Annotated in this window: 48 protein-coding genes and 3 tRNA genes (1 of these 51 only partly in view); 25 read left to right on the top strand and 26 right to left on the bottom strand. The window is 60.1% G+C overall.

Features of this window, described 5'->3' with window-relative positions:
- Positions 1-294: 294 nt before the first annotated feature.
- From ABXR19_RS13280 to ABXR19_RS13270, 3 genes are all read right to left on the bottom strand, one after another.
- Positions 295-906 carry a LysE family translocator gene (locus tag ABXR19_RS13280; RefSeq protein ID WP_354601621.1) on the bottom strand — a complete coding sequence of 204 codons (612 nt, stop codon included), beginning with the start codon at positions 904-906 and terminating at the stop codon, positions 295-297.
- 217 nt (positions 907-1123) lie between these two features.
- A complete protein-coding gene (locus ABXR19_RS13275) occupies positions 1124-1738 on the bottom strand; it encodes a tyrosine-type recombinase/integrase (RefSeq protein ID WP_354601620.1) in 615 nt (204 codons plus the stop codon).
- A 258-nt stretch (positions 1739-1996) separates the two neighbouring features.
- Positions 1997-3019 (bottom strand): integron integrase, encoded by a 1023-nt coding sequence (locus tag ABXR19_RS13270; protein WP_354601619.1) that lies wholly within the window; start codon positions 3017-3019, stop codon positions 1997-1999.
- 153 nt (positions 3020-3172) lie between these two features.
- Here ABXR19_RS13270 and ABXR19_RS13265 point away from each other — a divergent pair, with 153 nt between their 5' ends.
- The 7 genes from ABXR19_RS13265 (at position 3173) to ABXR19_RS13235 (ending at position 8347) form a co-directional block, all read left to right on the top strand.
- Positions 3173-3631 (top strand): DUF6756 family protein, encoded by a 459-nt coding sequence (locus ABXR19_RS13265; protein ID WP_354601618.1) that lies wholly within the window; start codon positions 3173-3175, stop codon positions 3629-3631.
- Between the two features lie 613 nt (positions 3632-4244).
- Positions 4245-4661, top strand: a complete 417-nt coding sequence (locus ABXR19_RS13260; RefSeq protein ID WP_354601617.1) for a hypothetical protein — start codon at positions 4245-4247, stop codon at positions 4659-4661.
- A 481-nt stretch (positions 4662-5142) separates the two neighbouring features.
- Complete coding sequence (locus tag ABXR19_RS13255; RefSeq protein ID WP_354601616.1) at positions 5143-5391, top strand: hypothetical protein; 249 nt, start codon at positions 5143-5145, stop codon at positions 5389-5391.
- Between the two features lie 184 nt (positions 5392-5575).
- Positions 5576-6052, top strand: coding sequence for a hypothetical protein (locus tag ABXR19_RS13250; protein ID WP_354601615.1), 477 nt, complete (start codon positions 5576-5578; stop codon positions 6050-6052).
- Between the two features lie 117 nt (positions 6053-6169).
- Complete coding sequence (locus tag ABXR19_RS13245) at positions 6170-6718, top strand: hypothetical protein (RefSeq protein WP_354601614.1); 549 nt, start codon at positions 6170-6172, stop codon at positions 6716-6718.
- 406 nt (positions 6719-7124) lie between these two features.
- Entirely contained in the window at positions 7125-7607 is a 483-nt protein-coding gene (locus ABXR19_RS13240) for a cupin domain-containing protein (RefSeq protein WP_354601613.1), read from the top strand.
- Between the two features lie 293 nt (positions 7608-7900).
- Entirely contained in the window at positions 7901-8347 is a 447-nt protein-coding gene (locus ABXR19_RS13235) for a hypothetical protein (RefSeq protein ID WP_354601612.1), read from the top strand.
- Between the two features lie 1490 nt (positions 8348-9837).
- Here the strand turns inward: ABXR19_RS13235 and ABXR19_RS13230 are convergent.
- Both ABXR19_RS13230 and ABXR19_RS13225 read right to left on the bottom strand, forming a co-directional pair.
- Entirely contained in the window at positions 9838-10890 is a 1053-nt protein-coding gene (locus ABXR19_RS13230; protein ID WP_354601611.1) for a hypothetical protein, read from the bottom strand.
- Between the two features lie 782 nt (positions 10891-11672).
- On the bottom strand, positions 11673-11906 hold the full coding sequence (locus tag ABXR19_RS13225; RefSeq protein ID WP_354601610.1) for a helix-turn-helix transcriptional regulator: 234 nt from the start codon (positions 11904-11906) through the stop codon (positions 11673-11675).
- Between the two features lie 547 nt (positions 11907-12453).
- On the opposite strand from ABXR19_RS13225, the gene ABXR19_RS13220 reads away from it, so the two are divergent.
- The 3 genes from ABXR19_RS13220 (at position 12454) to ABXR19_RS13210 (ending at position 15213) form a co-directional block, all read left to right on the top strand.
- The gene (locus ABXR19_RS13220; protein ID WP_354601609.1) at positions 12454-13290 is read left to right on the top strand and encodes a PA4780 family RIO1-like protein kinase; all 837 of its coding nucleotides are present in this window, start codon (positions 12454-12456) and stop codon (positions 13288-13290) included.
- A 253-nt stretch (positions 13291-13543) separates the two neighbouring features.
- Positions 13544-14758, top strand: a complete 1215-nt coding sequence (locus ABXR19_RS13215) for a class I SAM-dependent methyltransferase (RefSeq protein ID WP_354601608.1) — start codon at positions 13544-13546, stop codon at positions 14756-14758.
- A gap of 47 nt (positions 14759-14805) precedes the next feature.
- Positions 14806-15213 carry a hypothetical protein gene (locus ABXR19_RS13210; protein WP_354601607.1) on the top strand — a complete coding sequence of 136 codons (408 nt, stop codon included), beginning with the start codon at positions 14806-14808 and terminating at the stop codon, positions 15211-15213.
- Positions 15214-15347: 134 nt separating this feature from the next.
- Here ABXR19_RS13210 and ABXR19_RS13205 read toward each other — a convergent pair whose 3' ends face one another.
- Genes ABXR19_RS13205 through atpD form a run of 8 tightly spaced genes read right to left on the bottom strand, consistent with a single transcriptional unit; the run spans position 15348 to position 21438 of the window.
- Complete coding sequence (locus ABXR19_RS13205; protein ID WP_354601606.1) at positions 15348-16175, bottom strand: F0F1 ATP synthase subunit gamma; 828 nt, start codon at positions 16173-16175, stop codon at positions 15348-15350.
- Positions 16159-17655, bottom strand: coding sequence for a F0F1 ATP synthase subunit alpha (locus tag ABXR19_RS13200; RefSeq protein ID WP_354601605.1), 1497 nt, complete (start codon positions 17653-17655; stop codon positions 16159-16161). The genes ABXR19_RS13205 and ABXR19_RS13200 overlap by 17 nt, the downstream gene beginning before the upstream one ends.
- Positions 17645-18397: a F0F1 ATP synthase subunit delta gene (locus ABXR19_RS13195; protein WP_354601604.1), complete on the bottom strand. Its 753-nt coding sequence runs from the start codon at positions 18395-18397 to the stop codon at positions 17645-17647. The genes ABXR19_RS13200 and ABXR19_RS13195 overlap by 11 nt, the downstream gene beginning before the upstream one ends.
- A gap of 6 nt (positions 18398-18403) precedes the next feature.
- Positions 18404-18670, bottom strand: coding sequence for an ATP synthase F0 subunit C (atpE, locus tag ABXR19_RS13190; RefSeq protein ID WP_435594324.1), 267 nt, complete (start codon positions 18668-18670; stop codon positions 18404-18406).
- Complete coding sequence (locus tag ABXR19_RS13185; RefSeq protein ID WP_354601603.1) at positions 18667-19371, bottom strand: F0F1 ATP synthase subunit A; 705 nt, start codon at positions 19369-19371, stop codon at positions 18667-18669. The genes atpE and ABXR19_RS13185 overlap by 4 nt, the downstream gene beginning before the upstream one ends.
- Positions 19371-19643 carry an AtpZ/AtpI family protein gene (locus ABXR19_RS13180; RefSeq protein WP_354601602.1) on the bottom strand — a complete coding sequence of 91 codons (273 nt, stop codon included), beginning with the start codon at positions 19641-19643 and terminating at the stop codon, positions 19371-19373. The genes ABXR19_RS13185 and ABXR19_RS13180 overlap by 1 nt, the downstream gene beginning before the upstream one ends.
- Positions 19640-20041 carry a F0F1 ATP synthase subunit delta/epsilon gene (locus ABXR19_RS13175; RefSeq protein ID WP_354601601.1) on the bottom strand — a complete coding sequence of 134 codons (402 nt, stop codon included), beginning with the start codon at positions 20039-20041 and terminating at the stop codon, positions 19640-19642. The genes ABXR19_RS13180 and ABXR19_RS13175 overlap by 4 nt, the downstream gene beginning before the upstream one ends.
- Positions 20038-21438: a F0F1 ATP synthase subunit beta gene (atpD, locus tag ABXR19_RS13170; RefSeq protein WP_354601600.1), complete on the bottom strand. Its 1401-nt coding sequence runs from the start codon at positions 21436-21438 to the stop codon at positions 20038-20040. The genes ABXR19_RS13175 and atpD overlap by 4 nt, the downstream gene beginning before the upstream one ends.
- 237 nt (positions 21439-21675) lie before the next feature.
- Between atpD and ABXR19_RS13165 the strand changes: the two genes are divergently transcribed.
- The 5 genes from ABXR19_RS13165 (at position 21676) to ABXR19_RS13145 (ending at position 28170) form a co-directional block, all read left to right on the top strand.
- Positions 21676-22632, top strand: a complete 957-nt coding sequence (locus ABXR19_RS13165; protein ID WP_354601599.1) for a DnaJ C-terminal domain-containing protein — start codon at positions 21676-21678, stop codon at positions 22630-22632.
- Positions 22629-22943, top strand: a complete 315-nt coding sequence (locus ABXR19_RS13160) for a chaperone modulator CbpM (RefSeq protein ID WP_354601598.1) — start codon at positions 22629-22631, stop codon at positions 22941-22943. The genes ABXR19_RS13165 and ABXR19_RS13160 overlap by 4 nt, the downstream gene beginning before the upstream one ends.
- A 343-nt stretch (positions 22944-23286) precedes the next feature.
- The gene (locus ABXR19_RS13155; RefSeq protein ID WP_354601597.1) at positions 23287-25926 is read left to right on the top strand and encodes a cation-translocating P-type ATPase; all 2640 of its coding nucleotides are present in this window, start codon (positions 23287-23289) and stop codon (positions 25924-25926) included.
- A gap of 370 nt (positions 25927-26296) precedes the next feature.
- Entirely contained in the window at positions 26297-26737 is a 441-nt protein-coding gene (locus tag ABXR19_RS13150; RefSeq protein WP_354601596.1) for a hypothetical protein, read from the top strand.
- Between the two features lie 62 nt (positions 26738-26799).
- Positions 26800-28170, top strand: a complete 1371-nt coding sequence (locus tag ABXR19_RS13145; protein WP_354601595.1) for a DUF4832 domain-containing protein — start codon at positions 26800-26802, stop codon at positions 28168-28170.
- Positions 28171-28235: 65 nt separating this feature from the next.
- On the opposite strand, the gene ABXR19_RS13140 is transcribed toward ABXR19_RS13145, so the two are convergent.
- The 3 genes from ABXR19_RS13140 to ABXR19_RS13130 all read right to left on the bottom strand — a co-directional run bounded on the left by ABXR19_RS13140 (position 28236) and on the right by ABXR19_RS13130 (position 29259).
- Positions 28236-28325: transfer RNA gene (locus ABXR19_RS13140), tRNA-Ser, on the bottom strand.
- Positions 28326-28385: 60 nt separating this feature from the next.
- On the bottom strand, positions 28386-28844 hold the full coding sequence (gene queD, locus ABXR19_RS13135; RefSeq protein ID WP_354601594.1) for a 6-carboxytetrahydropterin synthase QueD: 459 nt from the start codon (positions 28842-28844) through the stop codon (positions 28386-28388).
- Between the two features lie 121 nt (positions 28845-28965).
- Positions 28966-29259, bottom strand: a complete 294-nt coding sequence (locus ABXR19_RS13130; protein WP_354601593.1) for a helix-turn-helix domain-containing protein — start codon at positions 29257-29259, stop codon at positions 28966-28968.
- Positions 29260-29572: 313 nt separating this feature from the next.
- Between ABXR19_RS13130 and ABXR19_RS13125 the strand changes: the two genes are divergently transcribed.
- The 3 genes from ABXR19_RS13125 to ABXR19_RS13115 all read left to right on the top strand — a co-directional run bounded on the left by ABXR19_RS13125 (position 29573) and on the right by ABXR19_RS13115 (position 31084).
- The gene (locus tag ABXR19_RS13125) at positions 29573-30802 is read left to right on the top strand and encodes an aspartate kinase (RefSeq protein WP_354601592.1); all 1230 of its coding nucleotides are present in this window, start codon (positions 29573-29575) and stop codon (positions 30800-30802) included.
- Between the two features lie 44 nt (positions 30803-30846).
- A tRNA-Ser gene (locus ABXR19_RS13120) sits at positions 30847-30939 on the top strand.
- A gap of 68 nt (positions 30940-31007) precedes the next feature.
- A tRNA-Arg gene (locus tag ABXR19_RS13115) sits at positions 31008-31084 on the top strand.
- Positions 31085-31248: 164 nt separating this feature from the next.
- On the opposite strand, the gene ABXR19_RS13110 is transcribed toward ABXR19_RS13115, so the two are convergent.
- From ABXR19_RS13110 to ABXR19_RS13090, 5 genes are all read right to left on the bottom strand, one after another.
- Entirely contained in the window at positions 31249-31770 is a 522-nt protein-coding gene (locus ABXR19_RS13110; RefSeq protein WP_354601591.1) for a disulfide bond formation protein B, read from the bottom strand.
- A 173-nt stretch (positions 31771-31943) separates the two neighbouring features.
- Positions 31944-33101 carry an oligogalacturonate lyase family protein gene (locus tag ABXR19_RS13105; RefSeq protein WP_354601590.1) on the bottom strand — a complete coding sequence of 386 codons (1158 nt, stop codon included), beginning with the start codon at positions 33099-33101 and terminating at the stop codon, positions 31944-31946.
- A gap of 212 nt (positions 33102-33313) precedes the next feature.
- On the bottom strand, positions 33314-34993 hold the full coding sequence (locus tag ABXR19_RS13100; RefSeq protein ID WP_354601589.1) for a TRAP transporter large permease: 1680 nt from the start codon (positions 34991-34993) through the stop codon (positions 33314-33316).
- Positions 34990-35595 (bottom strand): TRAP transporter small permease, encoded by a 606-nt coding sequence (locus tag ABXR19_RS13095; RefSeq protein WP_354601588.1) that lies wholly within the window; start codon positions 35593-35595, stop codon positions 34990-34992. Before ABXR19_RS13095 ends, ABXR19_RS13100 begins: the two co-directional genes overlap by 4 nt.
- 79 nt (positions 35596-35674) lie before the next feature.
- The gene (locus tag ABXR19_RS13090; protein WP_354601587.1) at positions 35675-36685 is read right to left on the bottom strand and encodes a TRAP transporter substrate-binding protein; all 1011 of its coding nucleotides are present in this window, start codon (positions 36683-36685) and stop codon (positions 35675-35677) included.
- Positions 36686-37309: 624 nt separating this feature from the next.
- On the opposite strand from ABXR19_RS13090, the gene ABXR19_RS13085 reads away from it, so the two are divergent.
- The 6 genes from ABXR19_RS13085 (at position 37310) to ABXR19_RS13060 (ending at position 44174) form a co-directional block, all read left to right on the top strand.
- Positions 37310-39352: an ATP-binding protein gene (locus ABXR19_RS13085; RefSeq protein ID WP_354601586.1), complete on the top strand. Its 2043-nt coding sequence runs from the start codon at positions 37310-37312 to the stop codon at positions 39350-39352.
- Positions 39349-39717: a response regulator gene (locus ABXR19_RS13080; protein WP_354601585.1), complete on the top strand. Its 369-nt coding sequence runs from the start codon at positions 39349-39351 to the stop codon at positions 39715-39717. The genes ABXR19_RS13085 and ABXR19_RS13080 overlap by 4 nt, the downstream gene beginning before the upstream one ends.
- Positions 39718-39719: 2 nt before the next feature.
- Positions 39720-40193 carry a chemotaxis protein CheX gene (locus tag ABXR19_RS13075; protein WP_354601584.1) on the top strand — a complete coding sequence of 158 codons (474 nt, stop codon included), beginning with the start codon at positions 39720-39722 and terminating at the stop codon, positions 40191-40193.
- Positions 40194-40527: 334 nt separating this feature from the next.
- A complete protein-coding gene (locus ABXR19_RS13070) occupies positions 40528-42126 on the top strand; it encodes a methyl-accepting chemotaxis protein (RefSeq protein ID WP_354601583.1) in 1599 nt (532 codons plus the stop codon).
- A 182-nt stretch (positions 42127-42308) separates the two neighbouring features.
- Positions 42309-43136 carry a helix-turn-helix domain-containing protein gene (locus ABXR19_RS13065; RefSeq protein WP_354601582.1) on the top strand — a complete coding sequence of 276 codons (828 nt, stop codon included), beginning with the start codon at positions 42309-42311 and terminating at the stop codon, positions 43134-43136.
- 465 nt (positions 43137-43601) lie between these two features.
- Complete coding sequence (locus ABXR19_RS13060; protein WP_354601581.1) at positions 43602-44174, top strand: YceI family protein; 573 nt, start codon at positions 43602-43604, stop codon at positions 44172-44174.
- A gap of 686 nt (positions 44175-44860) precedes the next feature.
- Here the strand turns inward: ABXR19_RS13060 and ABXR19_RS13055 are convergent.
- From ABXR19_RS13055 to panC, 5 genes are all read right to left on the bottom strand, one after another.
- A complete protein-coding gene (locus ABXR19_RS13055; RefSeq protein ID WP_354601580.1) occupies positions 44861-45373 on the bottom strand; it encodes a hypothetical protein in 513 nt (170 codons plus the stop codon).
- 369 nt (positions 45374-45742) lie between these two features.
- Positions 45743-46522, bottom strand: a complete 780-nt coding sequence (locus tag ABXR19_RS13050; RefSeq protein ID WP_354601579.1) for a hypothetical protein — start codon at positions 46520-46522, stop codon at positions 45743-45745.
- Positions 46519-47595: a hypothetical protein gene (locus ABXR19_RS13045; RefSeq protein WP_354601578.1), complete on the bottom strand. Its 1077-nt coding sequence runs from the start codon at positions 47593-47595 to the stop codon at positions 46519-46521. Before ABXR19_RS13045 ends, ABXR19_RS13050 begins: the two co-directional genes overlap by 4 nt.
- On the bottom strand, positions 47592-49142 hold the full coding sequence (locus tag ABXR19_RS13040; RefSeq protein ID WP_354601577.1) for a hypothetical protein: 1551 nt from the start codon (positions 49140-49142) through the stop codon (positions 47592-47594). Before ABXR19_RS13040 ends, ABXR19_RS13045 begins: the two co-directional genes overlap by 4 nt.
- A gap of 117 nt (positions 49143-49259) precedes the next feature.
- A complete protein-coding gene (gene panC, locus ABXR19_RS13035) occupies positions 49260-50087 on the bottom strand; it encodes a pantoate--beta-alanine ligase (RefSeq protein ID WP_354601576.1) in 828 nt (275 codons plus the stop codon).
- Positions 50088-50428: 341 nt separating this feature from the next.
- Between panC and ABXR19_RS13030 the strand changes: the two genes are divergently transcribed.
- On the top strand, positions 50429-51899 hold the 5' portion of the coding sequence (locus ABXR19_RS13030; RefSeq protein ID WP_354601575.1) for a putative bifunctional diguanylate cyclase/phosphodiesterase. The gene runs 872 nt beyond the window's last position; the window shows 1471 of its 2343 coding nt (coding positions 1-1471); the start codon lies at positions 50429-50431; the stop codon falls past the right edge of the window.

Here is a 51899-nt window from a genome sequence, read left to right as displayed (position 1 = left end):
CCGAGTCAGCAGCTTCGCCAGAGGGGCTGAGAAGCTGAAGGCGATTTATGCGTTATGAGTTGTGTGGAATGGTATGCCCTAGGCCACCACTGGCTGCTTCCATTGTCCGCATCAGAATCAAGCCGACCCACAAGAGCCATTCGTCTCCGTTCTCTATCAACGGCAACTTCCGCACCATGGAGCAGTCTTTCATCCCTGCAAGCTGCGTGACAAATTTCTGCGCCTCAGCGGTTGAATTTGCAAAAAGAAAACGCTCGAATTTTTTTGCGACTACGATCTCCTGATAACGAAAATTTATCGGGATGCCGACATTGCCACTTTGGCAGCCAAACCTATGAGCACCAAACCGATAAGTCGATCGAACCAGATCAACCGCCCACGAAGCCATTCGAGAACCCGACGTGATGAAAATAAAACAGCGACCAGTCCGAACCATAGAAAGGATTCGCCAACCAATAGCCCCCAGAGAATTGTCGTATCTGTTGTGCTGAGGTCGGGTGTCAGCACTTGAGAGAGGATGGAGCCAAAATAAAGCATGGCCTTAGGATTGAGGAGGTTGGTGAGGAACCCCGTGATGAACGCTTTGCTACCAGCACTTTCAGAACGGGTTTCCGGTAACTCCCCCTTGGAGCGCAAACACTGCATGCCGAGCCATGCAAGATATAGGGCTCCGGTCACTGATAATGCTTTTGAGAGCCACGGCAGAGCTGCAATAACAACGGATAATCCAAGAGCACAAACTAAGACATAAACTCCTATTGCTACAACAACACCCGCAGCAGCCCAGAGCCCCGTGCGACGCCCCGAAACGATAGACAACCTCGTGACGATGGCGAAATCCGGCCCCGGTGAGATAAGAGCAGCGGCGTGAATGGCTAAAACAAGGGCTAGCGCTTCCCAAGACATGATGTTCCTCGGCAATAATTATTAATCGGCACTGAACGAATGCAAGCTTGGGGCCACATTTTACCTGCAAGGTGAAGAGCGGCTAACTGAATTGAAACGGTCATCCGAATGGCAAGTTCGTAGAAGTGTCGACCGGCCGCTTCTGGCCGATTGTACGCATTCAGCATCGTTCCTGAAAGCAGCCGCTCGTGTTCGTCGAGCGGCTGACCCTTATGGGCTAGATTTCTGTTTGCTCCGAAATCTCAAGGGCGTCATCGACCTCGATACCAAGGTAGCGAACGGTACTCTCCAGCTTGGAATGCCCAAGCAACAACTGAACTGCGCGCAGGTTTTTCGTGCGTTTGTAAATCAGCGTTGCTTTGGTTCGTCGCATTGTGTGCGTGCCATAGACCGTCGGATCAAGCCCAACGGCGGCTACCCATTGATGGACAATCCTTGCGTACTGGCGCGTTGAGACGTGCTCTGATGCCCTGAGACGACTGCGGAACAGATACTGCTCGGGTTGCAAATGCGCCCTCTCAATCCATGCGGTCACTGCGGCTCTGGTTGGTTCCGTCAGCTCAAACTGTACGGGGCGTTGAGTCTTTCGCTGCACGACCATTGCCCTCATAAGAATCTGATGACCATGGGTGATGTCGCGCACTCGCAGGTTGACGAGGTCACAACCACGTAACTTGCTATCGATTGCCAAGTTAAACATGGCAAGATCCCGAACCAGACCTTCCTTCTGTAGATGGATCCGGATTGCCCAGATGTCCTTGGGCTTGAGCGGAGGCTTCTGTCCTATCAGTTTGCCTTTGTTCCACGGTTCCCGATGAAGTGTTGATTCCATGACATGACTCCTTTTGTTGATCGGAGTCTTATTCTTGGCACAATGAACGAAGGGCTGCTTTCGGGGAGCATTCCGAATGCGTACAATCGGCCATGAGCTGCCAGTCGCACATCCCCCAGAGCGGCCAATCAGATGGCCGCTTCACTTTGAAACCAGCCAGACAGCCTACGCGTGCTGCTCTGCCAAAGCCTCCATGCGAAGTCGCCCAAAGGAACGTCCGCTGCGCAACACTGAGCGGTCGCCTCAACGGCACTGGGACTATGTTGCATGTCCCGGCTGACTGAGCACTGGCAGCGCATCCATCGGACTACGCACCCCCATTCCTCCGACGTTCAGCACATGGGTGTAGATCATCGTCGTCTTTACATCGGCGTGACCCAGCAACTGCTGCACGGTCCGGATGTCGTAGCCGGACTGCAACAGCGAGGTTGCAAAGGAATGCCGCAAGGTATGTGGCGTGGCGGCCTTTGCGATGCCAGTACTTTGCACGGCACGCTTGAAAGCACGCTGGAATGTCTGGTCGTACATGTGATGCCGGCGCACGATGCCGGAGCGTGGATCACGGGATAGGGCATCCTGGGGGAACACCCAGAACCAGGCCCAAGAGGCGCCTGCATGCGGATACTTGCGCTCCAACGCGTACGGCATCTCCGTCCCACCCTTTCCCGCCGCCTGGTCGGCCTCCCACAGAACCCGAGCCCGTGCCATCTGCTCGTGCAAGCTCGGTATAAGACGCTGTGGCAGCATCACCACCCGATCCTTGCCGCCCTTACCCTCGCGCACGATGATCGCGTTGTGGCTGAAATCTATGTCCTTAACGCGCAGTCGCAAACCCTCTGTCAGGCGCATGCCGGTGCCGTAGAGCAACTGCGCGAACAGGCGATGCTCACCGTCCAGCAGACATAGGATGCGCGCGACTTCCTCAGCCGATAAAACAACCGGTAAGCGATGCCTTACGCGAGGTTTGCCAATTTCATTTAGCCAAGGCAGATCTACGCCAAGCACCTTTCCGTAGAAAAACAGAAGGGCGGACAGCGCCTGCTTGTGTGTGGCCGCAGACAACTGCCGCTCCGACGCAAGCCAGCTCAAAAACTGCTCAACCTCGGTAGCGCCCATCTCCGCCGGATGGCGCAATCGATGGAAGCGGATAAACAGCCTCACCCAATAGACATATACCTTCTCAGTCCTTAGACTGTAGTGAAGGTAGCGGATGCGCTCGCGCAGCTGATCGAGCACTTTTACCTTGGTCAAGGGTGGCAAAACGGGCGTGCTGCTTTTCATGACCTATTTAATACTGTATAAAAATACAGCTTAGTCGCCAAGAGTAAAAATGCAAGCCACTCTCCGGCCGGTCAGTGTTGGAATGTTATCCAGCAGTTGCCGGAGTTATACAGCAGAATTGCTGTTCAAATAGATAGTTAGACCGCAATAAAAATGGATACTGTCGTCGATGAAATCCGAAACGCGGTTGCCGTCTTGAAGCTGCCGCAAGATGCAATGTGCTTGCTTCCAGACGGTCAGAGCCTTGAAGTTTTTAATTCAGCGTTGAACCGTTTTGTATCCGGAGGTGATCGCGCATGGTGGTGGGAATCTTTTCGCGAACCAGGAGCTTCCGTTCAATTCAGCAATGGTGATGGCTGGAAGTACCTTCCGAGTATTGCACCAAGCGAAAATGAAAAGGTTTGGTTTGTTGCTGAAGAGAGCGCACTTCCGCATTATCCTGTATTCGAAACAACACCACGTATTGCTTCTGAGGTTATCTCTCAGTGCTATGCCTTCGAGTATTATTTGGTTGCCAAAGATCTGAGTTGGCTTATATGCGAAACACATCACAATGTTGTGTGTGCCATCGGACCATTAGTGGAGCAGAGACTCCGTGACAATGCGGTCTAACACTACAGTCGAGAGGGACAGCCACAAGCTGCGCTTGTTGGTTCCCTTTGCGCTACGCGCTCCGGCTGCCCCTCACGTCAAACGTTAGACGTCTTCCGTTTCCGATATGCCGCTTACTGTTCACTTAAATCGAGATAGTGTTCATCCCGGTGACGATCTAGAGTCTCACGCATCAACTATCCAAGTTGAAAGCCAAGTGAGTATTGGTGAGGTTCTAGAGCAAGTTAAGCGTAGCTATCTGCCAGGTATTGCAGGCGGTCAAGCCACATGGATCATTAGCTGTTCTGGCAAAGGACCAAGCCCGCTAGGGGTACTGGCTCAACAATGGAAAGAACCAAAACTACGAGTCTCTTTGAGTGTTGTCGTCAGTGAGGTTCTGGACACCACAAGACCAAGCCTCACTTTCGATTACTGGTGCCAAAAAGATCCGGATCTGGTTTTTAATCGAATCGCAGCGGGCAAAGAACCACCGCCACGATAAGGTCGCTAAACAATGAGTGTTGCGCCAAAGACGTCTAACCCTGCAGTCGAGGGGACGGCCAGCAAGCTGGCTTCCCTCGCTACGCTCGGCGCCCCCTCACTTCCACGTTAGGAAAAATCGACTCCGGCCATCATGAAGACAATCAATTCGATACTAAATGCTGGTCCTTCGGCATGGCTAACACTTACATTACTTGGCGCAGCGCTGGCCGGAGCAAACCTCCCTCGTTTTTATGAAAAGAAAACAGCTATAGGCTTCTTTAGACTGCTACTTCATTGCACTGGAAGGTTTGTTTTTTTGGCGACACTTGTGTTTTTTGTTGGAATTCAGGTCACATTTGTATTTATAATACTCGGCGCCGCAGTAGCACCGGCAATTTTCTTATTAATCATCGCACTAATTTTTATTTTTTCATTTTCCCCAATGCTCAATGCAAACAAAAAAATAGATCAAAACAATCCACTCTCCGATCAAGATGAAAGAGATTTCGTGCGCCGAGAAATCGCCCCCGAAACTCAAGATAAAAAAACGTTTATTAATAATTTTTAAAATTGGCCTAACTCATCATTCCAGCGAACCGGCGAAAAGATGCCGTCCGCTGAACTCAAACGTTAGGCCGCAACGCTAATCCACATCACCCGGGTATCACCAATGACACCACCTACTCTCAACTGTGCTCGGCTTGTACGCGATGGCGGAATTGATGCAATGGCGGCGCTGAACGACGCACTGTGCGAAGCGCTTATTGGCCTTCCCCCACAGGATCAGGAGAGTTTGAGGTGTGCCTTTGGTCGCGTGATGGGTGAGGTGACTATAGAAATCATTAACCCCGCCGTTCGGGCATTTCCTGAACTTGACCCAGATGAAGCTACATGGGCTGCAGTTGCCAAGACGCGGGCCACGGAGCGCTCAAATGCGGCCTAACCCGGCGCTCAACCTCGCTCCTTTCAGTCGCTGGACGCTGCGCGATAAAGCCGCGCAGCGCCGGTTAGCTCTACGTTAGACGGCCACTTATTTACACGGAGCATATATGGCTACCGACAAAGAAATCGCAATTCGCGTCCTCGATCTGCAAAAGCGAGCACGAGACTACGCACTCGTCGAGATTCCCAGTTATCGACGTTGGTCTGAACAGAAACTTAACGAGGGAGTATCAGAAGCTCTAATTGCTAATCTTGACGCGAGGAGCGTGTATCTCCTTCCCGAAGAAGTAAACTCTGTCGGTGATGATGAATTTGAAGAACTCCTCTCCGATCTTATAGACACAGTTGGCGAATGATCAAAAATTCAGAAACAAAATCCTCACTATCCCATCGCATCTTGGGCATCACTTCTATCTGCCAGCCAAACTTCATCCGTTGCTTTGGCTCACCGTCTAACCCGGCGCTCAACCTCGCTCCCTTTGGTCGCTGGACGCTGCGCGATAAAGCCGCGCAGCGCCGGTTAGCTCTACGTTGGGCGTCATGAAACCGAAGTTTGAATCCCTCCTCGTCGAAGCTGGAGTTCAAGGCTGTTTTAGCGGTGAAGCTTTTGTTTTTGCTGTCGAGTTCGAGGGCGACACTGCGACGCTCTGCGTAGGAGACGCAGTTGGTATAGGGGCACATGCAAGGAAGGGCAGTCCGCGGCCAATTGCTATTGATGAAGCGACAAGAATCAGAAGTGCGGTAAAAGCAATTTTGGATCAACCACAGAAACTCGCTGGTGGCCGCTCAACGAACGTCCTTAAGGCAAGAGTCGTTTGGACAAAGGGACACTCGACGACTGAATGGAATACGCAGAACAGTGACATTCCGGCAGCTGAGATGTTGGATCTGCTGTCGTCGTTAGCACCCGACAAGCAAGAGGCCATCAAGCAAGCCTACGAAGGCTACTTTGACTGGTCATATGAACTATTGAAACTTGCACAAAGCATCGTCAAAGAGCGGGGCGCGGTGGAGTGAGGTCATGACGCCCAACCCTACAGTCAAGCGGACCGCCACAAGCTGCGCTTGTGGTTCCCTCCGCGCTTCGCGCTCCGGCGTCCGCTTACTTCCACGTTAGGCATCACATAATTGACCATGAAAATTCGACATCTGCTCCTTTTGTTGGCGCTACTTGCCCTGCCTTCCGCAGTATTGGCCCAGGAAGTACAACCAGACAACCGCCCAGTTCCGTTCTCGCAACTGGGCGTGAATCTTCCACTTACTCTTACGCTCCCTGCGGATTACGTGCGCGTAGAGAAGTTTAAGGGCGTAGTTGTGTTTTGCGCGAAAGACGATGAATCACAACTGAAGGATAACGGGGATTTCAACGGAGCGAAACGCGCCGTAGTCTCGATCCGCCCCTCGCCATCCGATTACTACGACGAAAAGCGAAGAGTCTTTTCGTTTGAAAGCCCAGAAGCAACTCAGAGCATCGCAGCGGCGGGGGCCAAAAACTACCAGCTGACAAAGCAGGAAGTACGCGGGGTGCCAGTTGCCTCTATAACCTTTGAGATTGGCTCGCGAAAGATTTACTCGTTGGCTGTCGCATCGGGTTCGGTCTTGATTCGTCTCTCGTACAACGCAAGGTCTGAGTCGCGCGAAATCGATGATCACGTCTGGGCCACAATGGTGGCGGGCTTGTGACGATGCGAATGCCTAACCATTCCGTCGAGACGGACCGCCTGCAAGCTGCACTTGCAGGTTTCCTTCGCGGCTTTGCCGCTACGGCGGCCCCTCACGTCAAACGTTAAAACGTCCGCTTTCCAAAAGCCTGACCGGCGGCAAAGGGTTGGCTTGATTTGGATGCGGACAGTGGGAGCGGAAGGTGGGGGCCTGGGGGCTGCGTAACGGATGCCGAATGCGTACAATCAGGCGGAAGCCGGCCAGGAGCGGACCGTCGTGGTTAGGGTCCAAAGCTGCCGTTCAGGGACATTCCGGGCATAAACAACATTATCTTTTACTATCGCTAATCGTCGGCTTTCCATACGACTGACCACCGGTTTGAAATCGGTTGTGTGTTCGTTAGCATATTTCTGTCTTCGGAGTCTCTATGTCTCAAACGGAAGAGCCAGTTGCAGTTGTCGCCTTGGAGATTTCACCAAGAACAAAGCCGAGCAACTATCCAGAGCCTTTTGCCTCACGCATGGCAGGGAGAGAAAAACGTCCTCTGGCTGATTTTTTTGGTTTGTCCAACTTCGGCGTCAACCTCACTCGGTTGATTCCGGGCGCTGGTTCTGCTCTTCGCCACGCACATGCAACACAGGATGAGTTTCTTTACATTCTTGAAGGCCATCCAGTTCTCGTAACCGATCAAGGTGAAACGGCCCTTGCTCCGGGGATGTGTTCTGGATTTAAAGCTGGCACTGGCAATGGCCATCAACTCGTCAACAGAACAAACTCAAATGTTTTATATCTCGAAATCGGTGACCGCAGCGCGGGAGATTCCGTAAGTTATCCTGACGATGATCTAAAGGCTATTTTTGGTAGCGAAGGAAAATGGCAGTTCATGCATAAAGATGGAACACCCTATTAAGTCGTTCAAGTAACAACGCTATAACAGTTCGCATATTTGTGCCGTGAGCGTCAGCTTTCCTGAAGTCTGAATGGCAGCAAAGAGTCAGCTTGGCCTGGAAAACAGCTTATGGTGGCTCTGAGGCTGCGGAACAGATGCCCAATGCGTACAATCAGGCAGAGGTCGGCCTGGAACGGACGGTCGTTGTTGAGAGCCGAAAGCGGATATTCGTAGGGTGCATGCGGCTCTTCGAAATGTATTCCTGATCGCGCCAACCCTGTGTTCCATTTTTCAATGATTGGAGATTAAGCCCCATGTCATTCGCCTACGGCCTAAGGTCATTTCTTTTCGTTGCGTTGGTTGCGATAACACCGTTTGCCTGGGGGATGAATGAAGATCCCTCTGTATTGGACGCCAGACAGCGGTTGGCGGATGCTTTCTCCGCCAAAGACAAAAAGGCTGTATATGCCCTGATCAGCGATCCATGGGGCGGTTTTCGGTTTTATGAGTCTCAAACCGACGAGTGGTGGGCGGAGGCCGGCAGATCGCTCCGTGAAGCAAAGCGGATCTCCGAGGAAGAGGCTGCGGACCTTTGGGGCGCGACGCGGCCTTATGATACGAATAGAGTCACTTATTCCATTCTCCGAAGTGGAAAGCCACGGGCGATTGGTTTTGTATTACGGAACTCATCCTGGGTGCTTGATCTGAACTCGTTTCTTGGGCCGTTTCCCACTGGTTTGCGTCAGCCTGACCCGCATTGATGTAAAGGCGCTTGTGGCTTGGTTTGCAGGGCTACGGTTTCTGAAGGTCTGCTTTTCTTTTCGCCGTCCGTCCACAAAGGGTCGAAAGGGTGAGTTCGAAGGATCGAAAAACTGAGTTTCAGCTTCAATCAAAACTGAGCGCTCGGTAAGCAACACAGTACAGACGGAATAGATCATCCAGTTGAATGTCGGTGCTGGCCAAAAAACGCTCGTCGGCGTGTGCACATATAAAGGAGGCGGTTTCTACACGCCTATAGCACCTACCGTCGCAATCTGAACCAAAGTCACTCATAACACCCACACGGACTTACCGCCGTCGCCACGCCGGCAGAACGCTCAGATCAATCAGACTGGAGAACAACGGAATGGTGGTATCGCTTCGGGCATTTTCTGGGCGCGCTTGCGATCGCGGTAAGCCCGTTGTCGGGCCGCCGCGTCAACGTGCACCCTCGGGCGCCCAAGGTGTGTCACGGCTTGTTCCAAGGCCCCCAGTTCCAGCGTTTTCGTGTCTTCAGGGTCTTTCATGCTATCGTCCAATCAGCTAATTTATTAATGTAGTTGACGCCTGCTTTCATAATTTATTATGAAAGCGCGGGGCTCCGATACAACGACCGCGTTGTGATAATCAGAGGCTTCCTTTTTGCGTATAGCCACAAAGCCAATAATCGTGCAAAAAATTTAGCCAAAAATGGCACGAAACGATGAAATTCTTTTCGCGACGCGACACAAAGACTCATGCCGATTTTGTAGCGCGTTCAGAAATTCTGCAATCTGAGATGTTATTTTCGTAACACGTTACGAAAACATAGGCCCTGATGAAACGCGTTATGAAAATCGAAGCCTCAATTTTGCGGATAGCACAGCAAATAATAGCCGTGTAAGGGATTTGACCAAAATGGCACAAAACGATGAAATAATTATTGCTGCGCAACACAGCCGTTAAGGATGATTTCGTAACGCGTTATTAAATTCTGCGCTACTAAATGTTGTTTTCGTAGCACGTTACGAAAATATTTAACCTGATGAAACGCGTTATGAAAATAAGCGCCTACATTTTTTCGGATAGCACCGCAAACCAGAGCCGTGTAAAGAATTTGGCCGAAGCAGCGCGCAATTATGAGTTAATTGTTGCGACCCAACACAATAGTTAATGCGTTTTCGTAACGCGTTATGAAACAAAGAGAGTGTTTTTTGCGCGATTTTAAAAAACCAGGCAATGCGTCTTCATCGACCCAATAATTCAGGGAGGATTTGAAGTCAGCTCTCGGCTTTAAGCTCATTTTTCTTGGCTACACGAAAACACGCAACCTGAGTTATTTTTAGTACGCGCCAACACTGCGAGGAAAGTTTGCGTTTTTACACGGTCTGGGTCGCAAGCGGACAAGAACAGAGTCCAGGACGAATGGTGTATTTTGTCGGGGATTTGTTCATTTCTTGGTTGGCAGCAACTACCTAAACTTGAGTCTGATGTGTGGCACGACATCCAGCTCCTATTTCCACTTCACCTTCGACAGCAGCTCACACGCCTTCATTTTTCCAGCGTCGGCACTTTCAACGGGGTATGCGATTGTGTTTATTTCATACCGACACTGGTCATTAGGTTCTATATTCACCCACCAGCATTCGCCGTTATCTGCGGCAAACCAGACAGTTGCGCGCACGTCCATATAAGTGGCTTCCCACAACTCGTATCCAGAATCCAAATTCCAGGCGTTGTTTCGATCCAAAAAATTACGGATTCGCGCTCCTGATACAGACTCAATGGTGACGTTGAGTATCACGAAATTGCTGACGCTAAAGCCTTGCCGCTCGAAAATCAGGAATTTCACATCCACCGACGACGAGATGATATTTTCCAGCGCGCTAGTCACCCGGGCCATGTGGTTGATGCGACAGCCTCTTGCATCAAGTGCGTGTTTGTCTAGGGCAATAACCGCACCTTTGATTTGAATGTCCCCAAGTGCTGGCACAGTACCGCTGCAAAACCAAGCAATGCCGTGGGCCAGGTGAGCCATGTCCTTACCCGTTTTGCTCGCATTTTCGACCTCAAGCGCTAGCCAAGTGTCGTCGATACAAATGAGGCCGTCTGGTATTTTTTTCAGATCGACGCCACGTGCCGTTGCTGTCGCAATAACTTCTCGTTCGGAGCGGAAATCGCCACTTAATTTTGCAAGGATGCCCGCCGCCATCAGGTCATGTTCCCATTGCTGGTCGGGATGCCACAGTCCGCCATCGAAGCGGCCCCAGTCTTTGTTCGTCTTGGCTGTTTCTGAGCCATGCTGGCGTAGCAGGCGGGCTCCCGCTTCACTGAGCACGAGTGCGCGTCCAGCAATCGAGGGCAGGGGGCGCTCAATGATAAGTTTGCGTTCTAGCCAGCCGCGAACCATGCGCTCGGCAGCTTGCCGAGGATATTTCGTATGGGCAAACATAAACTGTCCGAGCTCTGACGCTCGAAGCCACCCAAAGCTCTGAATGTGACTTAGACCCTGCAAATCGTTTTGCAGGCGCAGATGGATGGAGTCGTGGCTAAGGGATGTGTTCATGGCGAGATCTTTCAGGTTCGGGCGGCGGCCCTCCCTGCCGTATAGCGACATAACCACTTCTGCGGAAAACGTCCTCAATGGCCGTGCGCTAGCTCGTCCTGCTACATCCAAATAAGCGTGACCCTCAAGCCTATCCAGCGCGCTCGCATAGTGACTCCTCTGGTTTGCGCGAAGAGTCCGCCTCTTCGAGGCCCTCTAGTGCAATCAAGAGGCACCCTTCGGGTGACTCCGGGCTGGGTCGGCAAAGCCTCCTTGCCGCCCTGCGCGCCCTTGCCGGGCTTGCCTTCGGGGCTGGGTCGCTGCGCTCCTTGCCGCCCCTGCGCGCTGACGCTTGCGCGACTCCCGTGTGGCCTGCGGCCATCTCCTTCGGAGACGCTTTAGCGCACGGGCAAGGCGTTCCAGGGGTTGCTGCGCGCCCCTCCTGCGGCCCTCTCCCTGACGGTCGAGGCTGAAACGCCTTGCCCGTGCGCTAGCGCGCCGGGAGTCGGGCTCCGCCCCACTGCACTGCGGGCCGCAACTCGCTACGCTCGCAGAAGCGGCTCCTCGTTTGCGGCTCCCCGCCGGCTGCCGCCGGACCGTGGGCTAGCGCCCACCGGTCAATCCGTCCAACTCGCCTTGCTCGCAAATGGACGGACTGCCGGCCCCAGCGTTGGTAGGCGTGCGGCTGGCACCCGCAAAGTGGAAGCTGACGCGTGTTGTAGATTAAGTGCAGCACAGGTGGCGTGCTGAGTTGTTTCGTTGGTCATGCAGATCTACGAGGCGAACGACTCTGTTGCTGTGGTTCAGCTACGCTTTCGGCGGGAGAGGGGGGCGGCGAAGCCTTGCTGCTTGTGGCTTGAAGAGAACTCGACTTTTGTTGAGATCCAATACTCAACATCTTCCTCACGCCAACGCAAGGATCGTCCGAGTCGTATGGCTGGTGGCAAGTCGCCACAGGTGTTGAGCCTGTTATAGATAGTTTGGACTGCCAAGCCCGTACACCGGGCGAGCTCCTTTATGTTGAGTAATGCTTGCACCGCGTAATCTCCAATTCACGCCCCAGCGGGGCTATGGGGGGTATAGCTCCATCTCTTGAACGCCGGTAAACCGATCTGCGTTTTTGCTCAAATAGATAGGGTGCGTTGGAAACTTGGGACAAAAATAAACGGGCAGGGCGCAAATTTGGGACAAATTTGCGACAAAGAACAAGGAATTTTAGGTAGAATGGAGGAACTAGAGGTAAGCCAACTTGCTGATTCTTAAGGAAAATGCTTGGTGTGCTTGGGCTTCAAATGGGATTCAAAATCCGCCGCCGCAAGGTGTGGGGGTTCGAGTCCCCCTCCCGGCACCATTTTTAAGGCTTTAAAGGCTTGCCTCGCAACGAGGCGCGGATTATACCGGAGCCCGCAACTTTCTCCTTTCTCTCCTTGTGCTTTGCATCGACTTGTTCTGAATTGAGCATGTCTCGCAGAGCCGCTCCCCGCCTTGCTGTCCAGCCTGCTTGCTTGTACAGGCCCGCGCAGTGAGCCTCTTCAGCCTGTCGTCCTGTACAGTGCGCTTCCGCTTGGATCTTCTTCTTTTCCCATGAAAACTCCCAAAAGACTCGAGCCTCTGGTCGAGGAAGGCCTTATCGACGAGGTGATTGCCCAGCTCATGAGCGGCAAGGAAGCGACGGTTTACGTCGTGCGTTGCGGCGAGAAGATCTGCTGTGCCAAGGTTTACAAGGACGCCGAGCAGCGCAGTTTCCGCAAGGCCGCGACCTATCAGGAAGGCCGCAAGGTCAAGAATAGCCGGCAGGCGCGGGCGATGGAGAAGGGCAGCCGCTACGGCCGCAAGATGCAGGAAGAGGTCTGGCAGAACGCCGAGGTCGACGCCCTGTATCGCCTGGCCAACGCCGGCGTGCGTGTGCCACAGCCGCATCTGTGTCACGAAGGCGTGCTGCTGATGGATCTGGTCGCGGATGCCGATGGCAACGTGGCGCCGCGCCTCAATGACGTGGCGCTCAGCGAAGAGCTCGCGCTGGAATACCACGCTTTCCTGATTAATCAGGTCGTGCGCATGCTCTGCGCCGGCATCATTCACGGCGATCTATCCGAGTTCAATATTCTCGTCGCTGAAGACGGGCCGGTGATCATTGATCTGCCGCAGGCGATCGATGCCGCCAGTCACAGCAATGCGGCCGAGATGCTCGATCGCGATGTGATCAATCTGCGCAGCTATTTCAGTCCCTTCGCGCCGAGTCTGAAAGACAGTCAATACGGCAAGGAAATCTGGGCGCTGTACGAAGGCGGGCTGCTCACTCCGGAAACGCCGCTGACCGGTAAAGTCGAACTGGATGAAAGCGTGGTCGATGTGGCGGCCGTGCTGGAGCAGGTTGAAGAGGCGATCCGTGAGAACGAAATTCGCAAGATGTGCGAATGAGTCTGCCCGCGCCAAAGCAGCCCTGAAGTCCGGCGGCTCGTCTGCGCCTTGCAAGTCGATCCTGATTGGCTATGTTCAACTCATGTGATTCAGCAGGCGTGTCCCTGGCTTTCAGGCGCACACGCAACGTCGCTGTGGCAGGCCTGAGCGCGGAGTTTTTGCGCATTCCGGGTTGAGCGCGCCAGCGGCTTCCTCGGGGTGAGGGGCCGTCTGGTGGTGACCGTCATGGCTTCCTGACGCGGGGGAGAAAAACATGGCATGGGACAGGCAACTCGGGAAATGGGCGGCGCAGTTGCGGCCGCAGATCGCCGTGCCGGCGCGGCTGGCTTTGTGGGACGGACGCGAATTTGACATCGGCCACCAGGGCGAACCACGCGTCACCTTGCGGGCCAACGATGCCTCGGCGCTGGCCTGTTTGCTGCGGCCCAGCCTGGACCGCCTCGGCGAGGCCTATGTGCACGGCGCCCTCGACATCGAAGGGCGCATCTCGGATGTGATCGAGCTGGCCTTCGGATTGGCGCGCAGCACGCATGACCGTCTTGGCCAGCTCGGCAGCGCCCTGCGCCTGTTCCGCCACAACCGGCAGCGTGATGCGCAGGCAATTGCCTACCATTACGACGTGTCGGATGATTTTTATGCCACCTGGCTTGATCCGGAAATGGTCTACTCCTGCGCCTATTTCGAGTGTGGCGATGAAGACCTGGCCTGCGCGCAGCGCCAGAAAATCGACCACATCCTGACCAAGCTGCGCCTGAGCGAAGGCCAAACTTTGCTCGATATTGGCTGTGGCTGGGGGGCGCTGGTGATGCGCGCGGCTGAGCACTATGGTGCCCGCTGCGTAGGCGTGACCCTCTCGCGCAATCAGTACGAGCGTGCCCGGGCAAGGGTGCAGGCGGCGGGGCTGGCGGATCGCGTCGAAATCCGTTTGCAGGATTACCGCGACATCGAGGGGCACTTCGATCGCATCAGCAGCGTGGGCATGTTCGAACACGTTGGCCTCAAGCAACTGCCGGCCTACTTCGGCCGCATCAACGCGCTTCTGGCCGACGATGGTCTGGCGCTGAACCACGGCATTACGACCAGCGATCCGGCCAGCCGCGATACGCCCTTCGGCGCCGGCAGCTTCATCGACCGCTATGTCTTTCCCGGCGGCGAACTGCCGCATCTGAGCCTCGCGCTGCGTGCCGTTCAGCAAGGCGGGCTGGAGGTGATCGACGTGGAAAACCTGCGCCGCCATTACGCCCGCACGCTGACGCTGTGGTCGCAGAATTTCGAGCAGCAGCATGAAACCATCCGTGGTCTCGTCAGCGATGCCAATTTCCGCATCTGGCGCGTCTATCTGATCGGCTGCGCCCATGCCTTCGAGCACGATCTGGTGTCGATCTACCAGATCCTCTGCCACAAGGCCGGACGTCGCGCGGAACAGATCGATTGGTCACGTCGCTACATGTACGCCGGGCGCGCCTGAAGCGGCCTGGCGAGGTGATTCAGACTGACTTTGCGAAGGAGGTTCAGATGAAGATGAAACAGGCAGGGCTTGGTGGATTGCTGGTTTTGGGGCTGGCCGGATGCGCATCGGTCGAGCTGGAGGCGCTCGGCGTGAAAAGTGTTCCCCGCGGCGATGAGGTGTGCTTTCAGGGCCTGGTCAGGAACGCCGGGGGGATCGATGCACAGGGACCGGTCGAACTGATCCTCGGCTCAACGCCGCAAAGTTTCGGTCCGAAGATTACGGTCATGAGCACCACCGTCTGGAACGGTGTCATCGGCAAGAACGGGCAGGTCATCGAAACCGGCGCGTATGCCTGTCAGCCCATGGTTGCCGGTGGGGTGTATTGGGTCGAGCTGCTGGTGGATCCCGAAAACAAGATCAAGGAAATCACGAAGAGCAACAACAAATTCAACGACAGGAATTTCAAGCCCTGACGCGTATGTCGCAGGGCCCGGAGTGATCGTGACGGAAATTTTGTGATGCACGCCTGAAGAGCCTTTCAGGGTGGGCCTGTACAGCCTGCCATGCTGCTCAAGTCTGTCCTGCGCGGCTCTTCAGCTATCCCATCTCAAGATCCGGTACCGGCAAGCATCTGAGCCGAGAGCTGGATGATCTCGATTTCCTCGGTGATGTCTTCCTGACGCTGGGCGTTGGCCTGGCGCTGCAGGCGCAGGCGGTCTTCGTCGAGTTTGTGCAGGGCGTTTTCCATGTGCGCCAGACGCTGGCGGTTCTCGGTCATCAGCGCGCTGTAGAGCACGGCGTTGAGGGCGGCGTAGAGGTAATGCCCGCTCAAGGCGGCGAAGAATTCGGCGGGGGCCAGATTCAGGTCGGCGGGCCAGGGCGTTGGCGCGGGCGCGGGCAGATCGCCCAATGGCAGCAGGCGACGCAGGCGCAAGCTGCCGCTGGCTTCGCAGTGATAGAGGACGCTCAGGCCCGCTCCGGGGTGGGCGCTCAGCCATTGGCGCAGCTGCGCGCTGAGGGCTTGCAGCACGGCGGGCACTTCATCGGCGACGCTGGCGCCGGCCAGTTGTACGCTTTTGTCATTCAGGCGGGCAGCCATACGCTGGCCGACGACGATGTGTTGCGCGCTGGCGCCGGGCGCCTGAGCGCGCAGCCAGCTCAGGAGCACTTCGTTGTAGTCGCCGCAGAAACCTTGCTCGGAACCCAGCAGCACATAAAGTTCCGGGCCGGCTTCGGGCGTGGCGGCGAACTCCGGATGCCAAGCGAGAAAATCGGCTGCAGCGGTTTCGATGCTGGCGAGCATGCCTTGCTGGCAGTCGAGGAAGTCGCGCAGGATGCGCGTCTCCATCAGCGCCAGCGCCTTCATCGCCGACATGATCCCGGCGATCTCGGTCAGCGCCTCCAGACGCCGCGCAAACTCACGGCGCCGGCTCATGGGCGGGCTCCTCCAGCCAGCGTGCGACGGCCTCTCGCCAGGCGGCCGGGCCGGCATTCGTGTCGATGGGCGCGCTGGCCTGCGCCTGCAGCAGGCGCCCCAGCTTTTCAGTCAGCGCCGTGCCCTGCAGACCATCGAAGAAGCCTTCGTTGCAGGCCACCAGCCAGGCCAGATGCTGGGCCGCCGTGAGCGGACTCAGGCGGTCCTGCTTGAGCAGTTCGCGCAGCAGGCGGCCATGCCGGATGCGGGCTTCGACGCCGGCTTCGAGGCGCGAGCCGAAGCGCGTGAAAATCTCCAGTTCCAGGAACTGCAGGAAGTCCAGCTTCATGCGCCCGGCTTCGCTCTTCAGCGCGGGCAGTTGCGCCTTGCCGCCGATGCGCGAAACCGAGCGGGTTACATCGATGGCGGGCAGGAAGCCGCGCGCGAAGAGCTGCGGATCGAGGTAGATCTGGCCGTCGGTGATCGAGATCAGGTTGGTCGGGATGTAGGCGGCGATTTCGCCCTGTTCCGTCGCCACGATGGGCAGCGCCGTCATGCTGCCGCCACCGTGCGGGGCGGCGAGGCAGGTGGATCGTTCGAGCAGACGCGCGTGCAGATAGAAAATGTCGCCGGGATAGGCTTCGCGGCCCGGCGGACGGCGCAGCAGCAGTGAGAGTTCGCGATAGGCGCGGGCGTGGGTGGACAGATCGTCATGCACCACCAGCACGTCGCGCCCGGCCCACATCCAGGCTTCGGCAAGCGTGCAGCCAGCGAAGGGCGCCAGATACTTGAGGCCCAGCGAGGCCGTGGCTTCGGCCACGACTACGCAACTGCGCGCGAGCATGCCGGTCTGGCGCAAGGTTTCGATGGTGGCGAGCACCGCCGAGCGTTTCTGACTGATCAGCACGTACACACACAGCACGGCGCTGTGCTGCTGGGCGACAAGCATGTCCAGCGCCAGCGCACTCTTGCCGGTGCCGGCGTCGCCGATGATGAGCTGGCGCTGGCCCATGCCGATGGGAATCATGCTGTCGACGATCTTCACGCCGGAAGCCAGCGGGCGGGTGACAAAATCACGCGCGGTGATCGGCGGCGACGGCGCCTCCAGCGGCCGTGTGCTGTGCGCTTGCGGCGGTGGGCCGCTATCAAGCGGGCGACCCAGCGGATCGATGATGCGGCCGAGAAACTCGTCGCCAACGCCGATGGACAGGCTGCGGCCGGTGACCTGCGCACGCATGCCCGCGACCAGACTGTTTTTCTGGTTCAGCAGGATGGCGCCAATGCGCTGCTTGCCCAGATGGAAGACCAGCGCCTCGCTGCCGTCCTCGAAGCGCAGCACTTCGTCCATCGCTGCCGAGGGCAGGCCTTCGATCCACGCGATGCCATCGCCTAGACTGACCAGCGTGCCGACCTCGGCGACACGCAGGCCGAGGCGGTAATTCGCCAGCCAGACGCTTTGGCCGGCGACGCCTGAGGCGGGGCCGTCCGGGTTACTCCACATGGCTGCCGGCTGCCGCGAACTGGCGCAGTTCATCCGCCAGACTCAGGTTCAGTTGCCAGGGGCCGAGCACGATGCGCAGACCAGCGATCAGATCCCGGTCTTCGGTAAAGTCGATGCGTAGTGGATGATCGAGCTGCGCGCTCAGCTCTTGGGCCAGTGCTTCGCGCTGGGCCAGGTTCAGCGGATAGGCGCTAATGACGCGGGCGGGCTCTGTGGAGGCCTGAGTGGCGCTGCGCAAGCCAGCAACTTGCGCCTCCGGCAAATGTGGCAGGTCTTCGATCAGCAGCTCCAGCAGCTGCGCTTCAAGCGCCGGGCCGGCCAGACGCCCGAGCAGGGCGCTGGCGAAGCGTGCGCTGCGGGCCATGGCGGCGGCTTCGATCTGTTGCTGCAATTCGCTTAGCCGACGCGCCTCCTGTGCCGCATTGCGCTCTCGTTCCTTGGCCAGATCCAGCGTCAGCGCGGCCATCTGGCGGGCGTGCTCCTGCTCCTGTGCGGCAGCGAAATCGGCGCGGGCTGCTGCTTTTTCCTGTTCCCACGCAGCCTGCCGGGTTTCGTAATCTGTCAGCAGCGCGGCGGCACGGGCTTCGGCGGCCTGCGCTTGCTCCAGCGTTTTGGCAATCGCCGCGCGGCGCTGCGCGAGCGTGGCGAGGATCGGCTTGTACAGGAAATGCTTGAGGATCCAGACGAGCGCCAGAAAGTTGATGATCTGCAGGAAGAAAGTGCTCCAGTCCAATGACATCATGGACTCCTATTTGAGCAAGTATTCCAGCAGCGGATTGCGGAACAGGATGATCAGCACGATCACCAGCACGTAAATCGCCAGTGATTCGATCATCGCCAGGCCGATGAAGAGGGTGCGGGTGATCGGTTTCTCGGCCTCCGGCTGGCGCGCCAGCGCTTCAAGCGCCTGGGTGATGGCGCGGCCCATGGCGATGGCCGGGAAGATCACGCCCAGTGCGATGGCCAGCGCCGCGACCACGGTGGAGATCAGGACGAACCAGTGCATGTCGCTCATTTTGCGTTTCCTTTCGGGGGTGGAACGGTGTCGGAGGGCGCGGCGCCTTCATGCGCCTGCATGCCGCCGGCGATGTAGATCAGGGCCAGCATGCCGAAGATGTAGGCCTGAACAAGCGCTTCGACGATATGCAGCAGCAATAGCGGCACAGGCACCAGCAGACCGGCCACCAGCAGCACCAGCATGGCGGCCATTTCCAGGCTCATGATGTTGCCGAACAGACGCACCGCCAGCGCGATGGTGCGCGACAGCTCGCCGAGCAGATGGAAGGGCAGCAGAATCGGACTGGGCGCGAGGTAGTGGCGTAGATAGCCGCGCAGTCCCTCGCTGGAGAGACCGTACCAGTGCACCGAGAGGAAGACCGTAATGGCCAGCGCGGCGGTGGTCGATAGATCGCCGGTAGGTGAATGCAGGCCGGGAATCAGACCGGTGAGGTTGGCGATGGCCACGAACAGCCAAAGCGTGCCGATGAAGGGCAGGAGCAGCGCGGCGGTGCCCGGCAGCACGCCGTTGATCGCGTCTTCGATGGTCTGCACTACGCCTTCCAGCGCAGTCTGGACGAGGTCGGGCGCATCTACCGAGAGCTTGCGCGTACCCAGCCAGCATCCCAGCGCGAGCGCCAGCAGGATGCCCCAAGTCGTCAGCACCGTGCTGGTGAGGTGGAAGGGGCCGAAAGCGAAGAGGAGCGTGGCGCTGTCCATCACCAGTGCTTCCGGATGAAGAGGTACACGTTGAAGATGCCGGCGGCCAGACCGAGGATGATCAGGTTCACCGACCAGCGCACCGAATAGCCTTCGTTCAGCCCGTCCAGCCAGCGCCCGAGGTAGGCACCGCCGAGCAGCGGGGCGAGGAAGAGCACCGACAGCGTGCCGAGGAAGACCGTGGTGCCCAGCACGCCGCGCCGCCCGCGTTCAGCCTCGGCCAGCCGTTCGGAGTCGCGCTGTACGTCGTGTTGCCATTTGTCATTGCTCACGCGGCACCCCTTTCCAGCTGGCGCAGGCGTTGCAAGAGTTCCTGTTCCAGTTGCCGCAGGTTGTCCTTCACCGCATGCAGGGCCTGTTCTTCCTCGGCCAGTTGCCCGCCTAGCAGGGCAGCGACGCGGGCGTGATCGGGATCGTAAAGGTAGCGTCGGGTGCTGATTATCAGCTGCGCGTCGGCAAAGCGCAGCACCGCGCCGGGGCAGGCCAGGTATTGCCAGGGGGCCTCGCCAACGCGGAAACGCGCCAGCCCGTATTCGAGCACGCTCATGCAGCGCGCGCGTCCAGGCTGGATGCCGAAGCTGCCGCTGGCGTCGGTGGCGACGAAGCTGGTGACGCCCGCGATGGTTTCGTGGCGCGTGGCGCTGTGCAGATGCAGGGTGAAGTTGTTCATGGCGCCTCCTGCATGCTGCCGCGCATGTAGCAGCGCTCTTCCGGCAAGGCGTCGAAAGCGCCGCTGATGAAGCCTTCGCAATCGGCGAGGGTGGCCTCCAGCGGCACCGAGGCGCCCGCGATGCCGGTGTGCTCGGCGACCACGTAGAAGGGCTGGGTCAGGTAGCGTTCCAGCCGGCGCGCGCGGTGCACGGTCAGGCGATCGGCTTCCGACAGGGCTTCCAGCCCGAGCATGGCGATGATGTCGTCGAGTTCGCGGTAGCGCGCCAGATGTTCGCGCACGGCCTGCGCCACGCGGTAGTGGCGCTCGCCCAGGGTGGCGCGATCCATCATGCGGCTGCCCGAGGCGAGCGGGTCGATGGCCGGGTAGATGCCCTTGGCGGCCTGACTGCGCGAGAGGATCACGCGCGTATCCAGATGCGCGAGCAGGGCGCCCACGGCGGGATCGCTCATGTCGTCGGCGGGCACGTAGACCGCTTCCACCGCCGTGATATTGCCGCTGCGGGTTGAGGCGATGCGCTCCTGCAACTCGGCCACTTCACTCAGCAAGGTTGGCTGGTAACCCACCGTGGCGGGCATGCGTCCGAGCAGCCCGGACAGCTCGCTGCCTGCCTGCACGAAGCGGAAGGCGTTATCCATCAGGAACAGCACCTCGCGCGCCACATGGTCGCGCAGGTATTCGGCATAGGTTAGTGCCGCCAGGCCGATGCGAAAGCGCACACCGGGCAACTCGTCCATCTGGCCGAAGACCATCAGGCTGCGCGGCATCACGCCTGCGTCCTGCATGTCGTGCCACAACTCATGCCCCTCGCGGATGCGCTCGCCAACCCCGGCGAAGACCGACACGCCCTGATGCAGATGCACGATGGCATGCATGAACTCCATCACCAGTACGGTCTTGCCGACGCCGGCGCCGCCGAACAGCCCGGTTTTGCCGCCGCGCACGAAGGGACACAACAGATCGATCACCTTGATCCCGGTCGGCAGGATGTCGCCCATCGCCACGGCTTCCGGCAGCGGCGCGGGCGGCGCCACGATGGGGCGGAATTCCCCGGTGGCGAGCGGCAGGCCGCCATCCAGCGGTATGCCGAACATGTCCAGCAGCCGCCCCAGGCATTCCGGACAGACCGGTACGCGCAGCGGCCCACCGCTGTCGAACACCGGCATCTGCCGGCGCAGGCCTGCCGTGTGCTGCAGGGCGACGGCGCGGATCCGGGTTTCACTCAGATGCTGGTGGACTTCGAAGTGCAGGCGCCGCCCACCCAGATCCACCCGCAGCGCCTGATGCAGCGGCGGCAGGCGCTGGCACTGGATGTCGATCACCGGCCCATGCACTTCCTCGATCACGCCGATGGGCGTATCGCTGGCAGGCAGGGACGGCGAGCTGAACAGGGACATGGCGGCTCCTTGCCCATAGTTTAGACAGGGGTAATCGTGGCGCTGGAGATGCGCCCATTGGGGGCGTTGACGCGGGCATAGGCTGGAGAGCCCCGCGCGGCGGACGTCTTCACGGCAGCTCTGCGCTCAGCAAGGCTGGATGCAGTTCTTGGCGAGGCTTGCCAAAAGGGTACGCGCACAGCCAAAGGCCGCACTTCTGACCTAGGTTTAGCTGACGAATCGTCGGGGAGATCTCACGTGGAATTCAAGGACTACTACCAGACGCTGGGCGTGAGCCGCACGGCCTCGGCCGACGAGATCAAGAAAGCCTTTCGCAAGCTGGCGCGCAAATATCATCCGGATGTTTCCAAGGAGCGGGACGCCGAGCAGCGCATGAAAGAGGTCAACGAAGCCAACACCGTGCTGTCCGATCCCGAGAAGCGCGCTGCCTACGATCAGCTCGGCCGTGGCTATCAGCCGGGTCAGGACTTCCGCCCTCCGCCGGATTGGGATTCGGGCTTCGAGTTCTCCAATCGTGGTTTCTCGCCCGGCGAGGCCGACGGATTCAGCGACTTCTTTGCCGAGATTTTCGGCCGCATGGGCGGCGGAATGAACGGTTTTGGTGGCCATCGCGGCCGGGGCGGCAAGGCGCGTGGCGAGGATCATCACGCCAAGGTGGTGCTTGACCTGGACGACACGTTTACCGGCGCGACGCGCCAGATCAGCCTGCGCGTGCCCGGGCTGGACGCGCAGGGCCGCGTTCAACTCAGCACCCGCACCCTGAACGTGCGGATTCCGCAGGGCGTGCATGAGGGGCAGGTCATCCGTCTGGCCGGGCAGGGCGCGCCCGGCAGCGGCGGCGGGGTGGCTGGCGATCTGCTGCTGGAAATCCACTTCAGGCCGCACGCCCATCTGCGCGTCGAGGGCCGTGAGCTGCACCTGACGCTGCCGGTCGCCCCGTGGGAAGCCGCGCTGGGCGCGGTGGTCAGCGTGCATCTGCCGGGCGGTGCGCTGAAGGTGCGCATCCCCGCCGGGGCGCAGAGCGGGCGCCAGTTGCGCGTGCGCGGCAAGGGCATTCCCTCCAGCCCGCCGGGCGATTTGCTGCTCGACATCCAAGTCGTGCTGCCGCCCGCCAACACCGCGCAGGCGCGTGAGCTCTACGAAAAAATGGCGAGCGAGCTGGCCTTCGATCCGCGTCAGGAGGTGAGGGTATGAGCCCCCGTGATGATGAAATCCTGATCGGCAGCTTGCTCGACGACTCCTGGCTGACGCTCGAACAAGTCGCCGCCGCCTGCACCGTGGAGCCGGACTGGCTGATTCTGCACATCGAAGAAGGCCTGTTTCCGCGCGTCGAATGTCTCGCCGGCACCTGGCGATTCTCCAGCGCCTGCCTGCACCGTGCGCAGCGCATGCGCCAGCTGGAGCGCGATTTCGACGCTGGCCCCGAACTTGCCGCGCTGGTCGCCGATCTGCTGGAAGAAGTGGACGAGTTGCGCGGGCAATTGCGGCGGGTGAGGCCGATTTAAGTTTCCTGCAATGGCATGGCCCGAAGAGCCGCGCGCAGCGGGCGTCTTCAGGTGGCCTGTCGGTTTAGTCAAGCCAGGAGTGGCTGGTGGGATGGGGGCTGGAGAAATCCGTCAGGCGAGGCTCTGCTGGCAGGTATTTTTAACAGCTGAAAAAGCCGTAGGCGCCTTCCGACGTTTGGGCGCCCTTGTCGCCACCAAGCCAAACCAAAGCCGAAAAATCCGAATGTCGGAAGGCGCTTTGCTTTTCCGACCTCCGGCTTACGGCCTTCTTCCCTTCCTGTGCGGGATATGAAGCGAGCCCATCCTGCCCCGATTGCTATGCTGAAGCATGAATCCTCACGGCATGCACATCGCGCAGCAATCTCCCGAGGCGGCCCTCGCCGCGCTGGGCAGTTCTGCGCGGGGTCTGAGTGCGGCTGAGGCGGCGCGGCGGCTGATCGAATTTGGCGCGAACCAGGTGACGGCGGCGCCACGCGATCCGCTGTGGCTGGTGCTGCTGCGCGAGTTCTCGCATTTCTTTGCGCTGATCCTGTGGCTGGCGGCGGCGCTGGCGTTTGTCGCGGCGTATTTCGATCCCGGTCAGGGCATGTTCGAACTGGGCCTGGCGATTGTCGGGGTCATCCTCGTCAATGGTGCATTTTCCTTCTGGCAGAGCTATCGCGCCGAGCAGGCGCTGTCGGCGCTGCGTCAGCTCTTGCCGCAGCAGGTGGAGGTGAGGCGCGATGCGCTGACGCTGACCGTGCCGGCCGCTGCGCTGGTGCCGGGCGATCTGGTCTTGCTGGGCGAGGGCGCCAAGGTGCCGGCCGATTGCCGGGTGGTGGAGGCTTCTGGCGTGCGGGTCGACATGGCGACGCTGACCGGCGAGTCGCGGCCCAAGGCGCGCGAGGCCGCACCGGACGCCGAGGCCGATCCGCTGGCTGCGCGCAACCTGCTGCTGGCGGGCACGCTGCTGGTCTCGGGCAGCTGCACGGCGCTGGTTTTCGCCACGGGCATGCATACTGAGTTCGGCCATATCGCACATCTGACGCAGACCGCGGGCGAGGTGGAGTCGCCGCTGCAGCGCGAGATCCGGCGCGTGTCGCGGATCGTGGCCTTGCTGGCGCTGGGGCTGGGCGTGGCCTTCTTTGCGATTGGCCATTTTGTCGGCCTGCCGTTCTGGGCGAACTTCATGTTTGCCATTGGCATCATCGTGGCCAACGTGCCGGAGGGGCTGCTTCCCACCGTTACCCTGTCGCTGGCGCTCGCCACCCAGCGCATGGCCAAGCGTCATGCGCTGGTGCGGCATTTGCCCGCAGTAGAAACCCTGGGCTGTGCGACGGTGATCCTGACCGACAAGACCGGCACGCTGACGCAGAACCGCATGACGGTGCGCGAACTGTTCTTTGCCGGGCGCCATCATCTGGCCGCCAAACGCTGGCCGCGCGGCGCGGATTTGCATCTGCGCGCGGTGGCGCGTTTCTGCCACAACCTGAAGTTCCCCGGCGATCAGCCCAGCGGTGATCCGATGGAAATCGCGCTGTGGCAGTTTGGCGGACCGATTCCGGAGCCCGGGCCGCGCGTCGGGGAAATCCCCTTCGATGCCGAGCGGCGGCGCATGTCGGTGATCAGTCGTCATGAGGAGGGCGGGCAATACCTGTGGTGCAAGGGCGCGCCCGAATCCGTCCTGCCCTTGTGCACGAGCTGGCTTGAGGGGCATCTCGCGCATCCCTTCGATGCGGCAGCGCAGGACCTGTTTCGCCGGGCGCAGGACGACATGGCAGATCGCGGCCTGCGCGTGCTGGCCTGCGCCTGGCGGGCCTTTCCAGAGGGGGAGGCGGCGCAGGAGGCCGGGCTGCAGCTGTGTGGCCTGATCGGTCTGGAAGATCCGCCGCGCCCCGATGTGCACGGGGCCGTGCAGCGCTGCCACGGCGCCGGGCTGCGCGTGATCATGGTTACCGGCGATCACCCGCACACGGCGCTGGCGATTGCGCGCGAGCTGGATCTGATCCGCACGCCGCAGCCGGTGGTGCTGACGGGAGATCTGGTGCGGCGCATGAGTCCGGCGAGTCTGCAGCTGGCACTGGCGGCGCCGGAAATCCTCTTCGCCCGCGTCAGCGCCGAGCAGAAGATGCTGATCGTGCAAGCCTGCCAGGCCAAGGGCGAGATCGTGGCAGTGACCGGCGACGGCGTGAATGACGCGCCCGCGTTGAAGTGCGCCGATATCGGCATCGCCATGGGTTTGTCGGGCACGGATGTGGCGCGCGAAGCGGCGGACATCGTGCTGCTCGACGATCACTTCGCGACCATCGTCAATGCCATTGAGGAGGGGCGCGCGGTATTCGAGAACATCCGCAAGTTTCTGACCTACATCCTGACTTCGAACATTCCGGAGATCGTGCCCTATCTGGCCTTCGTGTTGCTGCGCATCCCGCTGCCGCTGACGGTGATCCAGATTCTGGCCGTCGACCTGGGCACTGACATGTTGCCGGCCTTGGCGCTGGGCGCTGAGGTGCCGCATGCCGGGGTGATGAGCCGGCCGCCGCGCCCGCGGGGCGAACGGCTGCTGTCCTGGCCGCTGCTGGCGCGCGCTTACCTGTTTCTCGGTCCGCTGGAAGCCTTGGGCGCAATGGCCGCCTTCTTCTTCGTACTGCAGGGGGCGGGCTGGCATTACGGGGAAACGCTGGCGCCGAGCGCCCCGGTCTATTTGCAGGCCACGACGGCCTGCCTCGTCGCTATCGTGCTGGCGCAGATGGTCAATGTCTTCGTCTGCCGCCATCCACAACTGGCGGTCTGGCGTTTCCCGCTTTTCGGCAATCGCCTGTTGCTGGGTGGGCTGGCGGCGGAACTCGGCCTGCTGCTGGTAATCGTCTACACGCCGCTGGGCAATGCGCTCTTCGGCACGGCGCCGCTGGCCGCCGCAGTGTGGTGCTACGCGTTGCCGTTTGCACTGTTGCTCGGGGTGATGGAAGAAGCGCGCAAGGCGCTGATTCGACGCTGGCTGTAGAGCCGCGCGCAGTATGGGTCTGCGGGGATGGCGCTTGTACAGCCTTTATGTGCGAGCTTGTGCGGCATGGTGTGCTGCAGATGACCGTCCCATGCGGCGCTTCAGGCAAAGTTTGAACGCCACCAAACTTCACATTTGAACGCTTGCCCTGTCCCTAAACTGGCAGGTTTGTTGCGTTGTTTTATTTACAAAAACTATCCAGATCTTGCTGTTCACAGGCGTCTGGATCGAAACGGAGTTTTGCGGGAGCTTTTCCAAATCTTGGCATGTCGTGAAACCTGTATTACCCGCTAGTACAGTGAATTTGCGGAAAATGTTGCCGGTAAAAATGTATCAGACGGCAATATAAAACCGCGCGAAGGAGATCGTAATGAAATCGAACCAGAGCCTTTACCTCGACCAACACGAAAATCGCCTCGGCCCGGAGACGGGCTGGTGCTCCCGCCAGAATTGCGTCATCGCACTTAGCGAGGACGGCGCCTGGTACGCCGGGCCGCTGCACGCCAATCAGGGCTGTCCGGTTGAAGGTTGTGCGCGTACGCTGCGTTATGCGCTGAAGGCGGGTAGCGCAGGTGAAGCTTGGCTCGAATCCATGCGCGTGCTGGTCTTGTCAGCGAACGGCAGCTTGCTTGCACAATTGAATCTGCCCGATAGCCTGGACGAGAATCGTCCGCGTGAATTGAATATTCAGGCGCTGCATCTACCTCTGGATTGCAAGTTGCGCCTGCTCTTGAAAACGCCTCGGCGCGAAGGCGCTGCCATGCGAACGGCAGACAAACAGATCGAAACCTGGCTGGCGCTGGCGGCCTGAGGGTGGTCTTAAATCTTTGTTCTCCGCTTGGGCCGAGATCTGCCACGAAAGGAAAGTATCGGGTGACGAAAAAGGGCTCGCTGGTTTTTCTCTGCATGCTGCTATGGAACTCCGCATTGTTCGCCGCCGAGCCAGCCTGGCAGGCTCAGATCTACGCGCCGGCATCCCTCGATAACCCGCTCAAGGGGCTGGTGCCCTATGCCGGCGCAGCGAATCCGGAGGGCTTCCCGCACAGCATGGAATTCAGTTACTTCCCGCTCGCCGCTGTGTTGAAGGCGCCGGGGCTGTACGACTGGACGCTGCTGGAGCGTTTTCTGGAGGGCGTGGCCGGCCGGGGCCATCAGGCGGTTTTCCGCTTTCATGTGGAATATCCCGGCAAGACCGGCAGCCTGCCGGCCTATTTACTGGACGCAGGCGTCGGCCTGACGCGCTGGCAGCGCCCGAGCACGCCACCGCGCCCGCCGGTGGAGGTGGAAACGCCGGATTACCAGAATCCGCTGCTGCGCACAGCGATTACCGATTTCATTGCCGCGTTGGGCGCCCGCTATGACGGCGATGCGCGCATCGGCTTCATCACCGCCGGGATGCTGGGCTTGTGGGGCGAGTGGCACGACTATCCGCACACCGAACTGTTCGCCGACAAGGCCTTGCAAGCGGCGGTGATGGCCGCCTACGCGCAGGCTTTCCGTACGACACCGGTCCTGCTGCGCTACCCCGCCAGCGCGGCTGATCCGGTCTATGTGGCGAATGCCGCGACGCCCTTCGGTTACCACGATGATTCCTTCGCCTGGAGCACGCTGCCGACCAAACCGCATTACTTCATGGCCAAGCTGCAAACGGCCGGCGCGACGAATGCCTGGCAGACGCGCCCGATTGGTGGCGAGATCCGTCCTGAGGCTTGGGGCAAGGTTTTCGATGCCGAGCCGGGCTTGCCGGCTTTGCAGGATTTCGCGACTTGCGTAACGGAGACGCACGTCAGCTGGCTGATGGATTCGGGCATGTTCAAGGCCGGCAATCCGCCGGAGCGCCGCACCCGCGCCATCGAGCAGGCGCGCCGCATGGGTTATGAGTTCCACGTCGCGCAGGTGGCGCTGACGCGTGAAGACAAGCAGTTGCGCGTGCAGATCCAGATCGAAAATCGCGGAGTCGCGCCTTTTTATTACGCCTGGCCGCTGAAGGGCGCGCTGCTTGATTCTTCAGGCAAGCTGCTCCGGGAAGCCCGCTGGGCGAGGGTTTTGACGGGCATCCTGCCGCAAGCGTCGCCCATCTTGGCGGAACAGGTCATTGATCTGATGGACTTGCCGGCCGGGCGCTATCGTGTGCTCGTACAGGGGACGAATCCCTTGCCAACCGGGCAGGCTGTGCGCTTTGCCAACGCGCGTCAGGATGCCGACTTGGCGGGCTGGCTCACGCTGGGCGAATTCGTGCGCTGATGGATTCAGGGCAATAAAAAAGCCGGAAGCCCGTTTTACGGGGCTTTCCGGCTTTTTCTTCATTCTGGCGGAGGCTGTGAGATTCGAACTCACGGAGGACTTGCATCCTCGTCAGTTTTCAAGACTGATCCATTAAACCACTCTGGCAAACCTCCAGAAATCTGTCCCGCCATTTCAGGCAGGGATCGCATTGTGCCTTCGGTACAGCGCGCTGTCTAGCTGCCTCGATAATTTGCGCGACTGGCGTCGGCCCAGCAGTTGGGGGTTTCGTAGATCCGCACGTTCTCCAGCGTCAGGGCTTTGTCGCAGAGTTCGCCGATATGCGGCTCAAGCAGCTCGAAGGCTTTGGCTGCGAGGTTTTCGGCGGTGGGCACAACATCCAGCACGACAGTGCGGTGATCCGGCAGGCTGGTGAGGAAATCGAGAATCTGTGCATCGCCTTGATACACAAGGAAAGCGTGATCCCAGCGATCCACGATAGTCTCGCGCATCAGGGATTTGATCTCGGAGAAGTCCAGCACCATGCCGTTGCGCGGATCGCCATCCATGCGCGTGATGTCGCCGGAAACGGTAACTTCCAGCGCATAGCGATGGCCGTGCAGGTGACGGCACAGGCTGCGGTGGTCCGGGATGCGGTGTCCTGCGTCAAATTCGAGGCGGCGGGTGATGATCACGATGAATGCAGGGCCTAGCGTTGGAGTGGTGCGAATTGTAGCCCATGAAAACAAAACCCCGCGCAGCGTGAGCTGGCGGGGTTTGTCGAGCCAGGCCGCGGGAGTCAGGCCCCCGGAAGGATTACTTCTCCTTCTTTTTGGCCTTGGCGTCTTTTTTCAGGCTCTTGTACAGATCCGACTGGTGGGCGCGCAGATATTCGATGACTTCGAAGTCGTCCTTGCGGATCTTGTCGATGTCGATCTGTTCAATGTGCACCAGGCGCAGCAGGGCTTGCACAGGGCGGGGGATGTTGCGGCCGCTCTCGTAACGGGAGCCGCCACTTTGTGTAACACCCAGTTCAGACCAGAATTGGGATTGGTTCAGGCCGAGTTTGCGGCGGATTTCGCGGACATCGATATTTTCGACGATCTTCATAGGAGTTTTCCTTGTCAGTAGTTGGAAGTACGGCGCAGAGGGGATTTGCCGCATTGCCGTTTTAAGCCCTTGTCTTTTGATCATGCTGCGGGCTTGAAATCGACCTATGACTTTGGTTATAGGCTGACCGCAGTATAGATCAATATTTGCAGTGCATTCAAGTAGCATTTGTGTATGTTTTATGGGAAAAGTTCATGCATTCAGGCAAATAATTGTGAATCAGTGTTTCTCCGGGGCTCGCAAACAGCTGTGCCGGAAACCGTGGCTTGGGATAAAATCCCGGCCTTCCTGTTTCTGCAAAAGATCGCGCACGATGGCTCTGATAGTCCAGAAGTACGGTGGCACCTCGGTCGGCAATCCCGAACGCATCAAGAACGTGGCCAAACGTGTGGCCCGGGCGCATGCTCAAGGGCACAAGCTGGTCGTCGTTGTGTCCGCCATGAGTGGCGAAACCAATCGCCTTGTCGCATTGGCCAAGGAAGTTCAGGCCAACCCTGATCCCCGTGAGCTGGATGTGGTTATTTCCACTGGCGAGCAGGTCACGATTGGCCTGCTGAGCATGGCTTTGCAGGCTGAAGGCATCAAGGCGCGCAGCTATACCGGCCCGCAGGTGCGTATCCTTACGGATAGCTCCTTTACCAAGGCGCGCATTCTGAAGATCGACGAAGACCGCATGCGTCGCGATCTGGATGAAGGTTGTGTCGTGGTGGTGGCCGGATTCCAGGGGGTGGATGACGCCGGCAACATCACCACGCTGGGGCGTGGCGGCTCGGATACCACCGGGGTGGCGCTGGCCGCCGCGCTGCATGCCGACGAATGTCAGATCTATACCGACGTGGATGGCGTGTATACGACCGATCCACGCATCGTGCCCGAGGCGCGCAAGCTGGATCGCATCACTTTCGAGGAAATGCTCGAAATGGCCAGCCTCGGCTCCAAAGTACTGCAGACGCGCTCGGTCGAGTTTGCAGGCAAGTACAAAGTCAGACTGCGTGTGCTCTCCAGCTTTCAGGATGAAGGCGAGGGCACGCTGATTACTTTCGAGGAAGATATCAAGATGGAACAGCCGATCATTTCGGGCATCGCCTTCAATCGCGATGAAGCCAAATTTACCGTGTTGGGCGTGCCGGATCGTCCGGGCATTGCCTATCAGATCCTCGGTCCGGTTGCCGAAGCCAATATTGACGTGGATATGATCATCCAGAACGTTGGTCAGGATGGCTCGACGGACTTCTCCTTTACTGTGCCGCGCGGCGAGTACGAGCGTGCTACGGCGATTCTTGAGGGTGTGAAGACGCACATGGGCGCCCGCGAAGTGCGCGGCGACCGCACGATGGCCAAGGTTTCGGTAGTCGGCGTGGGCATGCGTTCGCACGTCGGCATTGCCAGCCGCATGTTCCGCACACTGGCCGAAGAGGGCATCAATATCCAGATGATTTCGACTTCGGAAATCAAGATTTCCGTCGTGATCGACGAAAAATATCTGGAGCTTGCCGTGCGCGTGTTGCACAAAGCATTTGAACTCGATCAAGTTGTGAGTTGAGATTGACGAACCGGGGCGTTGCAGCTAATATGCGCCCTCTTCGCGGAGAGTTGGCCGAGTGGTCGAAGGCACTCCCCTGCTAAGGGAGCAGACGGGCAAAACCTGTCTCGAGGGTTCGAATCCCTTGCTCTCCGCCAAAAGAAAAAAAGGCTGAAAAGTCTTGCAGAGACTGGGATTTTAGTTCATAATCTTGTTTCTGTTTTTTGCACCCATAGCTCAGCTGGATAGAGTACCTGGCTACGAACCAGGGGGTCGGGCGTTCGAATCGCTCTGGGTGTACCAAAGATTCAAGCACTTAGGCCTGTCGAGAGACAGGCCTTTTTGCTTTCTGGCGTAACTGGTGACACTTTTGCGCAATCTTCTTCCCTGTACCTCTTCTTGCATGGCAAAAAACGAGGGGTCGGAAGATTGTCGCCAATCAGCTTTTCGATTGTTGCCGGTGTTGCTCAGGCGGGCTGGCTCAGCGTGCTGTTTCTGGCGCGGATGATTTGCCAGAGTACATAAGCCGCGATGGTGGCAATGAACGCCAGCAAGCTCCATTGCGGCAGATGCAGGCCGAGAATCAGCGGCTGGTTTTCGGCGCAATCGATGCCGCCCAGCATGCCTGCGCGGAAGAAGGCTTCGTAGTTGCCCATCTGCAGGTAATACATCAGGCCCGCGCCGCAACTGCCGCTGGCCTCATCCAGATGCGACAGCAGATAAGCCTGACGCCCGGCGCTGGCTAGGCCGACCAGCAGCCCCAGCTCCGCGATGCGTTGCGTGAAAAACTGCGCGCGCGGCCAGGCTGCGGCCAGCAGGAAACCCGTGCCGGCCAGCAGGAACGCCAGGCGCTGGAACCAGCACATCGCGCAGACTTCCAGATCGAACAGCATACCGAGCAAGGCGGCAGCCCCGACCGCAGCAAAGCAGCCAAGGCCGAAGGCCAGTAGCACGCTGCGGGGGCGGCGTGTGAGAAAGTCGAGAGTCATGATCGGTCCTGTGAGTGCTTATTGAATAAGTTGAGTGCTGCTCACAGACCCTGGCGGCTGGAGAAGGTTCCTGCGGAGAAGTCCGCCCAGTGCAGCTCTCCAGGCAGGGTGTTCGTCCGGTGGATTGATCGCGCCCACGCTATGCGTGAGCGCGCCGTTTGCGACGCTCCACATCAGACCGGCAGATCGGCCAGATACAAGGCAGGCTTGCCCTCACGGTCACTGGAGAAGAGCACGCGCTTTTCATCCGGCGTGAAGGACGGATGTGGGTGCGTGGCCTGGGTGTTGCCCTTGTATTCGGCCCAGCTGCTGTCATGGCGGCAGACCTTGCGGTGCGTGCGCGTCTGCATGTCGAAGAGGTGAATCCAGGGGTCGGCTTCGAAGGCGTGCCCTTCCTTGTCTGACACATCCCCCAGTTGCCCGGCGCCATCACCGACAAGCAGGCTGCCGTCGAAATTGCTCATCAGGTGCGCGCAGGGCGGCATCGCCATGATGTTTTCGTTCTCCAGCGTGACCGGATCAGCGGCGCCGATGTAGCGATCCTGGTCGCCCTTGGTATAGCTGACGTACATCAGTTTAGAGCCGTCCGGTACCCAGAATTCATGCATGCAGGATTCATGCGGCGCGTGTTTCTTCACCTGGCGCAGGTTCGTGCCGTCTTCGTTGATGAACCACATGCGCGCATCGACCAGATCGTGCGGGCCTTCGTGACAGAAGCCCATGATGCTGTCGTCGAAGGGGCGGAACATCGGATGACCCATGTAGCGCTGCTGGTCGAGCACGACGCGGGCCTGGCCTGTTGCGATGTCGATGTCGATCAGGCGCTCGCGCGGTTTTGCGTCAAATTGCTTGCGGAAACGTTCCCAGCCACTGCCGCCGGTGACCTGATCGGCTGCGAGGATTTCCATGCCGGCAATGCGCGTGCACGCCGAGTTTGGCACCCAGGTGCCAGCGCCTTTCCATTCGGGCGGAACGCTGTAGATGATTTTTTCTTCCAGCGTGGCCAGGTCCACGCGACGATGTTCGCGCCCGCTTTTTGTGTAGAACAGGAACTGGTCGTCGGGGGACAGGTAAGCGCCGTGATAGTTGTTGCCTGTGCCATCGGTGATCTGGCGGGCTACGCCGCTGGGCAGGTCGAGCAGCCAGATGTTGAAGACGTCGCCGAATTCGCCGCCGAAGAGCAGACGCTCACCGTTGTTGCTGAAACACTTCTGGTAGAAATAGTTGCGCGGGCAGGCTACTTCGGGCGGTGACAGGCGGGTGATGCGCACGCCGGTATCTGGGTCGGTGCTTTCGAGGTACTGAAACTGGATCGTGCTGCCCTTGGCCATGGCGAACCTCATTTGTCAGACAAGTTGCGATTTTACTCGCGATTTGTTAACTGGCTTGAGCGATGTCAATTTCTCGATGGCTTGAAGAGGCGCACCGGGCAATGGCCTTCAAGCACATGTGCTCGACAGGCTTGCTGGATAAGGGTCTTTGGGATGGGGCTGCCCGAAGCGCCGCTGGATGCGGCTCTTCAGGCAGGGTCATTCAGCAAAAATCAATGCATGCCTAGCAGATTTGGCAACCACAGGGTCAGCGGCGGCCAGTAGGTCACCACTACGAGGAAACCGAGCATGGTCAGCAGCCAAGGCCACACGGCCTTGGTCAGTTCGGTGATGCCCATGTTGGTGATGCCGGAGGCTACATATAGATTCAGCCCCACGGGCGGATGGCACATGCCGACTTCCATATTGACGGTGATCAGGATGCCGAAGTGGATCGGGTTGATGCCCAGCTGGATCGCCACGGGGAACAGGATCGGCGCCATGATCAGGACGATGGAAGAAGGCTCCATCACGTTGCCGGCGATCAGCAGCAGAATGTTGACCGCGAGCAGGAAGGCAATTGGCCCGAGCCCCTGATTCAGCAGCCAGTCGGCCAGCTGTTGCGGGATTTGCTGGTCGGTCATGATGAAGCTGAACATCACCGCATTGGTGATGATGTAGAGCAGCATCGCGCTCATGTTGGCCGAGGACAGCAGCACCTTGGGCACGTCGCGCAGCTTCATGTCCTTGTACACGAACACGGCGACGAAGAAGGCGTACACCGCGCTCATCGCAGCGGCTTCGGTCGGCGTGAAGATGCCGGTGTAAATGCCGCCCATGACTACGATGATCAGCAGCAGGCCCCAGATGCTTTTCCAGTAGGCGCGCCAGACTTCGAGCGATTCCCACATCAGCTCGAATTTGAAGGTCGGGGCAATATGCGTGTAGCTGCCGCAGGCTTGGATGATGGAGAGCCAGATCAGCATCACCACTACCGGCACGAAGCTGGCATACAGCGGCGAGAGGGCGGCGAAGGGTTCGATCAGCAGGAAGCTCACGCCGATTGGCACGCCCAGCACGATCAGGCCCACATATACGAAGCGGACGATCCACTTGCTCTTCGTTGTCCACGGCGCCAGTCCAAGCCAGAATGCTCCTGCCAGAAAGTAGGCAAAACCGGCGTTCGGAATCAGCGTGGCGAGGCCCATGCCCAACAGCCAGGGCGGCACGGCCGTGAAAATCAGTGCGTAGAAGGCGCCGAACATACAGCCGATGGTGGCCTGCAGACTGTTGCGATCCGGAAATAGCATGACGCGAGGGTAGTTGTTCTTGCGTGCCCGCCACCATGTGGTCAAGCCCAGCAGCGATGCCAGGAGCAGCCCCGGAATCACCCCGGCCATGAACAGGGTACCGACTGAGGCATTGGTCGCCACCGAATACATTACCATCACGATGCTGGGCGGAATCAGGATACCCAGCGCGCCGGAGGTGGTGATCACGCCGGCGCCGAAGCGTTTCGGGAAGCCGGCCTTCTCCATCGCCGGCAGCAGGATCGCGCCGATGGCGACCACGGTGGCAGGGCTGGAGCCCGACACTGCCGCGAACAACGCACAGGCCATCACCCCGGCCAGGCCGAGTCCGCCGTGCCAGTGCCCGACCAGCGAGGTGGCAAAGTTGATCATGCGTTTGGCCACGCCGCCGTGGGTCAGGAAATTGCCGGCGAGGATGAAGAAGGGAATTGCCATGATCTCGAAGCGTTCGATGCCGGTGAACAGCTTCATCGCTACCGATTCGATGGGCACCGTGGTCATGGTGTACAGGAAAGTCAGCACGGTGAGGCCGAGCGAAATCGAGATCGGCATGCCGGTAAGCATCAGGGCCAGCAGCAGCCCGAAAATGATGAGTGCGTTCATTTCGCAGCCTCCGCAACTTCTTCTTCCAGTCCGTCGACATGGCCGTGATCATGGCGCGGCAACTCGCCGGTCTTGTGGAAGTTCCAGGCCACCTGCAGGAAGCGGAAGCACATCAGGCTGGAGCCCAGCGGCACCACCATGAAGACCATCCAGGTCGGCCATTCCAGATCTGGCGTGGTCGGGCCTTCCGGCACGAATTCGGTACTGCCGATGAGCTGGTTGAACTCGTAGTGCAGGCCGTTGCCCCACACCAGGATCGCGCCCAGCGCAACGACGATGCCGGTGAACAACGCTCCGGCGAGCAGGCCGAAAATCACGAAGCGCGCACGGTTCTGCGGCGCCAGCTGATTGATCAGCACATCCACGCCGACGTGGATGCCGGTGCGCACGCCGTAAGCCGCGCCGAATTTGGCCATCCACACGAACAGGATGATGGTCAGCTCCTGCGACCAGCCCATGTTCAGGGTCAGCAGCCAGTCCTGCAGACCGGGAATCGACAGCCCCGCCAGATAGCGGTGCACGACGGCGATGAAGGTGATGGTGGTGGCCGCGCCCATCAGGGTTGCGATCAGCCACTCTTCCAGATAGTCGAGAATTTTCATGGCAGCTCCGGCAAGGAACAGCAGGATTCGGCGGGTCTCAATGCAAAAGGGGGCGATACGCCCCCTTTTACCTTCAGGATCAGAGCTTGTTCGGATCGAACCCCGTTTCCTTGTAGATGCTCTTGATCAGCTCCGCGCCGATGCGGCCTTCTTGTTCCTTGTGCACCTTGACCAGCACCTTCTTCAGTTCGCTGCGCTCGGCCGGGCTCAGTGCCACGACCTGGGTCTTGCCGGAGGCTTTCACCGCATCAGTGGCCTCGGCGTTTTCTTTCTGGGCAATCGCGTTGGCGTAACGGGTGGATTCTTCCATGGCCGTGGCGACAAGTTTTTGCAGGTCAGGTGGCAGGCCGTCCCAGAATTTCTTGTTCACGATCACCGCATAGCCCAGATAGCCGTGATGCGACTGCACCATGTACTTCTGTACCTCATGCATTTTCTGCGTGTAGAAGTTCGAGGGTGGATTTTCCGTGCCATCTACCACGCCGGTCTGCAGCGCCTGATACACCTCGGAGAAGGCCATCACCTGCGGGATCACGCCCAGCGCGCGCATTTCGGATTCCAGTACCTTGGAGGACTGGATGCGCATCTTCAGCCCCTTGAAGTCCGCCGGGGCCTTGGTCAGCTTGTTGGCTGAAAAATCCTTGAAACCGTTGTCCCAGTAGGCCAGGCCGGTGATGCCTTTGGGCTCCAGCTTCTTGAGCAGGGCTGCGCCAATCGGGCCATTGGTCACGCGGTGCAGGGCTGAGTAGTCATCAAACATGAAGGGCAGGTCGAAGACCTCGAATTCGCGCACGCCCAGTGGCCCGAATTTGGCCAGCGAGGGGGCCAGCATCTGCACTGCGCCCAGCTGGATGGCATTCATCTCCTCGCCATCCTTGTAGAGCTGGCTGTTCGGATACACCTCGACCTTGATCTTGCCGGCACCACGCTCGTTCACCAGCTTGGCGAACTGGTCGGCGGCCTTGCCCTTGGGCGTATCCTTGGCAACGACATGGCTGAACTTGATGATGATCGGCGCCTGCTGGGCCAAGGCCAGAGAACTGGCAGCCAGGCAGATCAGAGCGAGTAAAGCATTGCGGCGAAAACTCATGATGAAGCTCTCCTTGGTAGCGGATTTGTTGGAGCAGCATGGTTTAGTTATATGCCATGGCGGCCGGACGTCAATCGCACCCGCAGCATCGTTTTGGCTGTGCGCGGCGTCAATCAGGTTTTACGGCAGGGTGCGCACAGGCTTGAATCAGGTGATGAGTTTTGAGGTTTGTTTTTCCGGTTTCGTGACAGGGTTCGCATGCCGGGCAGCCGAGCGGTCGTGAATCTGCAAGCGCTTGATGATTTCGTCCCTCACCGCTATCAAAAACCGGCTGCAGGCACTGAACGTCGGCGCGTTGGGTTATCTGCAGAAGTCTTTCAGCAACCACCGCCTCGTCGACGCGCTGGAGGACTTGCTGGCGGACCGATGCCTGAAGAGTCTCCCCCAGTCTGCCTGTGCGGATAGGCGGCCTGTAGAGGCACGCTGGTAGCGGCTTTGCAGGCATGCCGTTGGATGGGGCAGGGCCTGCCGTTCATGCCCGATTATGGTTCGTTGGTCGCTGACGTTCTTGTCGCGTAAGAATTTATCTTACTGAAAACACAGGCTTTATTGCCGTGCTTTGGACTTGGTGCGGTTTTTGCGTTGTGACCCCCGTGCGGGGGCACACAACGTGGAGACAAGGTAATGAACAAGAACGACACGCCGGGGCTGCAGCCCGGCAAATATCGCGAGATCGTGCTGGCCGTGGCCTGCTTCCTGATTTTCGATCTGGCTGTGCTGATGCTGAATTTCTATACGTCCTACCAGATCAGCGCCGACGCGGTGGCGATCAATCTGGGCGGGCGTCAGCGCATGCTCTCGCAGCGCATGGCCAAGGCGGCTTTTCAGCTGGAGAGTGATTTGCGCAACGCCGGCCCGGATGCCGCCGTGGCGCAGGAACTGGACACGGCCGTGAAGCTCTTCGACAGCACGCTGAATGCCTTTGTGGCCGGCGGCCAGGTCAAGGGCGCGGACGGGCGTCCGGCCAAACTGGAGAAAATACAGGACGCGGGTGGGCAAGCGCTGCTGGGCAAGGCCAGGGAATTCTGGCCGGCGTATCGCGATGTGCTGTTGGCGGCCGTGGCGCAGCCGGGCAATGAAGTCGTTGTGGAGCGTGCCGCGCAGATGGCGCGCGCCAGCAATACCCGCCTGCTCGGGCTGATGAATGATCTGACGGTGCGTCTGGAAAGTGTGGCCAATGCCAAGGCCGAGCGCTTGCGTCAGGTGCAGACCGCCGGCATCGTGCTGGCCCTGCTCAATTTCGGATTCATCCTGCTCAAATTCATCCGTCGTCTGCGTGAGAGCGATGAACGCTCGGCCGCCGCGCAGCGCGAGACTTCCGAAATCCTTGGCACGGTGCGCGAAGGCTTGATGCTGATTGACCGCAACTTCTGCCTCGGCTCGCAGTATTCGGCCTCGCTGTCGGGGCTGCTCGGGCGCAAGCTGGCGGCGGGCGATGATTTCAAGCCGATCCTGCGCGAGATACTGGGGCCGGACGATTACGAGCAGGCGCTGCAATATGCCACGCTGCTGCTCGGTGACCGGGTCAAAGAGGTTCTGGTGCGCGAGCTGAATCCGCTGCGCGAGGTGGGCGTGCTGACCGACAAGGGCGCCAAGTATCTGAGCTTCGAATTCAATCGTGTGCTGGTCGATGGCAAGCTCACCCACCTGTTGGTGACGGTGGGTGACGTGAGCGAACGCGTGGCTTTGCGGGCTGAGCTGGAGGCCGCCAAGAACCGCGCCAACGAGCAGATGGCGGTAATGCTGCGTCTGGTGCAGATGCAACCGGCGACCCTGCAGGAATTCATCAACGATGCCGGCGCCGGCCTGCTGGAAATCAACGAGCGCCTGAAGTCGGTGACGGGGCGCCCGGGCGAATATCGCGCGATGATCAGCCATGTGTTCCGCGTGGTGCATTCGATCAAGGGCAACGCGGCCATGCTTGGGCTGGATTTCATGGTCACCGATGCGCATGCATTTGAAGATCAGCTGTCTGGCGTCAGCGGGCGTGACAATCTGAGTGGCGAAGAGCTGATCAGCGTGTCCGTGTCGCTGCAGAAACTGTTCGAGCGCCTCGGCTGGCTGCGCGGCGTGGTCGCCAAGTACGCCGAGCAACCTGAGCCGGTGGCTGTGCCGATGGATTTCAAGCAGTCCATTTTCGATCTGACGCGCCGCGTGGCGGGTGATCAGAACAAGAATGTGCTGGCCAGCGTCAGCCTTGATCCGCTGGAAATGCTGCCGCCTGCCGCGGCCAGCGCCCTGCGCGTGATTGCCGCGCAACTGGTGCGCAATGCGGTGGTGCACGGCATTGAAAGCCCGGCCGAGCGCGCCGGTTCCGGCAAGCCGGCGGAGGGCCTGATTCAGGTGGAGCTCTCCAGCAGCGGGCCGGATCAGTTCATCCTCAGCGTGCGCGATGACGGGCGCGGGCTGTGCGCCAAGCATCTGCGCCAGGTGCTGCACAACACGGGCCGGATGGATGACAAAGTGCTGGCCGAGCTGTCGGATCGGCAGGTGATCATGGAAATCTTCAAGCGCGGTTTTTCCACGGCGGCGCAGGTGGATGAACATGCCGGGCGCGGGGTCGGGCTGGACGTGGTGAGCCATGCGGTCAAACGCATCGGCGGCAGCGTGCGCCTGTTGACCCAGCCGGGCCGTTACACCGAGTTTCGCGTGGAGTTCGCCGCATGAAAATGCTCGTCGTCGATGACTCCTCCGTGATCCGCAACCGCATCGTGCAGGTCTCACGCCACCCCGATCTGCCCGATCTGGATGTGGTGGGGACTGCCCGTCATGGCGGCGAAGCCCTGCTGCTGGCAAGAGAATATTTGCCGGATGTGGTGACCATGGATCTGACCATGCCCAACGTGGATGGTGTGGCCTGCATCAAAGGCCTGATGAAAATCTCGCCGGACATGCGCATCCTCGTCATCTCCGCACTGGGCGATCGCAAGACTGCGCTGAACGCCATGAGTTGTGGCGCACACGGTTTCCTGCACAAACCCTTCACCAGCGAAGAGCTGGTTGAAGGCCTCAAAGAACTCTTGAAGGATTGATCATGCGCGCACTGCAGGAACAGGAGCTGGGCGCCTTCATCGCCTCGGTGAGTCACTTCTTCAAGCACGCCACGGGCGATGCCGCCGAAATCCGCTCGGCCTTTCTGGCCGATACCGATACCTATCTGGATTTTTTCGATTTTTCCGGCATCGTCGATGTCAGCGGCGAATGGAGCGGCTCACTGTATTTCTCCGCACCGCGCGGCATGCTTTCGCACATCCTGCTCAGCTATGGCTCCGAAAGCTACACCGATGAGGATCACATGGACCTGATCGGCGAGATAGCCAACATGTTCTCCGGCCAGGCGCGCAAGGCACTCGGCGAGGGTCTGGAAATTTCCGTGCCGCGGCGTTGTACGCGCATCGCCATCAAGCCCGGCTGCGAGCCGCGCCCTTACGTCGTGCCGCTGGCCTGGCGTGGCTTTGAAGCCATCGTGGTGGTGGACCTGAAAACCTCGCGCAAGGCGCTGAACTAGCTGCCTGCGGCAGAGTGCTGAGCAATGAGTGCTGAGTGCTGAGTGGGCATGCTTGCAGAGCGTCTCCGGGATTGGGTCTTGGGGCAGGGGTGGCGCAAAGGCAATGTGGGAGCGGCTCTTCGGGCCGCTCTGTCTCGGCCGCTGGATTTGCTTGCTTCAGGGCGCTTGGTCCGGAATCTCGTCGGTCCTGCCCTTTTGTCCATTCGGGCAGTCGCGGGGGCCAAGCTCAATTTGCGCTCGGGCGGGTCGATAGTCTGCGGAGAAGAGGCGTAGTCGCCTTTCCACCCGCCCAGAGGACCGCCCGATGTCGTTATCTCCACCTGTGAAAGCGTGCTTGCCTATCTGGGTGCGTCTGGTTGCCGGCATCTGGCTGATGTTTGTGTTGGCTTGGGCCGCCACCATTGCCTGGACGCACAGCGAGCAGCAGAACATGGCCAGCCGTCAGGCCGAAAAGTTTGCCGAAAGCATCCATCAGATGACCATGGCAGCGCTGACCGGAATGATGATTACCGGCACCGTGGGGCAGCGTGCGGTGTATCTCGACCAGATCGCCAATGCCAGCGATGTGAGCCAATTGCGGGTCTTGCGTGGCGAAGCGGTCAGTCGCCAGTTCGGCCCCGGCGCTGATAAACCGGCGACGCCGAATGCCGATGAGGCCCAGGTGCTGGCCAGTGGCAAGCCGTTGTACCGGCATGACGCCGACGCGCAGCAACTCGTAGCGGTGCTGCCTGCCATCGCGCTGCCCGACTATCTGGGCAAAAATTGCCTGACTTGTCATGCCCTGGCCAAGCAGGGCGAGGTGCTGGGCGTGGTGAGCATGAAAATCTCCTTGCGTGAAGCCGGGCAGACCGCCACCGCCTTCACCGGCAAGCTGATCCTGCTGGCCTTGTTGCTCAGCATTCCGGTGATTGCCTTCGTTTACTACTTCGTTCAGCGCGTCGTCACCCGTCCCCTGGCAGCCATGACCGAGGGCCTGCGCATCATCGCGCAAGGCGAAGGCGACCTGCGCTCACGTTTGCCGGTCGGCCAGCAGGATGAGATCGGCCGCGCCGCCAGCGTGTTCAATCAGCTCATGGCGACCTTCCAGGCCCTGATCCAGCGCACCGGCAAAGTCTCCGAAAGCGTCGCGGGCGCTTCGCGCGAACTGGCTTCACATGCTGCCGCATTGATGGATTCGGCCCACCAGCAAAACGCCCGTTCGCAGGATGCAGCGCAGGCCGTTGTCGCCATTGCCCAGCAGGTTTCGGTGGTGTCCGACAGTGCTGACCGGGTGCGCCACCATTCGCTCGAAAGCCAGTCCGAATCGCGTCAGGGCAACGAACGCATTCGCTCGCTGGTGCAGGACATTCGCGTCGTCGAGCAGGCCGTCAGCCAGATTGCGGCAACCGCAGACGAATTCGTCACCAGCACCACCGCCATTACCGCCCTGAGCGCCGAGGTCAAGGCGATTGCCGAGCAGACCAATATGCTCGCGCTGAACGCCGCCATCGAGGCTGCCCGCGCTGGCGAGCAGGGCCGAGGCTTCGCCGTGGTGGCCGACGAAGTGCGCAAGCTGGCCGAGAAATCCGCCCAGGCCGCCTTCCAGATCAACGAAGTGGTCACCGGGATTGCTGCCGGCTCCGGCTCGGTGCGTGCCTCGATTCGGGATGGCAGCAGCAAGCTCGGCGCCAGCATCCAGTCGCTTGATCAGGTCTCGGCTGTGCTGGCCAGCGCCAGCGATGGCGTGGATCGCGTCTGCGACGGACTTAACGAGATCGCGGCGGCCTCGCATGAACAACTCGCCGCCTCGCAATCCATCAACCGGGTGATGGACGAAATCGCCAGTGGCGCGCAGCAAAACGATCACGCCATCGGCCAGACCCTCAGCGAGACCCGCTGTCTGGAGCAGCTCGCCCACGAGCTGCAGGACGAGATCGGGCGTTTCAGGTATTAGCTGCCTGCGGCAGAGGACTGAGCAATGAGGACTGAGTGCTGAGTGGGCCTGCTTGCAGAGCCGCGTCGGGCTTCGGTCTTGGGGTAGGGGTGGTGTAGAGGCAATGTGGGTGCGGCTGTGCAGGCTGGCTCCGTTTTCATCCTGCACGAGAGCCCGGCGGCGCGGCTCGGCTAAACTGCGGCATGGCCCTGAGTCGCGAACAATTTCTGCTGCAGCGTCGGCGCATCCGTGCGGTCATGGACTACATGGATCAGCATCTGGACGACGAGGCCTTGCGCCTTGACACCCTGGCCGATGTCGCCCATCTGTCGCGCTTCCATTTCGAGCGCCTGTATGCCGAAAAGGTCGGTGAATCGCCTATCGCGACTCTGCGCCGCCTGCGCCTGACCCAGGCCCGGCAGCGTTTGCTAGAGGGCGCATCGTGCACGATTACCGAGCTGGCCGGGCAGGCTGGCTACGGTTCGGTCGCCGCCTTCAGCCGGGCCTTCGTGCGCGCCTTCGATCAGGCGCCTTCACGCTTGCTGGTGCTGCCCGCGCTGAGCCGTGACCCTGTGCTGGAAATCATCAGCCTGCCCGCCGTGCCGGTGCTGCGCACGCCTTACAGCGGACGCGCCACCGATGTCTTCGAGGCCGGCCACGAGGTGAATTGGGCCGTGCATAACGCCGGTGCGCGCGGCTGGCGGCATTGGGCCGTGCATCCGGAAGGCTGGATCGATCCGCAGCGCCAGCCCGACAGCCGGGTGCGCATGTGGCATTGCATTCCAGCCTTCGACATCGCCTTCCAGCTACCCGGCGTGGAGCGTGGTTTTCTGCCCGCCGGCGACTATGCCCGCTTTGCCTTTGTCGGCCGCCAGCGCATCGATGTCCCCGCCCTGATCGCCCGCGTCGCTGCCGAAACCAGCTGGCGCGCGGTGCCGGGACCGATGCTGCGCCACTATCCCAAAGTGCCGCACTACACCCCGGTGGCCGAACGCGTCGAGCATTTCTATCTGAGCGTGGCGCCCAACTAGCGTGGTTGATGCGTTCGGGGACTCGCTCTGTCACGTCATTCCGGGCTTGACCCACAGCTGTCCGTAATAAATTCTCAAGCCCAAAAACCAGGCCCGAACATTTGCTCGTTCCCACGCTCCGCGTGGGAGCGTCGTGCTGGACGCTCCTGCGTCCGGTTTGGTTGCTGTGAGCGGCGAAAGCCTGGCGCAGAGCGTGGGAACGATCCAAAGCCACGTTTTAGTAGGGCCGACTTCAGTCGGCCAAGCAAGCGTGGCGTGCGACTGAAGTCGCACCGACAGCGCCTCTCCGATGCATTTTGTGTCTGGGCCTGCGTGATTTTCGCAGCTCAGCAATTTCGATCAAAACCCCTTTGATGCGCGCCAGTAGTCTTGCGCCGGGTTAATCCTGATCGAACGGCCATGAAGCAGACCGTCAGTGGGTAACCGCAGCTACACCCCGCAAGTAAAAACCCAGGAGACTTCTGCATGAAAAAAATCGTCCTCGCCATTGCTCTTGCCTGTTTCGCGCTGGCCGCCACAGCCGCCCCCGAGACTTACTCCATCGATCCCAGCCACAGCGCCGTGCGCTTCGGCTACGACCACCTCGGCTGGACCTTCCAGCAACACCGCTTCGACCAGTTCAGCGGCAAGCTCACGCTGGATCGCGCGGCCCGCACCGCCAGCATTGATGTGACGATTGATGCCAACTCGATCAACACCGGCTCCGCCCTGTTCAACGGGCAATTGAAGGAAGCCCGCTTCTTCGACGCCGCCAATCACCCGAGCATCAGCTTCAAGGCCGATCAGGCGAAATTCGACGGCGACAAGCTCGTCAGCATCACCGGCGATCTGAACATCAAGGGCATCAGCAAACCGGTCACCCTGAAGTTGAACTCCTTCGTCGCCGGCCCGCACCCGATCCAGAAAAAGCGTGATGGCATCGGCGCCAATGCCGTCGCCAAGGTAAACCGTTCCGATTTCGGCATGGATTTCCAGGTCCCGCTGGTCGCCGACGAAGTCGCCCTGGCCTTCACCGTGCAAGCCTTCAAGGATCGTTGAGCAAGCCATGCCCGAAGAGCCGCACCGGGCTTGCCTGTCACGGCAGGCTGCCTGCAGAGGTAGGCGGGGTGCGGCTTTACGGGTAGGGGTTGTGGGAGTGAGCGAAGCAGGAGTTTGCTTTGCGCTTCAGGGCTGTGAGCGTTTCGGATCGACTGATGGCGGCTGATCAGCGAGACGGAAGCGGATTTTTAACGTTGGAGGTAATTGGCGCCGGAGCACTTGTGGAGAGAACCCCGTAAGCGCAGCTTGTTGGGTTCCCTTTCGACTGCAGGGTTGAACGAAGCCGCTACGCGGAGGAAATACGGTCGGAGCAAGCGCGTGGTCTTGGTTGATAGACAATCAAGGCTGTAAGCGAATTTGATGCTCACTGCGATTGTCGGGATCCTCTGGGTTGGCGAGCACATTGCACCTTGACGATCGGCGCTCGAAGGTGGAATGATGCTTGGAATTCGACTGCACGAGCCGCCTCGAATCAAGGCAATCATTGTGGCGCCAGCACGCATCGAACGCACCGACTGCCGCAACGGAACCGGTTAAGTGACTGGTTAAGCACGGTATTTGTCGCGAATGTTGTCATTCAGCATAATCCAAAAAAGATATTTTCTGTGAGCCTGGAAACGACTCAGGGACCGGGCTTGTTCAACAAACGGATCAGATCGTGGCTGCGCACGATCTATCCTTATTCGTTAGATGTCGATTTCGCGATCAGCACAGTATTCATCAAAGTACTTTTCTAAGCGTTCGTCAGTGAATCCATATTTCTCTCGTAGCGGTTTAGTTGCCGCCTCTAGTCGTTCATCAGCATCAGAGAATAGCGTTTGAGTTGCTTTCAATTCCTCAATCATTATTTCCCGCCCTCGTTCATTCAGGAACTCATCCGAGCGATCTCGAAAGTAATGATGAGCAAGCCAATTCCTCTTCTTCAACGCTTCAGTCAGCATTGACTCAAGTTCGACAGGAATGGCTATCTCTGATTTGAGTGCAGCAATCATTCTTCCAAGCGTTTTATCGAAGTGAGCGCCGAGAAACCCATCAAATTTTTCTTCCCACTCTGTCCGGGAACGAATTTTCCCTAAATTGCTTGGAATTAAAGAGGCATAAACCAGAGTATTGCCTATGCCATGCTCAAGAACCTGAGAGCAATAGATGGCAAGCCCAAAGTGGGCATATACCTCGCGAACATGCTCGTCGGGAGTCATTGATGTCTAACTTCCAATTTGGACAGAAAGTTTGCGCCCTGATCTTGCCGACTGCTGCCTGATTCGGCGAGGGCGGGAGTGCTTCAAATCCGCGTAAATGCAAGGTTTTAGACGGATTGTTGCTGCTTTTTCAGCTTGCTAAATTGCCACAAAAAGCAGCAGTCAAATATTTGCGGTTGGAGCCTCTAACGAGTCGTTTTGAATCGCCGAAAGCATCTGCCTCAACACCCGCCCCCAGCAAGCCTCTTCAGCCAGCCATCCCCGAGAAGCCCGCCCCGCACGGCTGTGCGAGGGTTTGATTTTCCCAGTTCCCAGTCCCCAATCCAGCCCCTCAGCACTCAGCACTCAGCACTCAATCCTCAGCACTAGTTATTGCGTGCCATGCCGCCATGTCACCGCCCACGCATAAATCGCTGTCACGGCGAGGATGTCGAAGGCGGGGCCGCAGACGAGGAAGAGTGTGGGCATGGCGAGGCCGCTGGCGGCCTGGATCAGCAGGGCGTGGGCGAGGAGTTTGATCGGCAGGGCGGCGATCAGGTAGCTGGCGATCAGGACGGTGGCGAGGATGCGCCGCTCGTTGCTGCGCTCGACGATGTAATGCGTGAAGGCCATGACGACGGGCAGGAGCAGGAGCAGGCCCTGGGTGAAGAGGTTGAGGACGCGGGTGTGTTCTTCGATGCTGTAGGCGGCGCCATTGGGCAGGGCGAGGCTGGCGAGCGCCGTGAAGCCGTGGAAGACGGCGAGCAGGCGCAGCGGGGCACGGAAGGGGGCGTTCAGGTGGGCGGCGAGCAGGTAAACCAGTGTTGCGCCTGAGAGATGGGCGGCGAGGGTGGCGAGGCTGGGCGCGGCCAGGGGCAGGCTGATGGCGACGGATTCCAGATGGCGCCATGCGGGCGTGCTGATGCTGAGGGTGACCCGCTGAGCATCATCCAGCGCGAGGCCGCTGAGGAGCTGACTGAGGCTGTGATTCCAGAAGCGGTAGATCAGAGGCAGCAGTTGCCACAGAAGCAGGGTGAGGCCGCTGGTGATCAGCAGGGCCATGGCGAACTGGGCCATGCGACCTCGCAGGAGGTGGCGATGGCGCTGGTAGAAGCTGCGCGGTGGCGCGGCGGTGACGGAGACCATGATGGTGGCGTCTGGATCAATCATGAGGCGTTCCGCTCGTCGAGGACTTCACCCCGGCGCATTGCCCAGACGCTGCCGTGGGCAATGCAGCCTTCGCTGATCAGCAGGGTGTCGGCCGCCAGGGTGGAGGGGTGGTTCATGGAGCCGATTTCGCTGCCGCTGCCGAGCTGGATTTCGCTGCGCGAAAAGACCGGGCCATTCATCTTGCAGCCGGCGCCGATGCTGATCGGGCCGTCGGCGTAGGCGGCGCCTTCGATGACGACATCCTGACCGATGATGATGGATTTGTCGGCGCGCAGATCACCGATGATGCGGCAGCCGTCGCCGATGATCAGCTTGCCGGAGACGAGCAGATCGGCCTTGACGGTGTGGCCGGCGGGGACGCTCAAGTTGCGGCCGTTGCCGGGCTGACCGTTGCTGCGCTGGGGTGGATCGAAGCGGGCGACGGTGTCGGGCTGGCGCGGGCGGCGGGCGTCTTCAGGCAGGCGGCCGAAGACGATGCGCGGGGCGAGGAGTTGTTCGAACTGGGTGCGGCGGGCGAGGGCGATTTCCTGCGCGGCGCTGGCCCAGCCTTTGAGTTGGCCGCCTTCGGCTACGTCGAGACGTCGCTCGGTGCGCACCCAGCGGGTGACGCGGGCACGGCGGCCAATGGCGATGTCGCGTTGCGACAGGGCGCTCTTGATCAGGGCGTTGTGGGCGACGTTGATGCGGCCTTCGGCGAAGAGTTCGCGGTCGCAGATCAATTCGCCGGGAATATCCAGATGGCCTGCGGCGAGGACCAGACTGCGCAGGCGGCGGGTGCGCGGCGGTAGCTGCTCGGCCAAGTGGTTGCTGACCCCGAGCACGATGAAAGGCCGGCCGTTTTCGTTGGCACCGCGGATCGGGCCGCTGTCGCGTGCCAGGTGCAGCAGGTGGGCGAATTGTTCGCGCACCATGTGGCGGAATTCTTCGGCGCGTGCAGCGGGTTCGGGTTGGCGTTCGAAAGGCGTGGGACGCGGCGTGCCGCGCGACAGGGTGCGCAGCAGCGGCAGCAGCGGCAGCGCAAGGCACAGAATGCTGAGGGCGATGAAGACGAGCAGGGCCTGGGTTGGCGTCATGTCGCGGCCTCGCGGTCAGGCTGGAGGGCGATGGAGGGATGGCCGGCGGTGGGTGGGCCGGGATGTTCGCGGCGGGCGCGTAGCAGGATGTGCAGGCCGTCAATCAGGCGGTCGATGAAGCTGAAGCAGGACAGCGGCAGCAGACGGATTTCGGTGCGGATGCCGGCCATGCGCGCGGCGGCGGCCATGCTGAAGGCCGGGCTGGGTTGGCCGTGCGGATCGAAACTGGTGGCCGCGCACAGAGCCATGGCCAGACCCGCGCTGAGCGGCGCGCCAACGAAATACAGGGCGATGCCGCTCAGCAGGCTGGCCAGCCAGATCAACGGCAGGGCGGCAGAGAAAAAAGCTGCGCCGCCTTGCAAACGCGCGCCCAGCGGGATGCGTGGGTTGAGCAGCAGGGAGGCCATGCGCATGCTGCGCAGGGCAATCGAAATGCGCAGGCGCGGCGAGCGGATCAGGTCGGGGGCATCGTCGGCCGTGCATTGCACGATTTCGCCGAGCAACTGCGATTGCCAACCCATGCGGGTCAGCCCCAGGACGATGCCGGCGCCATCCGGGGCGTGTTGCAGATCAGGCGTTTCCAGACTCTTGACGGCCTGGCGACGCAGCGCCCGGATGCGTGCCTTGCCGCACAGCAGCAGGCTGAGCGCATCGCTCTGGGCGGCGATCAGGGTGTCGGCCTGATCGCCGAGCAGGTTCAGGCGTGCGCTCAGGGCGCTTTCGGTTTGTGCGGGAATCGCACGGCTGAGCACGGCGCCGGTGGCCGGGTCGAGCAGTGGAGTGACAGATTGGCGCAGCCAGGCCTGCGGCAGGGGCGCGTCCTGATCGAGCACGATCAGTGCGCTACCGATCGAGGTGGCGACGGCGGCGTGCAGGGCGGCGGCCAGGGTGGTGTTGCGTCCGTCCATCATCGGCAATGGATGAACGCGGCCCGGGAAGGCTTGGGTCAGGCGCGCCACGGCAGGGATGATTTCGGCATCGGCCGGATCGAACATCGGTACGAAATGGATGCGCTCAACGGGGTAATCGAAGAAGCAGGAGTGGAGCTCGTCAAGCTGGCGGCTTTGCGCACCGGGGCTGCCACGTGCGGGAATCAGGATGGAGACGGTGGGCCAGGGGGCGTGTTCCATGGCGATGCTGCGCGCGGGGCGACGCACGCGTACCCGCATGACGCGGACCCATTCGCGCAGCATATGCAGGCCGAGCAGGAGGGCGGTGAGCAACCACAGGGCGCGCAGGAGGGATTCGAGGTGATCGCGCAGCGTCGGGGCGGAGCTGGGGCGGCCGGTAGCGCTGGTGTTTGTGTCGCCGGAGAGCGTGGGCAGTTCGGCGGGTGGGATGGCCGGGCTGATGCGCAGCGGGGCATCGTCTTCAATCAGATCGAACTGGACCAGGGGCAGAGGGGCGTCCGGGTCTGTGGCGTGCAGCTGCGCATCCAGGCTCAGGCCCGCTTCGGCGCGTGACGCAGCGAAGCTCTGGCTGGATGCCAGAAGCATTGCAGCAGCGAGGCAGGTAACGCAGATGAGGCGGATAGGCGGAGTGGGCATGCTCGTTTTTGGTCTGTACGCCTGAGTCCCTGGCACCCGCTGTGTGTCTCCCCCGGGCAGGTGCCGCATGCGCCGATTCTAGCCCGGATTGCCCGCCTTGCGGCGGGCGTTGCGCGGCTACAACGCTTCCAGGTTGTCTATCAGCCGGGTATTGCCCAGACGGGCAGCGGCGAGGATCACCAGGGGCTCTTGTCCTGCAGGGGTTTGCAGATCCTCACGGCGGCGGATGGCAATGTAATCGGGCTGCCAGCCGTGGGTTTGCAGCTGCTGCATGGCAGCCTGTTCGATGCTCGGGTAATCGCGTTGGCCGGTGCTGATTTGTTCGGCGACGCCTTGCAGCGTGGCGTACAGGCGCGGCGCGGCAGCACGTTGCTCCGCGCTGAGGTAGCCGTTGCGTGAAGACAAGGCGAGGCCGTCGGTGGCACGCACGGTCTCGCAGCCGATGATCTCGATGGGCATATTCAGTTCGCGCACCATGTTGCGGATCACCATCAGCTGCTGGTAATCCTTCTTGCCGAAGAGGGCGACTTGTGGCTGGACGATGTTGAACAGCTTGGTGACGACGGTGGCGACACCGACAAGGTGACCGGGGCGCGTGGCGCCTTCGAGGATGCAGTCGTGGGCGGGGGCGGGTTGCACGAAATAGCTTTGCGGTTGCGGGTAGAGCTCGGCTTCGTCCGGCGCGAAGAGATGATCGACGCCGGCAGCTTCGAGTTGGGCACAGTCGGTCTGGAAGGTGCGCGGGTAGCGGTCGAAGTCTTCGTTCGGCCCGAACTGGATGCGATTCACGAAAATGCTGCTGACGACGGCATCGCCGTGGATGCGTGCGGCCTGCATCAGGCTGACGTGGCCGGCGTGCAGATTGCCCATGGTCGGGGCGAAGGCGACGCGACCAGCGCTGGCAAGGGCGGCGCGCAGGCTGGCGATGGTGGTATGGATCTGCATGAGCGGTTCGCTGAAGGCGGAAGGAGGGCACGAGCATGCCCGAAGCCTTGCATTCAGGCAATTGCGGCAGTTCAGGCGCGATTTTTGGATAGGCTGAAGAACCGCGCCGGGCGGCGTTGTACAGATGGTATGGTTGGAAAGGCCCGCCCGGAGCGGCTCTCCAGCCATGCTCTGCTGGGTGCTGCCCCGATGGGCAAAACGTGCGAAATTCCGGGCCTGTCGGGCACAAGGCGGGCTCATGAACGTGGCTTATCGGCTAAAACGCAGGAAGAAGCATGCTGTCTGGCGTCATGCGCCGGATACTGTGGTCGCCGGCAGTGGCAGGTCTGATGGAGTTTTGCATGGTCCGAATCCGCCGATTTCTGGAATCCAGTTCCGTACGTCATGCGCTGCAGGTGATGGCCGCGTATGTCGTGATCTCGATTCTGTGGATTGCCTTGTCGGATCGTGTGCTGGTGTGGCTGGTGAGCGATGCTGGCGTGCTGGCGCGTGCGCAGATCTGGAAGAGCTGGGTCTTTGTGCTGGCCACCGCAGTCGGGTTGTTCTGGGTTTTGTGGCGCAGCCGCCTGCGTGTGGAGCGGGTGCTGGATGGTTTGCGCATCAGTGAGCTGCGCTTCCGGTCCTTGTTTGAACGCATGCCGGCAATTGCGGTGCAGGGTTATTCCACCGAACGCCGGGTGATTTTCTGGAATCCGGCCAGCGAGCAATTGTATGGTTTTCCGGCGGCCAAGGCGCAAGGGGCTTTGCTGGAAGATCTGATCATCCCGCAGGAAATGCGTGAAGGTGTGAAGGCGGCGGTTTCGGGCTGGGTTGCCGGTGGGGAGGAGATACCACCCGGGGAGTTGAGTCTGATGCGCCGGGATGGTTCGCGCGTGCCGGTGTATTCCAGTCATGTAATGCTGGAAAACGCCCTGGGCGAAAAGGAGATGTACTGCGTTGACGTGGACCTGTCTGCGCTCAAACAGGCGGAAACCAAAGTGCGGCTGTCAGAAGCCGTCTTCAATGATTCGGCCGAAGGCATCATGGTGACGGATGCCGACAACCTGATTGTCTCGGTCAATGAGGCTTTCTGCGCGATTACTGGTTACAGGGCGGAGGAGTTGATTGGCAAGACGCCGAGCGTGCTCAGTTCGGGCCGTCACAACTACGCTTTCTACGCCAGCATGTGGCGCAACCTGCTGGAGGACGGGCGCTGGCATGGCGACATCCTGAACCGCAAGAAAAACGGGGATGTTTTTCCGGCCTGGCTGGCGATCAGTGCAGTGGAGGATGAGGTAGGCGATATTTCCCACTTCGTCGCGATCATGTCTGATTACTCGGAAAAACGCGCCTTCGAAGAGCAACTGGAATATGTGGCCAACCACGATGCGCTGACCAGTTTGCCCAATCGGGTACTGCTGCATGATCGTGCCGAGCGGGCGATTGCACGGGCCGCGCGCGATGCTTGCCGGGTGGCCCTGGTGCTGGTGGATCTGGATCATTTCAAGCTCGTCAATGATTCGCTGGGGCATGCCAACGGCGATCGGCTGTTGCTGGCGGTGGTGGAGCGTCTTCAGGCGTGCCTGGCTGAAACCGATACGTTTTTCCGTCAGGGCGGGGACGAGTTCATCCTGCTGATTCCCGAGGATGTGGCGACGGATCAACTCGCCGGCAAGCTTCAGCACCTGCTGACCGAACTGGCCCGGCCTTTCGATCTGGATGGGCGCCCCTTGATGGTGACGGCTTCGATGGGCGTGGCGCTGTGCCCCGACGATGCGGGCAATGTGGATGATCTGCTGCTCAAGGCGGAAACTGCGATGTATCACGCCAAGG

This window comes from Uliginosibacterium flavum (assembly GCF_040566545.1).
Lineage (GTDB): Bacteria > Pseudomonadota > Gammaproteobacteria > Burkholderiales > Rhodocyclaceae > Uliginosibacterium > Uliginosibacterium flavum.
Note: the sequence above shows the minus strand (reverse complement) of the source record. Positions and strands in the feature narration are given on the sequence as shown.

What these genes read in the sequence shown, in the direction of transcription:
- ABXR19_RS13130 (WP_354601593.1), bottom strand. Translation starts at nt 29,259, where the DNA reads ATGAAGATCGTCGAAAATATCGATGTCCGCGAAATCCGCCGCAAACTC.
- ABXR19_RS13275 (WP_354601620.1), bottom strand. Translation starts at nt 1,738, where the DNA reads ATGGAATCAACACTTCATCGGGAACCGTGGAACAAAGGCAAACTGATA.
- ABXR19_RS13110 (WP_354601591.1), bottom strand. Translation starts at nt 31,770, where the DNA reads ATGACTCTCGACTTTCTCACACGCCGCCCCCGCAGCGTGCTACTGGCC.
- ABXR19_RS13060 (WP_354601581.1), top strand. Translation starts at nt 43,602, where the DNA reads ATGAAAAAAATCGTCCTCGCCATTGCTCTTGCCTGTTTCGCGCTGGCC.
- ABXR19_RS13065 (WP_354601582.1), top strand. Translation starts at nt 42,309, where the DNA reads ATGGCCCTGAGTCGCGAACAATTTCTGCTGCAGCGTCGGCGCATCCGT.
- ABXR19_RS13250 (WP_354601615.1), top strand. Translation starts at nt 5,576, where the DNA reads ATGAAACCGAAGTTTGAATCCCTCCTCGTCGAAGCTGGAGTTCAAGGC.
- ABXR19_RS13245 (WP_354601614.1), top strand. Translation starts at nt 6,170, where the DNA reads ATGAAAATTCGACATCTGCTCCTTTTGTTGGCGCTACTTGCCCTGCCT.
- ABXR19_RS13150 (WP_354601596.1), top strand. Translation starts at nt 26,297, where the DNA reads ATGAAATCGAACCAGAGCCTTTACCTCGACCAACACGAAAATCGCCTC.
- ABXR19_RS13270 (WP_354601619.1), bottom strand. Translation starts at nt 3,019, where the DNA reads ATGAAAAGCAGCACGCCCGTTTTGCCACCCTTGACCAAGGTAAAAGTG.
- ABXR19_RS13105 (WP_354601590.1), bottom strand. Translation starts at nt 33,101, where the DNA reads ATGGCCAAGGGCAGCACGATCCAGTTTCAGTACCTCGAAAGCACCGAC.
- ABXR19_RS13200 (WP_354601605.1), bottom strand. Translation starts at nt 17,655, where the DNA reads ATGTGGAGTAACCCGGACGGCCCCGCCTCAGGCGTCGCCGGCCAAAGC.
- ABXR19_RS13085 (WP_354601586.1), top strand. Translation starts at nt 37,310, where the DNA reads ATGAACAAGAACGACACGCCGGGGCTGCAGCCCGGCAAATATCGCGAG.
- ABXR19_RS13160 (WP_354601598.1), top strand. Translation starts at nt 22,629, where the DNA reads ATGAGCCCCCGTGATGATGAAATCCTGATCGGCAGCTTGCTCGACGAC.
- ABXR19_RS13220 (WP_354601609.1), top strand. Translation starts at nt 12,454, where the DNA reads ATGAAAACTCCCAAAAGACTCGAGCCTCTGGTCGAGGAAGGCCTTATC.
- ABXR19_RS13260 (WP_354601617.1), top strand. Translation starts at nt 4,245, where the DNA reads ATGAAGACAATCAATTCGATACTAAATGCTGGTCCTTCGGCATGGCTA.
- ABXR19_RS13185 (WP_354601603.1), bottom strand. Translation starts at nt 19,371, where the DNA reads ATGGACAGCGCCACGCTCCTCTTCGCTTTCGGCCCCTTCCACCTCACC.
- ABXR19_RS13280 (WP_354601621.1), bottom strand. Translation starts at nt 906, where the DNA reads ATGTCTTGGGAAGCGCTAGCCCTTGTTTTAGCCATTCACGCCGCTGCT.
- ABXR19_RS13055 (WP_354601580.1), bottom strand. Translation starts at nt 45,373, where the DNA reads ATGACTCCCGACGAGCATGTTCGCGAGGTATATGCCCACTTTGGGCTT.
- ABXR19_RS13240 (WP_354601613.1), top strand. Translation starts at nt 7,125, where the DNA reads ATGTCTCAAACGGAAGAGCCAGTTGCAGTTGTCGCCTTGGAGATTTCA.
- ABXR19_RS13050 (WP_354601579.1), bottom strand. Translation starts at nt 46,522, where the DNA reads ATGATTGATCCAGACGCCACCATCATGGTCTCCGTCACCGCCGCGCCA.
- ABXR19_RS13265 (WP_354601618.1), top strand. Translation starts at nt 3,173, where the DNA reads ATGGATACTGTCGTCGATGAAATCCGAAACGCGGTTGCCGTCTTGAAG.
- ABXR19_RS13175 (WP_354601601.1), bottom strand. Translation starts at nt 20,041, where the DNA reads ATGAACAACTTCACCCTGCATCTGCACAGCGCCACGCGCCACGAAACC.
- ABXR19_RS13155 (WP_354601597.1), top strand. Translation starts at nt 23,287, where the DNA reads ATGCACATCGCGCAGCAATCTCCCGAGGCGGCCCTCGCCGCGCTGGGC.
- atpD (WP_354601600.1), bottom strand. Translation starts at nt 21,438, where the DNA reads ATGTCCCTGTTCAGCTCGCCGTCCCTGCCTGCCAGCGATACGCCCATC.
- ABXR19_RS13235 (WP_354601612.1), top strand. Translation starts at nt 7,901, where the DNA reads ATGTCATTCGCCTACGGCCTAAGGTCATTTCTTTTCGTTGCGTTGGTT.
- ABXR19_RS13125 (WP_354601592.1), top strand. Translation starts at nt 29,573, where the DNA reads ATGGCTCTGATAGTCCAGAAGTACGGTGGCACCTCGGTCGGCAATCCC.
- ABXR19_RS13195 (WP_354601604.1), bottom strand. Translation starts at nt 18,397, where the DNA reads ATGATGTCATTGGACTGGAGCACTTTCTTCCTGCAGATCATCAACTTT.
- ABXR19_RS13205 (WP_354601606.1), bottom strand. Translation starts at nt 16,175, where the DNA reads ATGAGCCGGCGCCGTGAGTTTGCGCGGCGTCTGGAGGCGCTGACCGAG.
- atpE (WP_435594324.1), bottom strand. Translation starts at nt 18,670, where the DNA reads ATGAGCGACATGCACTGGTTCGTCCTGATCTCCACCGTGGTCGCGGCG.
- ABXR19_RS13045 (WP_354601578.1), bottom strand. Translation starts at nt 47,595, where the DNA reads ATGACGCCAACCCAGGCCCTGCTCGTCTTCATCGCCCTCAGCATTCTG.
- ABXR19_RS13075 (WP_354601584.1), top strand. Translation starts at nt 39,720, where the DNA reads ATGCGCGCACTGCAGGAACAGGAGCTGGGCGCCTTCATCGCCTCGGTG.
- ABXR19_RS13100 (WP_354601589.1), bottom strand. Translation starts at nt 34,993, where the DNA reads ATGAACGCACTCATCATTTTCGGGCTGCTGCTGGCCCTGATGCTTACC.
- ABXR19_RS13080 (WP_354601585.1), top strand. Translation starts at nt 39,349, where the DNA reads ATGAAAATGCTCGTCGTCGATGACTCCTCCGTGATCCGCAACCGCATC.
- panC (WP_354601576.1), bottom strand. Translation starts at nt 50,087, where the DNA reads ATGCAGATCCATACCACCATCGCCAGCCTGCGCGCCGCCCTTGCCAGC.
- ABXR19_RS13210 (WP_354601607.1), top strand. Translation starts at nt 14,806, where the DNA reads ATGAAGATGAAACAGGCAGGGCTTGGTGGATTGCTGGTTTTGGGGCTG.
- ABXR19_RS13090 (WP_354601587.1), bottom strand. Translation starts at nt 36,685, where the DNA reads ATGAGTTTTCGCCGCAATGCTTTACTCGCTCTGATCTGCCTGGCTGCC.
- ABXR19_RS13230 (WP_354601611.1), bottom strand. Translation starts at nt 10,890, where the DNA reads ATGAACACATCCCTTAGCCACGACTCCATCCATCTGCGCCTGCAAAAC.
- ABXR19_RS13215 (WP_354601608.1), top strand. Translation starts at nt 13,544, where the DNA reads ATGGCATGGGACAGGCAACTCGGGAAATGGGCGGCGCAGTTGCGGCCG.
- ABXR19_RS13255 (WP_354601616.1), top strand. Translation starts at nt 5,143, where the DNA reads ATGGCTACCGACAAAGAAATCGCAATTCGCGTCCTCGATCTGCAAAAG.
- ABXR19_RS13095 (WP_354601588.1), bottom strand. Translation starts at nt 35,595, where the DNA reads ATGAAAATTCTCGACTATCTGGAAGAGTGGCTGATCGCAACCCTGATG.
- ABXR19_RS13040 (WP_354601577.1), bottom strand. Translation starts at nt 49,142, where the DNA reads ATGCCCACTCCGCCTATCCGCCTCATCTGCGTTACCTGCCTCGCTGCT.